Raw genomic sequence first — 56200 nt, forward strand, 5'->3', positions numbered from 1 at the left:
GGAGCCCAGGGGCTGCGCGCCGTCGGGGGCGTCGCCGAGCACGATCGTGGCGCCGGGGGCGTCGAGGGCGGTGGCGAGCGCGGCGCCGGCGTCGAGGCCCGGCTGGCCGCTGCGCGCGTTCTCGCCGGAGCGCACGCGGGCGCCGTCGACGGCGGTGGCGGTGACCGGGGCGGCGTAGCTGGAGGGTGCGTCGTCGGGGCCCCAGCCGGAGGCGGTCAGCGGCCCCTCGAACAGCGAGCTGTCGACCACCACGCGGCTGACCGTCGTCCCCTGGGGCACGGCGGCGCGCACCTGGGCGGCGAGGTCGTCGACGGTCGGCGCGCCGGGGTAGGTCAGCGACGGCGCGGTGCGCGAGAGCGTGGGGTCGCCGCCGCCGACGAGCACGACCTCGCTCGGGTCGGCGCCCGCGACGACGGTCGTCTCGAGGGTGGCTTCCGGGCCCAGGGTGGTCAGCGCCGCGACGGCGGTGAGCAGCTTGGCGGTCGAGGCGGGGGTGGCCGGCTGGTCGGCGTCCCGGTCCAGCAGCACGGTGCCGGAGGTGGCGTCGACGACCTCCGCGCTGACCCCGGCGCCCAGGGCCGGCGCGGACAGCAGCGGGTCGAGCTGGGCGGTCAGCGCGTCGCCGTCCGGGACCGGGGCGTCGGACCCCAGCGCGGCGAGGACCGGGGCGGCGGCCTCGACGTCGGGGAGGCGGGCCTCGGCGACCCCCGGGTCGGCCGGCGCGCCGTCGTCCCCGCTGCCGGGAGCGACGACGAACCACACGACGGCGGCGACCACGAGCAGCACCGCGAGGACGCTCAGCAGGAGCCGACGGCGGAACCGGGAGTACTTCGGCGTGACGGTCGCCGACCCGCTCGACGCGATGGTGCCCACCCCCTGGAACGACCTCCGGCGGTCGCCCGGGGTCCGATCAGCCACACTACGACCCGTGCAGTTCGACGTGACGATCGAGATCCCGAAGGGCCAGCGGAACAAGTACGAGCTGGACCACGCCACCGGACGCATCCGCTTGGACCGGATGCTCTTCACCTCCACCCGCTATCCCGCGGACTACGGCTACATCGAGAACACCCTCGGCATGGACGAGGACCCGCTCGACGCCCTGGTCCTGCTCGACGAGCCGACGTTCCCCGGGTGCCTCATCACCTGCCGGGCCATCGGCATGTTCCGGATGACCGACGAGAAGGGCGGGGACGACAAGGTCCTCTGCGTGCCCGCGACCGACCCGCGGATGGCCCACCTCACCGACATCCATGACGTGTCGGAGTTCGACCGGCTGGAGATCCAGCACTTCTTCGAGACCTACAAGGACCTCGAGCCCGGCAAGTCGGTCGAGGGCGCCGACTGGGTGGGCCGCGCCGAGGCCGAGGCGGAGATCACCGCCTCGCTGCGGCGCGCCGAGGAAGCCGCCCCCCACCACTGACCGGCCGCTGGTCCTCCTCGAGCGGCCGCCGAGCGCACGACGGACGCCGACGGCGGTGCGCCCCTCCCCCGGGGTGCACCGCCGTCGGCGTCCGGTCAGGCGCTTCCACGGGGCCCCGCGGGGTCACCGTGAACGACAGCGGGCCCGTCCAGGTGGACGGGCCCGCTGTGTGCAGAGCCGCCTGTCGGAATCGAACCGACGACCTTCTCATTACGAGTGAGATGCTCTACCGACTGAGCTAAGGCGGCGGGCGTGCGGCGAACAGCTTACGTGACGGCTGCGCCGGTGCCGTGCAGGCCCCGTCCCGGGTCCCGCCCCGAGCCTGCGAGGGGTGGGGAGGACGGAGCCTTCCTCATGCCGGCAACCGGAGCGCCACGGTGAGCGCCTCCACCGCGATCTGCGGCTTCACGTTCTGCTCGAGGGCCGTGCGGCAGGCCAGGACGGCGTCGATGCGGCGCAGCGCCCCCTCGGGCCCGATCCGCCGCGCCAGCTCCTCGGCGTCCGCCCGCCGGTCGGGGTGGTTCAGCGGCAGCGGCTCGGACGGCGCCGACACGAGGACCAGCGCGTCCCGGTAGAGCCCGGCGAGGTCGACGAGGGCCCGGTCGAGCGAGTCCCGTCCCAGGCGGGTGGCCCGGGACTTCTGCCGCTTCTCCAGCTCCTTCAGCTGGCCTGCGGTGCCCCGGCTGGCCGCGGCGACACCCGGACCTCGGGCACCCACCCCCAGGCTGACCTTGAGCGCCTCGGTCTCGGCACCGTCGAGGGCCTCGGTCGCCGCGGTGGTCTCCTCCTGGGCCGCCCCGACCAGGTCGTCGGCGGCGTTGAGGCAGGCCGCCAGCGAGACCAGGGACAGCGGGACGTCCAGCACGGCCTTGCGCGCCAGTCGCGCGTCCTCGTCCCGAGCAAGCCGCCGAGCGCGTCCGATGTGGCCCCCGCAGGCGCCGGCGGCCCAGGCCGCCATCGCCGGGTCGATGCCGTCCCGGCGGACCAGCACGTCGCCGATGGCCTCCGCCGTCGGGGTGCGCAGGGTCATGACCCGGCACCGTGAGCGGATGGTGACCTTGACGTCGTCGGGGTGCAGGCTCGGCGCGCACAGCATGACCACGGTCCGCGGCGGTGGCTCCTCGATCATCTTCAGCACCGCGTTGGCCGCACTCTCGCTCATGCGGTCGGCGTCCTCGACGATGATCATCTGCCACCGCCCCTGGGACGGCGCCCGGCCGGCCACGCGCACCAGTTCCCGGGCCTCGAGGACACCGATCGACAGCCCCTCGGGGTTGATGACCGTGACGTCGGCGTGGGTGCCGGAGAGCACCGTCCGGCACTCGTGGCAGGTGCCGTCGCCGCCGTTCGGGCACTGCAGCGCGGCGGCGAAGGCCCGGGCGGCCACCGAGCGGCCGGAGCCGGGCGGCCCGGTGAACAGCCACGCGTGGGTCATCGCCGCCGGGGAGGCAACCGCCGACTGCAGCTCGGCGACGACGGTCGGCTGGCCGATCACGTTCTCCCAGACGCTCACGCGCGCACCGCCAGCAGGGCGCCGACGCGGGCGCGGACGTCGGCGGCGAGGTCGTCGACCGGCCGGGTGGCGTCCAGCACGAGGTAGCGGCCGGGGTCGGCGTCGGCCAGCGCGCGGAACGTCGTCCGCACCCGCTGGTGGAAGTCCAGCGACTCGGATTCCAGCCGGTCGGCGACCGCCCGGCCGCGGGCGCGGGCCAGCCCGGTCTCCGGCGGGAGGTCCAGCAGCACGGTCAGGTCGGGGCGCAGGCCCTCGGTCGCCCAGCGGGAGATCGCCGCGACGTCGTCCATCGGGATGGTCCGCCCCGCGCCCTGGTAGGCCAGCGAGCTGTCGACGTAGCGGTCGGTGATCACCACCTCCCCCGCGGCGAGCGCCGGCCGCAGGACGGCGTGCGCGTGCTGGGCCCGGTCGGCGGCGTAGAGCAGCGCCTCCGCGCGCGGCGACAGACCGGTGTGGGCGCGGTCGAGCACGATGGCGCGGATCGCGGCGCCGGCCGGCGTCCCGCCCGGTTCGAGGGTCGCCCGCGCGGTGCGCCCCTGGCCGGCGAGCCACTCGCACAGCAGCCGCACCTGGGTGGACTTCCCCGCGCCCTCGCCGCCCTCGAAGGCGATGAACAGGCCGGGCGGTGTCGCGCCGTCGGCCGCGACGGACAGGGCGGGCGGACCGTCGTCGGACACGGGGATCGCGGGCTCCAGTCGGGCGGGGAGAGGGTGCGGCCGCCACGGTACCGGGGCGGGACGACGGTCCCGGGCCTGGCGCGCGGCCCTACGGTCGGCCCGTGACGAGCACCGCCGCCTGGGACCCGGCCGGCTACCTCCGCTTCGCGGGAGAGCGCGCCCGCCCGTTCGCCGACCTGCTGGCCCGGGTGGGCGCCGAGGACCCCCGGGTGGTCGTCGACCTCGGCTGCGGGGAGGGCGCGCTCACCGCCTCGCTGGCCGGCCGCTGGCCCGGGGCACGGGTCACCGGGGTGGACTCCTCGCCGGAGATGCTCGCCGCGGCGGCCGCGCACGCCGTCCCCGGACGGGTGGGGTTCGCGCTGGGGGACGTGCGGAACTGGGCACCGGAGGAGCCGGTCGACGTCCTCGTGACCAACGCGGTGCTGCACTGGGTGCCCGGACACGCCGACCTGCTGCGCCGGTGGGCCGGGCAGCTGGCGCCGGGCGGGTGGCTGGCGCTGCAGGTGCCCGGCAACTGGCGGGCCCCGACGCACACCCTGCTGGCCGCGCTGTGCCGGTCGACGCGCTGGGCGGGGCTGCTCACCGGCGCCGCCCCCACCGAGGACGCCGTCCTGGACCCCGCCGGCTACCTGGACGTGCTGACCGGCGCGGGGCTGGCCGCCGACGTGTGGGAGACGACCTACCTGCACGTCCTCACCGGCAGCGACCCGGTGCTGCACTGGGTGCGCAGCACGGTGCTGCGACCGGTGCTCGCCCTGCTCGAGGAGGACGACGCCGCCGAGCTGACCGCCGAGTACGCGACGGCGCTGCGGGTGGCCTATCCGGCCCGCGCCGACGGCACCACCGTGCTGCCGTTCCGGCGGGTGTTCGCGGTGGGCCGGGCGCCGGTCCCGGCCGATCGAGCCGCCGTCAGGTGATCGAGGTGGTCAGGCAGCCGGGCACCCCGCCGTCGGCCCCGCGCTCGAAGGCGTCGGTGCGCTCCTGGGCGCTGCCGTGGATCTCCACCTGCTCCTGGCCGTTCTCGTCGACGTAGACGGTCCCCCAGGGGACGTCGCTGGCGACCGCGGCCAGGGAGTCGACGAACTCCTGGCTGTCGCCGTCCTCCAGGGTCAGCGAGCCGTCGTCGACGGCGCCCTGCAGCGCGGCGCCCGCCAGGCAGTCGGCCTGCAGCTCGTAGGCCTCGTCGACCAGCGCGGGATCGATCCGGGCGGTGACCGCGTGCGCCCACTCGTGAGCCACGACCAGGTACACGAAGGCGTCGCCGAGCTGCTCGGACTGCATCATCAGGTCGACCTCGAAGGCCAGGAAGTCGCCGACTCCGCAGTACCAGGCGTTCTCGCCCTGCAGGAGGACCTCGCCGCAGTACACCTCCTCCGCCGGGTAGTCGTAGAGCCCGGGGGCGCGGGAGCCCTCGACCAGCGAGGGGGCGGTGTAGCGGCCGGGGAAGTAGTCGTTCCAGTGGGCGGCCCACCAGGCGTCGACGGTGTCCAGGGCCACCTGGTAGTCGGTGTCGAAGTCGTCGCCGGGGCTGATGCTCGGGACGGCCGCGGGCTCGTCCGGCGGCGCGGCCAGTCCGCCGGTGTCGGCCGCGGCGGGGGTCGCCACCCCGACCAGGACGGCGGTTGCGAGGGTCATCAGCACGCGGCCTGCGCGAGTCGGCATGGCAGCCTCCCGTGGACGGTCGAAGCAGGCTAGGGACACCCGCCCGGGCCCCCGCAAGCTCCCCGCCGGGAGCCGGCGACCCTCACCGATCCGGAACTGGCGCGTTCATGACCGTTCGTGGTCGGGCGGCCCCGGTCCGTCGAGGGAGGGTCGGGCCTCGGTTCGCGGCGGTGGGCGTCGGCTCACGGCGCTGGCGTCAGCTCGCGGCTGGGGTGAGCCGGTAGGCGTCGGTGCGGTAGGGCAGCTCGACCAGGTCCCGGCCGCGGGTGTCGGGGTGGGTGTCGAGCACCGCGCGGACCTCCGCCAGGAACGCCGCGCGCCGGGCGTCGTCCATCGTGGCGACGTAGCTGCGGGTGGCGATCCCGTCGACCACCTGCTGCGGTGTGACCCGCTGGACGATGCCGGACCGGAACCGCTCGATGGGGGCGCCGAGCTCACGGGCGAACTCCTCGACGACCCGCTGGTCGGCCTCGTGGTCGCGGGACTCCGCGCTGAGCACCTCCCCGAGCGCGCCGACCCACGGCACCTGCTCGTCCCGGGTGTTCCAGACCAGTCCCACGACCCCGCCGGGACGCAGCACCCGCCGCATCTCCGCCGCCGCGGGGACGGGCTGGAACCAGTGCGCGGCCTGCCCGGCGACGACGGCGTCCACGGCCGCGTCGGGCAGCGGCACGCTCTCGGCGCCGCCGACCAGCGCCGCGACCTCCGGGTGGCGGGCGCGCAGCTCGGCCAGCATCCCCTCGGCCGGGTCGACGGCGACGACCTCGTGACCGGCGGCGAGCAGGACGCCGGTGAGCAGCCCGGTGCCCGCGCCGAGGTCGAGCACCCGGCGCGGGCGCTCGCCGAGCAGGAAGGCGACCGCGTCGGCCGGATAGGTCGGCCGCAGCGCGGCGTAGCCGGCCGCGACGGAGCCGAAGGAGCTCCGCCGGGCCTGCCAGTCCGCCGGGTCGAGGTCTCCGGTGGGCACCGGCCTCAGCCGGCCGGGACGGCGTCGCTGCCGGCGGCGGTCTTCTTCGCCGTGGCCTTCGTCGCCGTGGCCTTCGTCGCCGTGGCCTTCGTCGCCGTCGTCTTCTTCGCCGCGGTGGCCTTGGTGGCCGTCGTCTTCTTCGCCGCCGCCTTCTTCTTCGTGGCCTTCTTGGTGGTCGGCCGGGCGCGCCGGTCGGCGAGCAGCTCGGCAGCGCGCTCGAGGGTGATGCTCTCGACGTCGTCGCCCTTGCGCAGGCTGGCGTTGGTCTCGCCGTCGGTCACGTAGGGCCCGAACCGGCCCTCCCGGACGGTGATGGCGCCCTGGCTGACCGGGTCGGGACCGAGCTCCTTCAGCGGGGCCGCGGCGGCACGGCGGCCCCGCTGCTTGGGCTGCGCGAAGATCGCCAGCGCCTCGTCGAGGGTGACGGTGAACAGCCGGTCCTCGGACTCCAGCGACCGCGAGTCGCTGCCCTTCTTCAGGTAGGGCCCGTAGCGGCCGTTGAGCGCCTGGATCTCCTCGCCGTCCGGCGCCGAGCCGACCGTGCGCGGCAGCGTCAGCAGCTTGAGGGCGTCGTCGAGGGTCACCGTCTCCGGCGACATCGAGGAGAACAGGCTCGCCGTCCGCGGAGCCTCCTTGCCGCCCTCCGGGACGACCGTCGTGACGTAGGGCCCGTAGCGGCCGGCCTTGACCACGACCGGGAGGCCGGACTCCGGGTCGGTCCCCAGCTCGCGGTCACCGGAGGGGGCCGCGAGCAGCTCCTCGACCTTCTCCTGGGTCAGCTCGTCGGGGGCGAGGTCCTCCGGCAGGCTGACCCGCGGGCCCTCCTCACCGCCGACCTGCAGGTAGGGGCCGTAGCGGCCGACGCGGACGACGACCGGCTCACCGCCGGGCCCGGTGGCGCGCAGCGGGATGGAGTTGACCCCGCGGGCGTCGATCTCCTCCAGCCGCTGGCCGATGACCTGCTTGAGACCGCCGGACTTCGCGATCGCCCCCGCGTGCCGCCCCTCGCCGCCGAAGTAGAACTCGGTGAGCCAGTCGACGCGGCGCAGGTCGCCGGCGGCGATCTCGTCGAGCTCCTCCTCCAGGCTGGCCGTGAAGTCGTAGTCGACGAGCTGGGCGAAGTGCTGCTCGAGGAGGTTCACCACGGCGAAGGCCACGAAGGAGGGCACCAGCGCGGCGCCCTTCTTCCAGACGTACCCGCGGTCCTGGATGGTCTGCATGATCGACGCGTACGTCGACGGCCGGCCGATGCCCAGCTCCTCGAGCCGGGCGACCAGGCTCGGCTCGGTGTAGCGCGACGGCGGGGTGGTGGTGTGCCCCTTGGCCTCCAGCTGCCGGGTGTCGAGCTGCTGCCCGCGCTCCAGGCGGGGCAGCCGCCGCTCGGCGTCGTCGCTGCCGTGGTCGTCGTCGGTGGCGCCCTCGTCGCGGGACTCCACGTAGGCGCGGAGGAACCCGGGAAAGGTGATGGTCCGGCCGCTGGCGGTGAACTCGACCGCCTCGTCGGTGCTGCTGCGGCCGGCCAGGCGGATGCTCACCGTCTGCCCGACGGCGTCGGCCATCTGCGAGGCGACGGTGCGCTGCCAGATCAGCTCGTAGAGCCGGAACTCGTCGCGGGCCAGCTGCCCGGCGAGCTGGCCGGGGGTGCGGAAGCTGTCGCCGGCGGGCCGGATCGCCTCGTGCGCCTCCTGCGCGCCCTTGGCCTTCTTGGCGTACCGGCGCGGCTCGGCGGGGACGAAGGCGTCGCCGTAGAGCTGGCGCGCCTGGGTGCGGGCGGCGTTGATCGCCTCGTTGGAGAGGTTGGTCGAGTCGGTCCGCATGTAGGTGATGTGGCCGTTCTCGTACAGCCGCTGGGCCACCCGCATGACCTGCGCCGAGGACCAGCCGAGCTTGCGCCCGGCCTCCATCTGCAGCGTGGAGGTGGTGAACGGCGCGTACGGACGCCGGCGGTAGGGCTTCTCGTCGACCCGGCTGACGGTGACCTGGCGGCCCTCGAGACGGGCGGCCAGGCCGCGGGCGCCGGCCTCGTCGAGGTGCACGACGTCGCCGGTGACCCGCCCGGTGGCGGGGTCGAAGTCGCGGCCGGTGGCGACCCGGCTGTCGTCGACGCTGACGAGCTTGGCCCGCAGTGTCGTGGGCTCGCCCTCGTCGGCGCCGGCGCGCTGGCCGGTCACGGCGAAGGTGCCCTCCAGCGACCAGTAGTCGGCCGAGTGGAAGGCCATGCGCTCCCGCTCACGCTCCACGACGATCCGCGTGGCCACCGACTGGACCCGGCCGGCCGAGAGCTTGGGCAGGACCTTCTTCCACAGCACCGGGCTGACCTCGTAGCCGTAGAGGCGGTCGAGGATCCGACGGGTCTCCTGGGCGTCGACCAGCGCGGTGTCCAGCTCCCGCGGGTTGGCCACCGCCCGGGCGATCGCCTCCGGGGTGATCTCGTGGAACACCATGCGGCGCACCGGCACCCGCGGCTTGAGGGTGTCGACGAGGTGCCACGCGATGGCCTCGCCCTCGCGGTCCTCATCGGTGGCGAGGTAGACCTCGCTGGCGTCCTTGACCAGCTGCTTGAGCCGGCTGACCTGCTGCTTGCGGTCGGGGCTGACCACGTAGAGCGGCTCGAAGGCGTTGTCGACGTCCACGCCGAGGCGGGCCCAGGAGGCGCCCTTGTGCTCGGCGGGCACGTCGGCGGCGTTGCGCGGGAGGTCGCGGATGTGCCCGACGCTGGCCTCGACGACGTAGCCGTTGCCGAGGTAGCCCGCGATCTTCCCGGCCTTGGTGGGCGACTCCACGATGACCAGCGGCCGTCCGCCGCCGGCCGCCGCGGTCCGCCGGCGGGCAGGCGTGCTCGTGCCACCGGCCGTCCGGCCGGCGGTCTGGCTGCCGTTGTTCGCGGTCTTCGTGGGGGCCACGGTGCTCCTGTCGGTGCTGCTCGGTGCAGGCGCCGGCGGTTCGGCGCCGGGTGGCGCGGTTGCTGCGCGTACACCCTCGGCGACGCCACGGTAGGCCACGACCCCGACGCGGAGCCGTCCGGCGACCCGCCGTGGGCGTGCCGTCCCCCGCTCCAATGGCCGGGGACGCCCCCGTGTTCCCGGGCCCGCCGTGTCGCTCACCCCGGCTCCCGCGTCCCCGTGACCGCCTCACCGATCGCCGCGACGGTCGGGCGGTCGAGGTCGTAGTACTCGGTGTGCCAGGTGTCCCAGTCGGTGGGCAGCTCCGTGGCGCCGAAGCCGGGGCCGTCGGTCTGCCGGCCGTGCCAGTCGAGGAACCAGGGAACGGGGTCGAGGATGGACGAGGCCTCGTACACCTCGTCGACCTCCAGGTCGGCGGCCCGGTTGTCCATTCCCGGGCTGGCGACCAGGACGACCGTGTCGGCGGCGAACCGGCCCGGCGCGTCGACGGCCCGGTCGATGAGGACGTTGCCGTAGCTGTGCCCGATGACCGTCGTGCGCGGCTGGTTCCCTCCCCCGTGGGCCCGGGAGGCGGCGAGCCCGTCGAGGGCCCGGTCCAGTGCCGGGCCGCCCGCGTTGGCGTAGCTCGTGGACAGGGCCGCGGCCAGGTTCGGCGGCGTGCGGTACGCCATCCAGGCGATCGTCGCGACCGACGCCGCGGGAGCCGCGGCCGCCGCGGCGTCGGCGACCGCCTCGGCGTCGTCCGCCAGGTCGCCCAGGTCCTCGGCGGGCTCGTTGCCCGTTCCCGGCACGAGCAGGGCCACCGAGTCGGCGGTGTCCACGTCCCCCAGACCCAGCGCCACCAGCCCCTGCTGCGGCTGGAACTGGAGCAGTTGCACCGCCTCGCCGGCGGCTTCCCGCTCTGCGATCTCGGCGGCCACGGACACCGCGACGTCGTGCCCCGCCGCGGCCGGCTCGGCGACGACCTCCTCGAGGTAGCGGCGGTTGGCCTCGTCGCGGGCCCACCCCGGCAGGCCGTCGAGCGAGCCGATGAGCACGGGCGTCCGGGCGGAGGCCTGCTCACGCTCCGCCGTGGAGAGCCCTGCCCACCACGCAGCCGCCTCCTCCGGGGAGGCCGAGAGCAGGTTCGTGGGGTGCTGTGCCCGCGGCTGCGGGACCAGATCGGCGAGGACGCCGAACCCGGCCGGACCGGTCGCCCGTCCGATGCCCACGGGGGCGAGGGCATCCGCCGCCGCCGTCGCGGCGACCCCGGCGCGCGCGGCGGCCTCCAGCGCCTCGGCCGCGAGCTCCTGCGCCCGGAGCACCGCGGCGGTCTGGTCGGCGTCGAGACCCGGCGCGAGCGCGAGGCCGCTGGCTGGTCCCAGCCCCACCAGCCGGCCGGCGTCGTCGAGCGTGACCGGGACGGCAGCCGCGGCGGCCAGCGCCTGCTCGGCCAGCTGCTGCGCCGTGTCGGCCGCACCGAGCAACTGCTGAGCCTCGTGCGAGGACTCGGTGAGGGCCGTGGTCACCGACGTCGCGACGGAGGAGACCTCGACCAGCGCAGCGGCGGCAGCCTGGGCGGCGGGGCCGTACCAGCACTGCGCGTCGTCCAGTGACCGGCCGACGGCCTCCATGCGGGCCCGCCAGGCCGGCAGCCGTCCGGCCACCGCGTCCAGGGTGAAGACCGCGCCGCGCAGGAGCGGGAGGTCCCACCCGGCGACCGCCACGAGCGGTGGGGCGCTCACCGCGGGGCCGTGCCCTGGCGGCGCGCGAGCAGCCGGTCGGACAGCGTCGCGTCGGTCAGCCGGTAGGAGTCGACCGCCGCCCGGAGGGTCCCCGCCAGGACGTCGGTGTGCTGGGCGAGCAGGTCGAGGAGGGTGCTCCACCCCGTGCCGGCCGCTCCCGCCTGCTCCCCGGCCTCCCCGCCGAGCGCCGTCCCCAGGGACACGGCGGTCGATCCGCACAGCCGGGCGTCGTCGGCCAACTCCGTGGCCAGGCGGGACAGCTCGTCGGCGAGGGCGTCGATGGCATCGAGCTGGGCGGTGATGGTTCCGGACAACGAGGACCTCCTGGCGGTCGGCCCGGTCCACCTGCGGGACCGGCGCGCCGGACGTTAGGGCGGCCCGAGGACCCACTGCCGCGGCTCGTCCACAGCCGCACCCGGTGTCCACAGAACGCGCCGGGATCCTCCGGCCGGCGCGGCGCCGGCCGGAGGATCCCGGCGTGCGTTCAGGGAGCGGTGGTGGTGAGGGTGCTGTCCGCCGGGCTCTCCGCGGTGCCGCCGACGACCACCGACCGCCGCTTGGAGACGACGACGGCGCCGACGATGATCGCGGCCGCCGCGAGGGCGATCACGACGCGGAGCGTGGTGTTCTGGTCCTGTCCGACCGACATGCTCACCACGGCCGGGGCGATGATCAGCGCCACCAGGTTCATCACCTTGATCAGCGGGTTGATCGCCGGTCCGGCGGTGTCCTTGAACGGGTCACCGACGGTGTCGCCGATGACCGTCGCGGCGTGCGCCTCGCTGCCCTTCCCGCCGAAGGCGCCGTCCTCGACCATCTTCTTGGCGTTGTCCCAGGCCCCGCCGGAGTTGGCGAGGAAGACGGCCATGAGGGTGCCCGCCGCGATCGCGCCGACCAGGTAGGCCGCGAGCGGGCCGAAACCGAGCCCGAAGCCGACCGCGACCGGGGCGAGCACGGCGAGCAGGCCCGGGGTGGCCAGCTCGCGCAGCGAGTCCTTGGTGCAGATGTCGACGACCGCGCTGTAGTCGGGCCGCTCGGTGTAGTCCATGATCCCCGGCCGGGTCCGGAACTGTTCGCGGACCTCGAAGACCACCCGCCCGGCCGCCCGGGAGACGGCGTTGATCGCCAGGCCGGAGAAGAGGAACACCACCGCGGCGCCGAGCACCGCGCCGACGACGTTGTCCGGCTCCACGAGGCTGAACGCCTGCCCGAGGTCGACTCCCTCGAGCGCCGCGCGGACCTGCTCGTTGTAGGAGCCGAACAGGGCGGTGGCGGCGAGCACGGCCGTCGCGATCGCGATGCCCTTGGTGATGGCCTTGGTGGTGTTGCCGACGGCGTCGAGGTCGGTGAGCACCCGGGCGCCGTCCTCGTCGAGGTCGCCGGACATCTCCGCGATGCCCTGGGCGTTGTCGCTGACCGGCCCGAAGGTGTCCATGGAGACGATGACCCCGGCGGTCGTCAGCAGGCCGCAGCCGGCGAGGGCGACGGCGTAGAGCGCGGCGCCGCCACCGACCAGGAACGCGCCGTAGACCGCACCGCCGATCAGCAGCGCCGCGTAGACCGCCGACTCCAGGCCCAGCGAGATGCCGGAGAGGACGACGGTCGCCGGCCCGGTGAGCGAGCTGCGGCCGACGTCGCGCACCGGCTTGCGGCTGGTCTCGGTGAAGTAGCCGGTGAGCAGCTGGATGGCCGCGGCGAGCACGATGCCCACCAGCACCGCGACGAAGCCCAGGACCTGCGGGCTCACCACGGAGTCGGGCACGTCGGCGACGCTCGGGAGCACGGTGAAGGCGGCGGCGGCGACCAGCACGAGCGAGACCACCGCGGAGGTGAAGAAGCCGCGGTTGATCGGGGCCAGCCCGCTGGAGTCGCCCTTGCCCGGGTTGCTGGCCAGGATGCCGACGACCGAGGCGATGACCCCGATCGCGGCGACGGTGAGCGGGAAGACCATCCCGACCGCCCCGAAGAAGACCTGGCCGAGGATCAGCGCGGCGACGAGGGTGACCGCGTAGGACTCGAACAGGTCGGCGGCCATGCCCGCGCAGTCGCCGACGTTGTCCCCGACGTTGTCGGCGATGGTGGCCGCGTTGCGCGGGTCGTCCTCGGGGATGCCCGCCTCGACCTTGCCGACGAGGTCCGCGCCGACGTCGGCGGCCTTGGTGAAGATGCCGCCGCCGACGCGCATGAACATGGCCAGCAGCGCACCGCCGAAGCCGAATCCCTCGAGGACGACGGGGGCGGTGTCGTTGTAGAGCAGGAGTGCCAGGGCTGCGCCGAAGAGGCCGAGGCCGACGGTGATCATCCCGCAGACGCCGCCGGTGCGGTACGCGATGCGGAAGGCCGGCCGGTAGCCACCGGTGCGGGCCGCCGCGGCCACGCGGACGTTGCCGCGGGTGGCCAGGGTCATCCCGATGAACCCGACCGTCGCCGAGAACAGCGCCCCGATGAGGAAGAACAGCGCCCGGCCGATGCGGGTCCCCCACCCGCCGTCGTGCACCGGGAGGACGAGGAGCAGCAGGAAGACGATGACGGCGAAGACGCCCAGGGTGCGGAACTGCCTGCGCAGGTACGCCGCCGCACCCTCCTGCACCGCCCTGGCGATGTCGCGCATCGTCGGCGTCCCCTGGTCGGCGGCCATGACGGCGCGCACCAGGTAGGCGGCGAAGGCGAGGGCGGCGATGGATATGGCGAGGACGATCGTCACGAGGACGATGTCCCCACCGGAGAGTGCACTGTCCGGCATGTGTTTCCTCCAAGCGGTCGGCTGCCCCCGGGGCCCACCTGCGCTCCGGTCGGCGGAGGTCCACGTCCAGGTGTACGGGGGTCCGCACGCCTGCGCGCCGCGTGAGTGTAAGGGAGATCACAGGCTGTACCGACCCCTCGACGAACCGTTCGCGATCGCGCTTCTGGAGACCGGCCGGGGTTGCCGCGAGGTGTGACAGTGGAGGGGTGACCGAGCTCGCGAGGTCACCCAGAGACACAGCACCCGTGGGCGCGCGGACGACGAGCGCCAGCGAGGAGAACGCGTGACCACGCTCCACCCGGTCCGGTCGGCTCCCCCTCCCGGCACGGACCCTCTTCCCGGTGGGGTCCTCCCCGGCGCCGACCTGCTGGCCGCCCTGCTGGCCGGGACGCCGGAGGAGGAGCAGCCCGTCACCCACGTCCACCGGGTCCCGGTGCGGGAGAGCCGCACGCGACCGTGGCCGGAGTGGGTGAGCCCGCAGCTGCGCGAGCGGCTGGAGGCCCAGGGCCTGCACGCGCCCTGGCGCCACCAGGTGGAGGCCGCACGACTCGCCCGCGACGGGCAGCACGTGGTGGTGGCCACCGGGACCGCGTCGGGCAAGTCGCTGGCCTACCAGTTGCCGGCCCTGACCCGGCTGGCCGAGGACCCCCGCGCCTGCGTCCTCTACCTCGCGCCGACCAAGGCGCTGGCCCGCGACCAGCTCTCCTCGGTCGCCGCCCTGGCCGACCCCTCGGTGCGGCCGGCGGCCTACGACGGCGACACCCCGATGGAGGAGCGGGAGTGGGTCCGGCGGCACTCGCGCTGGATCGTCACGAACCCGGACATGCTGCACCGCGGCGTGCTGCCGGCCCACCAGCGGTGGTCGAGCACCCTGCGGCGGCTGGCCTACGTGGTGGTGGACGAGTGCCACTCCTACCGCGGGGTCTTCGGCTCGCACGTCGGCCACGTGCTGCGGCGGTTGCGGCGGATCTGCCGCCGCTACGGCGCCGACCCGGTGTTCCTGCTCGCCTCGGCCACCGTCGCCGAACCGGCCGCGGCCGCCAGCCGGCTGGTGGGCGCCCCGGTGGTCGCGGTCACCGAGGACGGCTCGCCCCGGCCGGGGGCCACCTTCGCGCTGTGGGAGCCGCCGCTGACCGAGCGCACCGGCGAGCACGGCGCCCCGCTGCGCCGGTCGGCCGCCGCGGACGCCGCGACGCTGCTGGCCGACCTCGTCGAGCGGGGCGCCCGGACGCTGGCGTTCGTCCGCTCCCGGCGCAGCGCCGAGTCCGTCGCCGAGCAGGCCCGGCGGGTGCTCGCGGACCGCGGCCGCGGGGACCTGGCCCGCCGCGTGGACTCCTACCGCGGCGGCTACCTGCCCGAGGAGCGGCGAGAGCTGGAGCGGGCGCTGTCGGCGGGGGAACTGCTCGGGGTCGCCACGACCAACGCCCTCGAGCTGGGCATCGACATCGCCGGGCTCGACGCCGTCGTCCTCGCCGGTTACCCCGGGACGCTGGCGTCGCTGTGGCAGCAGGCGGGCCGGGCCGGCCGGGCCCAGCGCGAGTCGTTGGTCGTCTTCGTCGCCCGGGACGACCCGCTGGACCACTACCTCGCCCACCACCCCCGGGCGGTGTTCGGGCGGCCGGTGGAGGCGACGGTCACCGACCCCACCAACCCCTACGTGCTCGGCCCGCAGCTGTGCTGCGCCGCCGCGGAGCTGCCCCTGCGCCCGGAGGACCTCGCCGAGTTCGGCGGCGCCGCGGCCGAGGCCCGCGTCGAGGAGTTGGTCGCCGAGGGGCTGCTCCGGCGCCGCCCGACCGGCTGGTACTGGGCCGGCCGCGGCCGTCCCGACGTCGACATTCGGGGCAGCGGCCTGGAACCGGTGACGATCATCGAGGGCGACACCGGACGGCTGCTGGGCACCGTGGACGGCGACGCCGCGCACGCGACCGTGCACACCGGAGCCGTGTACGTGCACCGCGGCGAGACCTACGTCGTGGACGAGTTCTGCGTCGAGGACGCCGTCGCCGCTGTGCACGCGGAGAGCCCCGACTGGACGACGGTCGCCCGCGACACCACCGACCTGTCCATCGTCTCGACCGACCGCTCGCGGCGCCTGGGCACCGTGACCGCCCACACCGGCGTGGTGGACGTCGTGAACCAGGTGGTCGCCTACCAGCGGCGGCGGCTGGGCACCGGCGAGGTCCTGGCGGAGTTCCCGCTCGACCTGCCCCCGCGCCAGCTGCGCACCCGCGCCGTCTGGCTGACCCTGAGCGAGCAGGCCGTGGCCCGGGCCGAGGTGGACGACGCGGCCCTGCCCGGTTCCCTGCACGCCGCGGAGCACGCGGCGATCGGCATCCTGCCGTTGCTGGCCACCTGCGATCGCTGGGACCTCGGCGGCGTCTCGACCGCGCTGCACCCGGACACCGGTGCGGCGACGGTCTTCGTCTACGACGGGCACCCCGGCGGCGCGGGGTTCACCGACCGCGGGTTCGACGCGCTGCGCCGCTGGCTGCAGGCCACCCGGGCCACGGTCGCCAGCTGCGAGTGCGAGAGCGGCTGCCCCTCCTGCGTGCAGTCGCCGAAGTGCGGCAACGGCAACGAGCCGCTGGACAAGGACGGCGCGGTCCGGGTGCTCGACGTCGTCCTGGACGAACTGGCCGTGGCCGCGGAGACCGGCGCGGCCACAGACGACGAGGAGGACCCGGACGACGCCGGTCCCGGGCCCGTCCAGGCGGGTCCCGGGCCGGTCCCCGCAGATCCTGGAGCCGCCCCGGCGACGGCCGGCGACCCGCCCTCCGCGCCCGGGGGTGCCACCGGGCGCCCGGCCGGGTCCCAGGACGAGGACGACCTCGTCTTCTGACGCTCTCGGTGCGTGGCGTCACGAGCCGGCGGCCGGACCAGGCAGCACCGGCCCGGCCCGGGCGCGGGCGGTGGCCGAGCCGGTGCCCAGCGGACCGAGGCGGACGCGGACCTCGACGGCGACCTCCACGACCGCGCCCGGGTCCACGCCGCAGTCGGTCAGGCGCGCACCGTTGGCCCGGACCACCCCGGCGGCCACTCCGCAGGCGTCGGAGCGCCCCCGCACGGCCGACTCCGCTCCGGCCAGGGCGGCCAGGTCGGCCGCGCCCGTCGCCCGGTGCCGGCCGACCACCGCCGAGCCGACCAGCACGACGGCCATCCCGATCGCGGCGAGCACCCCCGCCAGCGCGACCACCCACACGGTGGCCGATCCACGGTCCCCGGCGAGCCGACGTCGGGCGGTCATCCGGTCGCCGCCGACGGCTCGGCTCCCGGCTCCCGCTGGGCGACGGCGGTGGCCGAGACCCGCAGGCGCAGGGGCAGCGGACCCAGCGGCGACACCTCCGCGGCGACGGTCACCGCCACCGCCGTCCCGTCCTCGACCACCGTCGTCACCGCGCCGTCGGGTGCGGCGCGCCCCGCGAGGTCGACCACCAGCGCGGGAGCCTCGCCGCGGGCCGCGGCCCGGGCTCCCTCGCGGGCAGCGTCGACGCAGCGCAGCTGGGCGGCCACGACGGTCACCGCCGCCACCGCCCCGGCGAGGACGAGGAGCAGCACGGGCAGGACGACCGCGGTCTCGGCGGTCACCATCCCCGCCTCGCGGGCGTGCGGGGACCGCAGCCCTCCGAGGCGACGCCGCAGCCTCCGCGCCGGCACCACGGTCAGGAGAGGGTGGCCAGCGCGGAGGAGACGAGCTCGCCGAGCGCGTCGACGACCGAGCCGCCGGTGACCACGCGGTAGAGGACCGCCGCGAAGGCGCAGGCGGCCACGGTGCCGACCGCGTACTCGGCGGTGCTCATGCCGGCCTCGCCGGTGGCGCGGACCCTCGCCCAGCGGGCCCGGAGGGAGCCGCCGGTGGGGCGGGTGTCATCCGCCGCGTCGGAGGCGTCGTCGGCCGGGAGATCGGGCTCCGGCGTCTCGGGGACGAGGTGCGGGGACGGGTCGACGGTCATGGGTCCTCCTCGGTGTCGGGCCCGCCGTCCGGGCCGCTGCTGTCGACCCTCGCGGCGGCCGGGGGTCCGCCGGCCGGACCGGAGCCATCTGTGGACGGGGACGACCCCTGTGGACGGCCGTGCGGGGGTCAGCCGAAGACGTCGGCGGCGATGCCGAGGACCAAGGGCACGACGCCCAGGCAGAGGAAGGCCGGCAGGAAGCAGGCGCCGAGCGGCGCCAGCACCCACACCCCGGCCCGGCGGACGGCGGCGTCCCTGCGCCCCCGCGCCTCCGCACGGGTGTCCCCGGCCAGCGCGTGGAGGGCGGCCACGACCGCGGACCCCGACTCCCCGGCCCGGACCACGACCCGCCCGAGACCGGCCAGCTCCGGCGGGACGTCGTCCCACGCCCGCCGGGGTGGCGCGCCCAGCCGGTACAACCCGGCGACCGTCGCGAGCTCGGCGCCCAGCGGCGCCGGCAGGGCGCCGGCCACGGCGGCGAGCGCACGGCCGACGGGCAGGCCGGCCGCGAGGCACACCGCCAGGAGGTCGCAGGCCACCGGCAGGTCGGCGCCCAGCAGGGACGCCGACGACGTGTCCGCCCCGTCCCTCCCCCGCAGCAGCCGCTCCCCCACGACGCCGACCACCCCGGCGATCAGGACGCCCATCAGCCCGCCCACGAGCAGCCCTGCGGCCAGCCCCGCCGCCCCGGCGAGCAACCAGCGACGACGCGGCCCGGGAGGTGCCGGGGCGCCGGGGACCTGGCCCGGCTGCGGCACGGCGAGAGAGCGGGCGCGGGCGGCGACGACCGACCGGCCCGGTGACCAGACGACCAGCGCGGCGGCCAGGAGCAGGACCGCGGCGGAGCTCACCGCACGGCCCGGCGGACGAGGCGGGACGTCCAGGCCAGCCCGGCGGCCTCGAGCGCCGCGCCCGCGACCAGCAGGACCTGCCCGGTGGGCGTGGTGGTCAGCACGCGCCACGGGTCGGCGCCGATCCCGCTGCCCATCGCGAGGGCGAGGACCGGCAGCGCGGCCAGCAGCAGCGCACTGGCCCGGGACCCCGCCGTCGCCGAGCGCAGATCCGACCGCTGGCGGCGGCGGGCGCGCAGGTCGTCCTCGACGGCGGCGAGCACCGCGGCCAGCGAGCAGCCGGTCCGCTGGCTCAGCACCGCGGCCGCGGACACCCGCCGCAGCGCCTCTGCCAGTTCCCCGGGAAGGGCTCCGTCGTCGGAGGTCGGACTGCGGACCGCCCGGACCAGGGCCCGTCCGCTCTCCTCGTCGGCGCACGCACCTGCGGCGGCCGCGGCGGCGGCCTCCAGCGTCCGCCCGGCACGCAGCTCCGCGGCGAGCGCGGACAGCGCCTCGGCCAGGGCCGCCAGGCCCGCCTCGTCCCGCGCGGCGGCCCGGCGCCGCAGCTCGGCGCGGGCGAGGAGCACGGCGGCTCCTCCCGCCAGCGCCGCCACCAGCCAGGTGCTGGCGAGCAGTCCTGCGCCGGCTGCGGCGCAGCCCCAGACAATCGGCAGCGGCAGCGGAGGCAGGGACACCGGGGTCGCCCGCCGCCCGGACAGCTCGGCCCACCGCGCCCGGCGCACCGCCCGGCGGTCCGGCCACAGCAGGAGGGCGGCGCAGAGCAGCACCAGCGGGCCGGTCACCGGAGTGGCTCCCCCTCCGGTTCGAGGAGCTCGGCCAGCGGCCCGGCACCCGGGCACGGCCTCCCGTCGGCGCGCCAGCCGGGCTCCACGACGACGAGGTCGCCGGCGCGGCGGACCACGCCGATCTCGTCGACGCGGCGCCCTGACGGGGTGCGCCTCAGGTGCACGACCAGCGCGAGCGCGGCAGCCGCCTGGCTGTGCACCGCCAGCCGGTCCAGCCCCGCGGCCACGCCCAGGGCCTCCAGCCGTGCCGGCACCTCGGCCGGCCGGTTGGCGTGCAGCGTGCCGCAGCCCCCGTCGTGGCCGGTGTTGAGCGCGGCGAGGAGGTCGGTGACCTCGGCGCCGCGCACCTCGCCGACCACGAGCCGGTCCGGTCGCATGCGCAGCGCCTGCCGGACCAGGTCGCGCAGGGTCACCTCCCCGACCGCCTCGACGTTCGGTGGCCGGGTGGCCAGGCGGACCACGTGCGGGTGCGCCGGCGCCAGCTCGGGCGCGTCCTCGCACAGCACCAGCCGCTCCGACGGCGGGACCAGGCCCAGCAGGGCCGACAGCAGCGTCGTCTTGCCCGACCCGGTGCCGCCGGTCACCAGGAACGCCAGCCGGCGGGCGACGACGGCCGCGAGCAGGTCGGCCGACCGGCCGGGCAGCGTGCCGCGCGCCGCCAGCTCGGCCAGTGGCATCGACGCCCGGCGGAGCACCCGCAGGGACAGGCACGTGCCGCTGCCGGACACCGGCGGCAGCACGGCGTGCAGCCGCGTCCCGTCGGGCAGGCCGGCGTCCACCCACGGGGCGGCGTCGTCGAGCCGTCGCCCGGCCGCGGCGGCGAGCCGGACGGCGAGCCGGCGGACGGCGTCCTCGTCGGGGAACCGGACCGGCGTGCGTTCCAGCCCGGCCCCGCGGTCGACCCAGACCTCGTCGGCACCGTTGACCAGCACGTCGCTCACCCCGGGTTGCCGCAGCAGAGGCTCCAGCGGCCCTGCGCCGGCCAGCTCGTCCACCGCCTCGTGCACCGCGCGCAGCACCTCGTCGTCGGCCAGCAGCCCGCCGGACTCCTCCCGGACCACGGCCGCCACCGCGGCCCGCGTGGGCGCCTCCGGCTCCAGGGCCAGGCGGGCCCGGACCCGGTCGACGAGCGCCCCGCCGGTCACGCCGCGACCCCGGCGGGCGAGGACAGCTCCGCCAGCAGGAGGCGGGCCAGGGAGCCCAGGGGCGAGCGCGGCCCCAGGTGCGGGGGTTCCCCGCGCTCGCCGCGCGCCACCGCACTGCGGTCGTGCGCCAGCTCGGCGAGGACGGGGCGCCCGACGACGTCGGCGACCTCGTCCGCGGACAGCCCGCCGGGGACCGGCCGCGCGACCAGCCGCGCCGAGGACCAGGCCCCCGGGGTCCCGTCGGGGCGTGCCCCGACCAGCGAGCGCGCCGCCGATGCCGCGCGCAGCCGTCCGGGCACGACCAGCACCGACAGGTCCGCGTCGGCGAGCACCAGGTCGGCCACCTCCGGGCCGGCGGTGCGCGGGAGGTCGACGACCACCGGCCAGCCGCCGGCCCGGGCCGCCTCTGCCACGGCGCCGACCGCCGCGGCCGGGACCTCCGCCGGGGCGGCGCGGGAGGCGGAGAGCACGGACACGCCGGCCACCTCGGGCAGGGCCGCCATCAGCGCGTCGCCCGCGACCCGGCCCCGCAGGCCGGCCAGCTCCGGCCAGCGGAGCCCCTCGGCGCGCTCGGCGCCCAGGAGCAGGTCCAGGCCACCGCCGAAGCCGTCGGTGTCGACCAGCAGGACGCCGTCGGCCCCGGGCGCCGCGGCGAGGGCCACCGCGGCGGCGACCGTGCTGGCGCCCGCGCCGCCGCAGCTCCCGCCCACCACCACCAGCCGGCCGCGGTCGACCGGACGGCGCAGCGCCGAGCCCACCCGGGACAGCAGCCACTGCTCGTCGTCCGGCAGCACGACCACGCGTTCCGCGCCGAGCTCCACCGCCGCGGCCCAGGCCGGGGCGGGCAGCTCCGCCGGGGCCACGACCACGACCCCGGGCCGCCGGGGCAGCCCCCGCACCGGCCCGGTGGCGAGCACGTCGGCACCCAGCAGCACCAGCGGCGCCTCGCGGTGGGCCCGGCGCAGCGCCGGACCGCCGGTGGCCACCTCCGGTTCGGCGCCGGCGGCGGCCAGCACCCGCAGGAGGTCGTCGAGGAGCTCCTCGTCGGCACTGACGAGGAGGGGGCGGGCGGCGGGTGTCCGGAGGGCAGGCACGCGTCCAGCCCAGTGGGTACCGGTGCGGGGCGGGAGTGGCCGGCGGGATCTGTGGATGACTCGAAGGGATGTGGACGGCGCGCGATCCGCCGCACGGTCAGCCGGTCCACTTACAGTCGTGAACCGTGACCCGCGCAGCGGCGTTCTTCGACCTGGACAAGACGGTCATCGCGAAGTCGAGCACGCTCGCCTTCGGCCGGCCGTTCTTCCAGGGCGGGCTGATCAACCGCCGAGCCGTCCTCAAGGGCGCGTACGCGCAGTTCGTGTTCTCCCTGTCCGGCGCGGACGCGCAGCAGATGGAGCGCATGCGGGCGCAGATCACCCAGATGTGCACCGGCTGGGACGTCGCCACGGTGCACGAGATCGTGCGGGAGACGCTGCACGACATCGTCGACCCGCTGGTCTACGCCGAGGCCGCCGACCTCATCGAGGAGCACCGGGCGGCCGGGCGCGAGATCGTGATCGTCTCGAGCAGCGGCGCGGAGATGGTGGAGCCGATCGGCGAGATGCTCGGCGCCGACCGCGTGGTGGCCACCCGCATGGTGACCGTCGACGGCCGCTACACCGGCGAGATCGACTTCTACGCGTACGGCGAGAACAAGGCGGTCGCGGTCCGCGAGGTGGCCGCCGAGAGCGGCTACGACCTCGCCGACTGCTACGCCTACAGCGACTCGGTCACCGACCTCCCGATGCTGTCGGAGGTGGGCCACCCCACGGCGGTCAACCCCGACCGGGCCCTGCGCCGCGCCGCGGCCGAGCGGGGCTGGCCGGTGCTGGAGTTCAGCCGCCCGGTGTCCATGCGGTCGCGCTTCCCCGTCCCGACGGCGCCGGTGGTGACCGGCGCGGCGGCCATGGGTGTGGGCGCCGCGGTGGTGGGCCTGGCCTGGTACGCCCGCCGACGGGCGCTGCGCGAGGGTGCGCTCGGCCGGACCTCCCCCACGCCGGCGAGTGGACGGCGGCGTCGCCGGGGCGCCTGACGCCGGACCGCCTGACCCACCCCTCGCCGGCTCGCCGCGGGCGCGGGACGGAGTCCCCCGCCGGCTCAGAGCGGCAGGTGCTCCCGCACCCGGTCCACGAGGGTGCGCACCGCCGACACGGGCCGGAACGCCCGCGCCGCCGCGGTGAGCGCCGCCTGCTCGTCGGGCCGGAGCGGGATGTCCGCGGCGGCGGCGTTGGCCTCGACCTGGGCGACGCTCGACGCCCCGGGGATGACCACCACGCGCGGCAGGGAGACCAGCCAGGCCAGGGCGATCTGGGCCGGGGTCACGTCGTGCGCCGCGGCGACCTCCCGGAGGACGTCGAGCAGCGGCTGGGCCCGCCGGAGGTTCTCCGTGCCGAACAGGGGGTTGGCCGCCCGCACGCCGCCGGGGCGGTTGTCCACGCCGTAGCGGCCGCCGAGCAGTCCCTGCGCCAGCGGGCTGTAGGCCATGACCATCCGGCCCTCCCGTTCGGCGAAGGGCACCAGGTCCTCCAGCGGCCCGGGCACGGCGAGCGAGAAGTGCACCTGGTTGCTGACCACCGGGCGGCCCAGCGCGGCGTCGGCGGCCTGCCAGCGGTCGAGGGAGTAGTTGGAGACACCGACGGCGCCGATGCGGCCGGCGTCGAGCAGGTCCCGCATGCCCGGCATGATCACCGAGTCCGGGACCAGCGGGTTGGGCTGGTGCACCTGGTAGAGCGGGATCCGGTGCAGGCCCAGCCGGCGAGCGCTGCCGGCGAAGCGGTTGCGCACCACCGGCGGGAACGGGGCGACGGGGAAGACCTTGCTGGCGACGACCACGCCGGCCCGTTCCCCGCCCAGCGCGTCGCCGAGGATCCGCTCGCTGCGGCCGAACCCGTAGACCTCGGCGGTGTCGAACAGCGTGATGCCCAGCTCCCGGGCTCGCCGGACGATCCGGCCGGCCTCTCCCGAGGCGTAGGCGTCGCCGTACCCCCACTCGCGCGAGCCGAACTGCCAGGTCCCCAGGCCGACCCGGCTGACAGCACCGAGCCCGTCGACGTCGAGAGTCCGCACGTCGTCCAGTCTGCCCGTCAGCCGCGCAGGATGGCCTCCGCGATCGCCAGCCCCTCCAGGGCCCCGTGCTCGGTGGCCCGGCAGCAGTGCACCAGCCACGCCGCCACGCCCTCGGGCTCCCCCGCGGCGTACCCGGCCAGCGTGCGCGCGTACTGCTCGCGGCCCAGCTCCACGAAGCCGACCTCGGGCACCGACACCGCCTTCGGGTCCAGGCCCCGGGCGATGCCGGTCAGCCGGGCCGCCGCCCGGGCGACGATGCCGTCGGCCGTCCCGAACGGCGCGAGGGCGGCCAGCTCGCCGTGGACCACCGCCGCAACGAGGACGGCGGGCACCGTGGTCGCCCCGGTGACCAGCGAGAACAGACCGCTCAGCCGCGGGCCCGCGTGCGCTGCCGGGCGGCCGAGGTCGGATCGGTCGACGAGGTCGGCCGCGGCCAGCACGTGCAGCCGGGCGAGGACCTGGCCCGGCGCCCGGGACCACGTCTCCACCATCGACCCGAGGGCCACCGACGTGCGCAGCGCGCCCTGCACGACCGGCTCCTCCACCCGACCGGCGCGCAGGTCGGCCAGCGGGAGGTCGACCCCCTCGAGCGCCGCCGACGCGCGGGCGCCGCGCAGCGCCGACTCGGTGCTGATCTCGGCCGACCGGTTCCGCATGAGCCGGTGGCGGAGCAGCCGGTCGATGCCGGCGCGGGCGCCGGCGGCGGCGTCCCGGACACCGGGCAGCTCGAGGAGGGGGGCGAGCGGGTCGGGACCGCTCGGGCGGGGAGCCGGCCGGGTGGCGCCGGGTCGCACGGGGATGGTCACGAGGTCCTCCTGGCTGGCGCTCGTCGACCCCGGGACGAACGCTGCCCCGGGACCGACGCTGCTGGGTGTCGCGGGCGGGCTCGCACGCCCGCTCACCGCGACGACGGTACGAGGGAGTCGTCGGTGACCGGCGGCAGGCTGGCTACGCTGCCTCCCACCATGGCCCAGCCGCTGACCCTCCTCCTCGTCCGCCACGGGCAGAGCGAGTGGAACGCCACGGGCCGCCTGCAGGGCCAGACCGCCTCCGTGCCGCTGACCGAGCTCGGGCACGTCCAGGCGGCTCGGGCCGCGCGGGAGCTCGCCGACCTGCTGCCCGGCGTGCTGATCTCCAGCGACCTGCGCCGGGCGGTGCAGACCGCCGAGCACTGCGCCGCGGCGACCGGCCTGCCGTTCACCACGACCCCGGCGCTGCGGGAGCAGGGCTACGGAGTCCTCGAGGGACGCCCGTCGCGAGAGCTGTGGGACGTCGTGGACTGGACCGATCCGCACTGGGCGGCCGAGGGTGGGGAGAGCCTGGCGGAGCTGCACGGGCGGGTCGCGGCCTACCTCAAGCACCTGTGCGCCGAGCCGCCCGCCGCGGTGATCGCGCTGGTCACGCACGGCGACACGATCCGCGCCGCGCAGGCCGTCGCCGCCGGGCTGGGCGCGGACGCGATGCCGGTCGTCACCCCGCACAACGGCACGATCACCCGGCTGGAGCTCGTGCTGTGACCGGCGACCGGGGACGGCGGAGCGCCCGGTGAGCAAGGTGCTCGTGCTGGGCGGCTCCCGGTCGGGCAAGTCCGCGCACGCCGAGCACCTGGTGGCCGGCGCCGACGCCGTCACGTACCTGGCCACCTCGCCCCCGGTGCCGGACGACGCAGAGTGGGCCGCCCGCGTGGCGGCGCACCGGGCCCGACGCCCGGCGTCCTGGACGACCGTGGAGACGACCGCACCCGGCGACCTGGTGCGCCCCGGAACGGTACTGGTCGACAGCGTCACCACCTGGGTCGCGGCGCTCATGGACGAGGCCGGCCTGTGGAACGACGCACCCGGCGCCGCGGCCCGGCTCGCCGGCCGCTGCGACGCCCTGGTGGACGCCTGGACCACGACACCCGCGCACGTGGTGGCCGTCTCCGACGAGGTGGGCCTGGGGGTGGTCCCGGAGACCCGGTCGGGCCGGCTGTTCCGGGACACCCTGGGCGCGGTCAACCAGCGGCTGGCCGGCACGGCCGACGAGGTGTGGTTCGTGGTGGCCGGGCTGCCCCAGCGGCTGCGATGAGGTGGACCGGTCCGCTGGAGTCCGCCGCGCTGCTCACCGTCCTGCGCGTCCCGGCGGCCGCGGCGGCCTCCACGAGGGGCGTGCTCCCGTGGGCCCCGCTGGTGGGGCTGGTGCTCGGCGGGATCGCCACCGGGGTCGCCGCGGCCGGGGCGGAGCTGGTCGACCCGCTGGTGGGGGCCGTGCTGGGCACCGCCGTCCTGGCGGTGTTGACCCGTGGCCTGCACCTGGACGGGCTGGCCGACACCGCCGACGGCCTCGGCCCGCTGCGCGGCCGGGAGCGGGCGCTGCAGGTGATGCGCCAGGGCGACGTCGGCCCGTTCGGGGTGGTGACGGTGCTGGTGACCGTCCTGCTGCAGGTGGCCTGCGCCGCGGCCCTCCTCGACACCCCCGACGGCTGGACGGCGCTCTGGCTGGCCCCCCTCGTCGCCCGGCTGGCGATGGCCCGCACCGGTCTGCCCGGCGTCGCGGTGGCCGAGGGCTCGTCGCTGGCGCGGTCGGTGGCGGGCACGGTGTCGAGGCGGTGGCTGGTCGCGTGCGGCCTCGCCGCGGCGGCCCTGGTCGTGGCCGCCGCGGGCGGCGACCTCGCGCGGGCCGGTCGGCTGACCGTCAGCGCGGCTGCCGGTCTGCTCGCGGCCGAGGTCCTGCTGCGCCGGGCGCGTGCCCGCCTGGGCGGCGTCACCGGCGACGTCATGGGGGCGATGGGCGAGGCCGCGGCCGCGACCACCCTGCTGGTGGCCGCGGCCGTCCTGGGCTGAGGCGCGGCTCCGTCCAGAGGCGAACCTCTGGACGGGGTCCTCTCTCAGTGCCGGTGGAGCAGGCCCCCCATCAGGCCTCGCAGACCACCCGAGGCGGCGGTCGTCGGCCGGCCCCGGCCGGTGGACATCGTCTTCCGGCCCGTCGTGCGGGCCGAGGTCCGGCCCATGCCGCGGCCGGTCGACATGCCACGGCCTGCCGACCGTGCCGTGCCCCGTCCGGCGGCGCGGCCCCCGCGGGCCGCCGAACGCGCGGTGTTCTCCGCCGTGCCCATCAGTCGTCCGAGGATGCTCATACCGGAGGAGTACCCCGGACCGCCGGACCGATGCACGCGATCAGCTCCCGGCGCCCTGCTGGGCCGGGGTCTCGCCGCCCTCCAGGTCCCCCTCGGTGTCCAGGTAGGCCTGCTGCAGCTCGGCCAGCAGCGCCGGGTCGGGCTCGGCCCACATCCGCCGGTCGACCGCCTCCAGCAGCCGCTCCGCGATGCCGTGCAGGGCCCACGGGTTGGACCGCTCGAGGAACTCGCGGTTCTCCGGGTCGAGCACGTAGGTCTGCGTGAGCTTCTCGTACATCCAGTCGGCGACCACCCCGGTCGTGGCGTCGTAGCCGAACAGGTAGTCCACGGTCGCGGCCAGCTCGAACGCGCCCTTGTAGCCGTGCCGGCGCATCGCCTCCAGCCACTTGGGGTTCACCACCCGCGCGCGGAACACCCGGGCGGTCTCCTCGGTCAGCGAGCGGGTGCGCACCGCCTCCGGCCGCGTGGAGTCCCCGACGTAGGCGGCCGGGGCCCGGCCGGTCAGCGCGCGCACCGTCGCCACCATCCCGCCGTGGTACTGGAAGTAGTCGTCGGAGTCGGCGATGTCGTGCTCGCGGGTGTCGACGTTCTTCGCCGCGACCGCGATCCGCCGGTAGGCCGCCTCCATGTCCGGCCGGGCGGCCACGCCGTCCAGCCCGCGGCCGTAGGCGTAGCCACCCCAGACGGCGTAGACCTCGGCCAGGTCGGCGTCCCCCCGCCAGTCGCGCGAGTCGATCAGCGGCAGCAGCCCGGCCCCGTAGGCGCCGGGCTTGGACCCGAACACCCGGGTGGTGGCCCGCCGGCGGTCCCCGTGGGCGGCGACGTCGGCCTCGACGTGCGCCCGCACGAAGTTCTCCTCCGGCGACTCGGACAGTCGCGCCGCCAGCGTCACGGCGTCGTCGAGCATGGTCACCACGTGCGGGAAGGCGTCCCGGAAGAAGCCGGAGATCCGCACCGTGACGTCGATCCGCGGCCGGCCCAGCTCGTCGAGCGGCACGGGCTCGAGCCCGGTCACCCGTCGCGACGCGTCGTCCCACACCGGGCGGACGCCGAGCAGCGCGAGCACCTCCGCGACGTCGTCCCCGGAGGTGCGCATCGCCGAGGTACCCCACACCGACAGGCCCACCGACCGCGGCCAGGACCCGGTGTCGGCGCGGTACCGCTCGACCAGCGACTCGGCCATCGCCTGCCCGGTCTCCCAGGCCAGCCGCGACGGGATGGCGCGCGGGTCGACCGAGTAGAAGTTCCGCCCGGTCGGCAGCACGTTGACCAGCCCGCGCAGCGGCGAGCCCGAGGGGCCGGCGGGCACGTACCCGCCGTCGAGGGCGTGCAGGACCGCGTCCATCTCGTCGGTGGTGCGCTCCAGCCGCGGCACCACCTCCTCGACGGCGAACCGCAGCACCGCCTCCACCTGCGAGGACGGCCCACCCAGGACGGAGGCCACCACCGAGGGGACGGCGTCCGGCGTCCACCCGGCCGCCTCCATGCCCGCCACCAGCGCGGCGGCGCGCGACTCGACCTCGTCGGTGTCGCTGCGCGACGCCCCCTCGGTCAGCCCCAGCGCCTCCCGCAACCCGGGCAGCGCCACCGCGCCGCCCCAGACCTGCCGGGCCCGCAGCATCGCCAGCACCAGGTCCACGCGGTCCTCGCCGGTCGGGGGCACCCCGAGCACGTGCAGACCGTCGCGGATCTGCGAGTCCTTGATCTCGCAGAGCCAGCCGTCGACGTGCAGGATCATCTCGTCGAAGTGCTCGTCCTCGGGCCGCTCGGACAGCCCCAGGTCGGAGTCGAGTTTCGCCGCCTGCAGCAGGGTCCAGATCTGGGCCCGGACGGCGGGCAGCTTCGCCGGGTCCATCGCCGCGACATTGGCGTGCTCGTCGAGCAACTGCTCCAGCCGGGCGATGTCGCCGTAGGAGTCGGCGCGGGCCATCGGCGGCACCATGTGGTCGACCAGCGTGGCGTGCGCGCGCCGCTTGGCCTGCGAGCCCTCCCCCGGGTCGTTGACCAGGAACGGGTAGACCAGCGGCAGGTCGCCGAGGGCCGCGTCCGGCCCGCAGGAGGCCGACAGCCCGACGGTCTTGCCCGGCAGCCACTCCAGGTTGCCGTGCTTGCCGACGTGCACCAGCGCGTGCGCGCCGAACTCCGACCGCAGCCACCAGTAGGCGGCCAGGTAGTGGTGGGACGGCGGCAGGTCCGGGTCGTGGTAGATCGCGATCGGGTTCTCGCCGAAGCCGCGCGGCGGCTGGACCATCACCACGACGTTGCCCGCCCGCAGCGCGGCGAAGACGATCTCCCCGCCACCGGAGGCACTGCGGTCCACGAACAGCGAGCCCGGCGGCTCCCCCCAGTGCGCCACCATCGCCGACCGCAGGTCCTCCGGGAGGGTGTCGAAGAAGGCGCGGTAGGACGCGGCCGGGATGCGCACCGGGTTGCCCGACAGCTGCTCGTCGGTCAGCCAGTCGGCGTCCTGCCCGCCGGCGGCGATGAGTGCGTGCACCAGGGCGTCGCCGTCGAGGTCGGCGACCCCGGGCAGCGCGGCGGGCCCGTCGAACGGGCCGACGTCGTAGCCGGCGCCCGCCATCGCCGCCAGCAGCCGGACGACCGACGCCGGGGTGTCCAGCCCGACGGCGTTGCCGATGCGCGCGTGCTTGGTCGGGTAGGCCGACAGCATCACCACGATCCGCCGCTCGGCGGGCGGCACGTGCCGCAGCCGGGCGTGCGCCACCGCCGTGCCGGCCACCCGGGCGGCCCGCTCGGGGTCGGCGACGTAGCTGGTCAACCCGTCGGCGTCGGTCTCCTTGAACGAGAACGGCACGCTGACCAGCCGGCCGTCGAACTCCGGGATGGCCACCTGGTTGCCGACGTCGAGCGGCGAGAGGCCGTCGTCGTCGGCCAGCCACTCCGCGCGGGAGCGGGTCAGGCACAGCCCCTGCAGCACCGGCACGTCGAGGGAGGCGAGCGCGCCGACGTCCCAGGCGCCGTCGTCCCCACCGGCCTGCGCGGTGGCCGGGCGCGAGCCGCCGGCCGCGAGCACGGTGACGACCAGCGCGTCGGCGGTGCGCAGGGTGGCCAGCAGGTCGTCGGGCACGCTGCGCAGGGTCGCGGTGAACACCGGCAGGGCGCGGCCGCCGGCGTCCTCGATCGCGGCGCACAGCGACTCGACGAACGCGGTGTTCCCGGCCAGGTGGTGCGCCCGGTAGTAGAGGACGGCGACGGTCGGACCGGTGCTCCTGGTCGGCCGGTCCAGCAGGCCCCAGTCCGGCGCGACCACCGGCGGCTCGAACCCCTCCCCGGTGAGCAGCACCGTGTCGGACAGGAACCGGTGCAACTGCACCAGGTTGCCCGGCCCGCCCTGCGCCAGGTAGCCGTGCGCCTCGGTCGCCACGCCCATCGGCACCGTGGACAGCGCCATCAACTCGGCGTCGGGCAGCTGCTCCCCGCCGAGGACGACGACCGGCGCCGGCCCGGCCAGCAGCGGCGCGAGCAGCTCCTCGAACTGCCGCCGCACCCCGAGCAGCCGGACGACGACCAGCTGCGCCCCCTCGACCAGGGCGGCCACCCCGTCGGGGTCGAGCCGGGCGGGGTTGCCCAGCCGCCAGTCGGCGCCGCTCGCGCGGGCCGACAGCAGGTCGGTGTCGCTGGTGGACAGCAGCACGAACACGGGCAGGTCCTCACTCGGGGTCCGCGCCCCGGGTCGTCGGGCACGGCAGCCGGCGTGTCTGACTTCCCCCGGGGGGATCACAGTGGCGGGACCGCGCCGGACTCGCACCGGCTTCCGCGCGCACTGCCGTGATGCCGGGACGCTACCCGGTGGTCACCCGCGGCTGAGTCGGGCAGGCTCGGCCGCCGTGGCCGACCCAGCCCTGCGCCCGGGGGCGCGCGACATCGGGGCGTACCTGGTCAGTGCCCGCTCCTTCGACGAGTACCGGGCGATGTTCGCGCTGTCCGACGCCGACCTCGCCGGACGGGTCCTGGACTGCCCCGGAGGCGGCGCCGGCTTCACCGCGGTCGCCCGGGCCCGCGGGACCGACGCGGTCGCCGTCGACCCGGTGTACGCCACCCCACCGGCCGCGCTCGAGGACCGGCTGGCCGGCGAGCTGGAGCGCGGACGGGCCTGGGCCCAGGCGCACGCCGACCGCTACGTCTGGGCCTTCTACGGGGACCCGGCCGGCCACACCCGGGTGCGGGCCGAGGCGGCGCGGGCGTTCGCCGCCGACCGCGCCGCCGCGCCCGGCCGGTACGTCTGCGCGGCGCTGCCCGCGCTGCCGTTCGGCGACGGCGCGTTCGACCTCGTCCTCTCCTCCCACCTGCTGTTCACCTACGCCGACCGGCTCGACCGCGCGTTCCACCGGGCGGCGCTGCTGGAGATGGCGCGGGTCAGCCGCGGCCGGGTGCGGGTCTACCCGCTGGTCGACCAGGCCGGCGGCGCGCTGCCCGACCTGCTCGCCGGGCTGGTGCACGACCTCGCCGCCGCCGGGGTCACCGCGGAGGTCCGCGAGGTGGGGTACGAGTTCCAGCGCGGCGCCCGCGCGCTGCTGGAGCTGACGCGGGACTGACGGCGTCCACCCGCACGGCTGCTGCGCGTGGCGACGCTCCGGCGGGCCGGCGGACGTCGCCGCGGACGGGCCGCCTCCGTCCGACCTGGCCCTACCCTGCCGCGCATGGGACCGCCCCCGGTGGCACCGTTCCCCGCGGACGCCTTCTCCCGTGTCCTGTGCGTGGTCGCCCACCCCGACGACGTCGAGTACGGCACGTCCTCGGCCGTCGCCGCCTGGACCGCCCAGGGGATCGACGTCGCCTACCTGCTCCTCACCCGCGGCGAGGCAGGCATGGACGCGCTCCGGCCGGAGGAGACCGCGCGGCTGCGGACGGCGGAGCAGGTGGCGGCGGCGGACGTGGTTGGCGTGACCGACGTCCGCTTCCTCGACCACCCCGACGGCGTCCTGGAGTACGGGCTGGGCCTGCGCCGCGACATCGCGCGGGTCATCCGCGGCTACCGGCCGGAGGCGCTGCTCGTCGGGTCGTGGGACGTCGAGTTCGTCGCCGGGCTCAACCAGGCCGACCACCGGGTGGCCGGGCTCGCGGCGGTCGACGCCCTGCGGGACGCCGGCAACCGCTGGGTCTTCCCCGAACTGCTCGACGAGGGGCTCGAGCCCTGGTCGACGCGGTGGCTGCTGGTGGGCGGCGACCCCCGGCCCACCCACGGCGTGGACGTGACCGGTGCGCCGCTGGCGCGCGGCGTCGCCTCGCTGGAGGCGCACAGCCAGTACCTCGCGGGCATCCCGGGGCACCCGCCGCCCCGGGCGATGATCCCCGCGGTCACCGCGTTGCAGGGCCCGGCCCTCGGCGTCGAGCACGCGGTGCTGTTCCGGGCCTTCGACTTCGCCGCTCCGCCGCCGATCGCCCAGGAGGCGATGCGCGCGGCCGCCGAGCGGGTCGGCTGACCGTCAGCCCGCGAGGGCGGTGGAGACCCGCGCCCGCAGCCGCAGGTGCTGCTCCGCGCAGCGGCGCGGCGCCCCCGGCGGTCGCTCGACCACCCGGGGCGCCTGCACCACCTCGTCGGCCGCGAACTGCTCGCGGGTGAGGTCGACCTCGGTGCCGTCGGGCAGCCGGTTCCACCAGTGGACGCCCTGCCGGGAGCCGTCCGGCCGCAGCACCTCGGCCAGCAGCAGCTCCCCGCCGAGCAGGTCGTGCACGACCAGCGCGGTGGCGCCGCACTGGCCGCGGGCCGGGTCGGCCGGCGTCCAGTCGGCGAGGTCGGCGTCGTCGCAGGTCTCGCGGGACCAGGCCGCGCGCACGGCGGCGGTCACGACGTCCAGGTCAGGCACGGCGGCAGGCTGCCACCCGCTGCCGACAGGTCGGTCAGGCCGCGCCCAGGGCGTCGGCCACCCGGTGGTGGGCGACCGCCTCGTCGGACCGGCTCTGCCGCTCCAGGGTGCGGGCCAGGGCCCGGCGCGCCCACCCGTTGGCCGGGGCGAGCTCGACCAGCCGGGTCAGCGTCGTCTCGGCGCGGCCGAGCTGGGCGGAGCCGAAGTAGGCGCGGGCGAGCAGCTCGAGGGCGGCCTCGTTGCCCGGCTCGGCCTCGACGACCGCCGTGAGCACCTTCGCCGCCTCGATCGGCTGGCCCATCGCGAGGAACAGGTCCGCGCGGAGGAACTCCGAGTGCAGGTCGAGCTCGAACGGCTGGGTCATGCCAGGGACAACGCCGGACGGGCCCCCGGTGCTTCCCCCGCCGGCGCGGGATCGCGACCTTCGACCGCATCCACGCCCGCCGCGGAGGCGAAGAATGGACACCGTCCCGCGTCTCCTGGGAGCTCCCCGTGACACTGCGACTCCACCTCCCCCACCGCACGGCACACCCACCCGAGGAACACCCCGGTCCCGGCGCCCGCGTGTTCGCCGTCCAGCGCACCGGCGCGATCGTGGTGGCGGTGTTCCTGCTGGTCTTCGGCCTGCTCGGCTTCGCCGGCGGCCTGGCCTACTTCTCGACCGACGGCCAGCGCATCCTCGGCCTGTCGTCCAACGGCCTGCTGTCGACCATCTCGGTCGTGGTGGCGGTCGTGCTCCTCGTCGCTGCCGCGCGCAGCCCGCGCACCGCCTCGACGGTCATGATCGTCATCGGCGTCCTGTTCCTGCTCTCCGCCCTGGTCAACCTGGCGGTGCTGCGGACGTCGTTCAACATCCTGGCCTTCGAGTTCAGGAACGTCGCCTTCTCCGTCGGCGTCGGCCTGCTCCTGCTGGTGCTCGGCGCCTACGGCCGGATCGGCGGGCACCTGCCCGAGGACAGCCCGTACGCCCACCCGCACGCGGCCGCGGCCGAGGACGACGACGAGTTCCCGTCCACCCCGCAGGAGGTCGCCGCCGAGCGGGCGATGCGCGACGCCGAGGTGGCCGTCGTCCAGCACCTGGCGACCGACGACCAGCGGCGCCGGGTCGAGGCCATGGCCCGGGTGCACTCGCGGGCGGACCGCCGGCGGGTGTGGATGTCCTTCGACAGCGGGCGCGAGCTGCGCTGAGACCGCCCGCGCCGGCGGGCCGTACCCTCGCCAGCGCCATGACCGCCACGCCCGCCCGCCTCCGCAGCGACGCCTGCCCCGGCGCGCTGCAGACCCACGCCGCGGCCGACGGGGCGCTGGCGCGGGTCCGGGTGCCCGGCGGCCTGCTCAGCGCCGTCCAGCTGCGGGTCCTCGCCGGCGCGGCGCACGACCTCGGCGACGGCGGCCTGGAGCTGACCAGCCGGGGCAACGTGCAGCTGCGCGGCCTGGCGCCGGGGGCCGAGGCGGAGCTGGGCGGCCGGCTCGCCGCGGCCGGCCTGCTGCCCAGCGCCGCGCACGAGCGGGTGCGCAACGTGCTGGCCAGCGCGCTGTCCGGCCGGGTCGGCGGCCGGATCGACGTCCGGCCGTGGGTGGCCGCGCTGGACGCCGGGCTGTGCGCGCAGCCGGCGTTCGCCGCGCTGCCGGGCCGGTTCCTGGTGACCCTCGACGACGGCCGCGGCGACGTCGCCGGCCTGGGCGGGGACGTCGGCCTGCGCGCGCGCTGCCCGGCCACGGTCGCGCTGACCCTCGCCGGCGCCGACACCGGCCTGCGCGTGGCACCCGAGGACGCGGTGGCCCTTGCCCTCGCCGCGGCCCGCGCCTTCCTCGACGAGCGCGCCGCCCAGGGGTCGAGCGCCTGGCGGCTGGCCGAGCTCGACGACGGCCCCGCCCGCGTCGCCGCCCGGCTCCTCACGACGGTGTCGCCCGACGAGCGGGGGGCCGGAGGCCTCCCCGAGGAGGGTGGGCAGCGGCTCCACGGCGCCGGGGAACGGCACCTGGCCGCGGTGTCGTCCGGAGGACGACCGTGTGGTCCCGTGCGGCAGGACGACGGGCGGGTCGCGCTGGTCGCGGTCGTCCCGCTGGGCCGGCTGACCGCCGGCCAGGCCGACCTGCTCGCCGCCACCGCCGACGACCTGCAGCTGACCCCGTGGCGCAGCGTGGTCCTGCCCGACCTGCCCGACGACGCCGCGACCTCCTCCCTCACCGCGGCGGGCCTGGTGCTCGACCCGGACAGCCCCTGGCTGCGGGTCACCGCCTGCACCGGGCGGCCGGGGTGCGCGAAGAGCCGGGCCGACGTCCGCGCGGACGCCGCGCACGCCGTCGCGGCCGGCGTCCTGCCCGCCGACGGCGCCCGGCAGCACTGGGCGGGGTGCGAGCGCCGCTGCGGCCGCCCGCGCGGCGAGGTGGTCGACGTGGTGGCGACGGGGACCGGGTACCGGATCGGGAAGGCGTGATGTTCGAGTACGTGAAGGACGGCGCGGAGATCTACCGGCGCTCGTTCGCGACCATCCGCGCCGAGGCCGACCTCGCCGGGCTGCCCGAGGACGTCGCCCGCGTGGCGGTGCGGATGATCCACGCCTGCGGGCAGGTGGACCTCGTCGACGACCTGGCCTTCTCCCCCGGCGTCGTGGCCCGCGCGCGGGAGGCGCTCGACGCCGGCGCCCCGGTGCTCTGCGACGCGCAGATGGTCGCCTCCGGCATCACCCGCCGCCGGCTGCCGGCGGACAACGAGGTCGTCTGCACGCTGGGCGACCCGCGCACGCCCGCCCTCGCCGCCGAGCTCGGCACCACCCGCACCGCCGCGGCGCTGGAGCTGTGGCGCGACCGGCTCGAGGGCTCGGTCGTGGCGATCGGCAACGCGCCCACCGCGCTGTTCCACCTGCTGGAGATGGTCGCCGCGGGCGCGCCCCGGCCGGCGGCGGTGGTCGGCGTCCCGGTCGGCTTCATCGGCGCGGCGGAGTCCAAGGAGGCGCTGGCCGCCGGCGACCTGGAGTTCCTCGTCGTCCGCGGCCGGCGCGGCGGCAGCGCGATGACGGCCGCGGCGGTCAACGCGATCGCGAGCGACGTCGAGTGAGCGGCCGTCTCTACGGGGTCGGGCTCGGGCCCGGGGACCCCGAGCTGGTCACCGTCAAGGCCGCCCGGCTGATCGGCGCCGCCGACGTGGTCGCCTTCCACGCCGCCCAGCACGGCCGGTCGGTGGCTCGCGCGCTGGCCGCGCCGTACCTGCGCGAGGGCCAGGTCGAGGAGCTGCTGGTCTACCCGGTCACCACCGAGACCACCGACCACCCCGGCGGCTACCAGGGCGCGATCGACGAGTTCTACGAGGCGGCCGCGGCGCGGCTGGCCGCCCACCTCGACGCCGGGCGGGACGTCGTCGTCCTCGCCGAGGGGGACCCGTTCTTCTACGGCTCCTACATGCACATGCACAAGCGGCTGGCGCACCGCTACCCCACCGAGGTCGTGCCCGGCGTGACCAGCGTGAGCGGGGCGTCGGCGGCGGTCGGCCGGCCGCTGGTCGAGCGCGACGAGGTGCTCACCGTGCTGCCCGGCACGCTCGGCGCCGACGAGCTCGCAGAGTGGCTGGCCACCACCGACTCCGCCGCGGTGCTCAAGCTGGGCCGCACGTTCCCGCAGGTCCGCGAGGCGTTCGACCGCGCCGGCGTCCTCGACCGCGCGCTGTACGTGGAGCGGGCGACGACCGACCGCCAGCGCTGCCTGCCGCTGGCCGAGGTCGACCCGGCGACCGTCCCCTACTTCTCCCTCGCCCTGCTGCCCAGCCCGCTGACCGGCCCCACCCCCGGTCCCGAGCAGCACGACGAGCAGGCCCCGCGCACCGGCGAGGTGGTCGTGGTCGGCCTCGGCCCGGGCCGCCGCTCGTGGACCACGCCCGAGGCCGCCGAGGCGCTGGCCGCCGCCGACGACCTGGTCGGCTACGGCCCCTACCTCGACCGGGTGCCGGTCAACCCGCGGCAGACCCGCCACCCGAGCGACAACCGGGTGGAGGCCGAGCGGGCGGCGCACGCCCTCGAGCTGGCGCGGACCGGACGGCGGGTCGCGGTGGTCTCCAGCGGGGACCCCGGCGTCTTCGCCATGGCCGCGGCCGTGCTCGAGGTGGCGGCGCGGCCGGAGTTCGCCGGCGTCCCGGTGCGGGTGCTGCCCGGGCTCACCGCCGCGCAGGCCGTGGCCGCGCGGGTGGGCGCGCCCCTCGGACACGACTTCGCCGTGCTGAGCCTGTCCGACGTGCGCAAGCCGTGGGACGTCGTCGTCGACCGGCTGCGCCACGCCGCGGCCGCCGACCTGGTGATCGCGCTGTACAACCCGCGGTCGAAGGCCCGGCCGCACCAGCTGGGCCAGGCCCGCGACGTGCTGCTCGAGGTCCGCGACCCGGGGACCGTCGTCGTGGTCGGCCGGGACGTCGGCGGGCCGGAGGAGCGGGTCACCGTCACCACGCTCGGCGAGCTCGACCCGGAAGCCGTCGACATGCGCTGCCTGGTCCTCGTCGGCTCCTCGCAGACGCGCGTCAGCCCGACCGGCGCCGTCTACAGCCCCCGCTCGCACCCGTCCTTCCGGGAGTGAGAAGAAGGCCGTGACACTCAGTGCCACACCCTGGCACCATGACGCGCGACGTGGCAGGCGTCACTGCATCGACGCCCGTGCCGGCCGACCGCTGAGTGCAGAGGAGCTCTCATGGCGAGCACCAAGGACTGGTTCGAGACCGTCGAGGAGGCCCGGTACCGCGCGAAGAAGCGGCTCCCGCGGTCGGTCTACATGGCGCTGGTCGCCGGCACCGAGAAGGGCCTGACCGCCGACGACAACGTCGCCGCCTTCGACGAGATCACCTGGCGGCCGCACGTCGCGGACCTCTCGGCCAAGCGCGAGACCGCGACGACGGTCATGGGCCAGCAGGTGTCGATGCCGGTGCTCATCTCCCCCACCGGCGTGCAGGCGGTCCACCCCGACGGCGAGGTCGCCGTCGCCCGTGCCGCCAAGGCCGAGGACGTCGCGATGGGGCTGTCCTCCTTCGCCAGCAAGCCGGTCGAAGAGGTCGGCGCCGCCAACGACAAGCTGTTCTTCCAGATGTACTGGGTCGGCTCGCGCGAGACGATCCTCGCCCGCGCCGAGCGCGCCCGGGCCGCGGGCGCCAAGGGCCTGATCATGACGCTGGACTGGTCGTTCGCGTCCCGCCGCGACTGGGGCAGCCCGCCGATCCCCGAGAAGATCGACGTCAAGAACGCGCTGAAGTTCGCCCCCGAGGTGCTGCGCAGGCCGCGCTGGCTGGCGACCTACCTGCGCACCGGCTCGATCCCCGAGCTCAGCGTGCCCAACCTGGCCCTCGAGGGTCAGGAGCCGCCGAACTTCTTCGGCGCCTACGGCGAGTGGATGGGCACCGCGCTGCCGCGCTGGGAGGACGTCGCGTGGCTGCGCGAGCAGTGGGGCGGGCCGTTCATGCTCAAGGGCGTCACCCGGGTCGACGACGCCCGCCGCGCGGTCGACGCCGGCGTGAGCGCCATCTCCGTCTCCACGCACGGCGGCAACAACCTCGACAGCACCCCCGGCTCGATCCGCTCGCTGCCGGCGATCGCCGAGGCCGTCGGCGACCAGGTCGAGGTCGTCATGGACGGCGGCGTGCGGCGCGGCGCGGACGTGGTGAAGGCGATGGCGCTGGGCGCCAAGGCGGTGATGATCGGCCGGGCCTACCTGTGGGGCATGGCCGCGAACGGCGAGCGCGGCGTGCAGAACGTGCTGTCGATCCTCCGGCAGGGCATCGACGAGGCGCTGCTGGGGCTGGGCAAGTCCTCGGTGCACGACCTCACCCGCGAGGACGTCGTCCTGCCGGCGGGCTTCGAGCGGCGCTGACCGCCGCGGCGCCGGCCGCCCGGCGCTGATCCCCGCGGACCCGCCGTCCGGGCGGGAATGCGGTCGCGGCGGGAGGGCTTGCTCGTTGTCGTGCCCTCCCGCCGCCTGCCCCCGAGAGCCGCCTTCTGGACGGCCGCGACCCTGCTGGTCCTGGTCCTCGCCGCCTCGGGGGTGCCCTCGCCGCTCTACCGCGTCTACCAGGAGCGGTTCGGGTTCTCGGCCGGCGTCCTGACGACGGTCTTCGGCATCTACGCGATCGCCCTGCTGGGCGCGCTGCTGGTGGTGGGCCGGCTCTCCGACCACGTCGGGCGCCGTCCGGTGGTCGCCGTCGGCCTGCTGCTCCAGGTAGGCGCCAGCCTGCTGTTCCTCGCGGCGGACGGCGTGGGCTGGCTGCTGGCCGCCCGGGTGGTGCAGGGGCTGTCCGTCGGCGCCCTGACCGGCACGCTCGGGGCGGTGCTGCTGGACCTGCAGCGCCGCGACCGGCCGCTGGCGGCGATGCTCAACAGCGCCTCCCCCACGGTCGGGCTCTCCCTCGGCGCGGTGGGCGCCGGCCTGCTGGTCGAGCTCGCCGCCGAGCCGACCCGCTGGGTGTTCGCCTCCCTCTCGGTCGCCTTCGTGCTCGCCACCGCGGTGGTCGCGCTGCTCCCCGAGACCTCGCCGCGGACACCGGGGGCGCTGGCGTCGCTGCGCCCGCAGGTGCGGGTGCCCCGCGCGCACCGGGCGGCCTTCCTGGTCGCGCTGCCCTGCCTGGTCGCCATGTGGGCGCTCGGCGGGCTCTACCTCTCCCTCGGCCCGTCGCTGGCCGTGGACGTCTTCGGGGTCGACGACCACCTCGTCGGCAGCCTGCTGATCCTCGCCATGCAGGGGACCGGCGCGGTCGCGTCGACCACCATGTGGCGGGTGCGCCCGCAGCGGTCGATGCTCTCCGGCGCGCTGCTGTTCGCCGTCGGGGTGAGCATCGCGATCGCCGCGCTGGTCACCGCGTCGCTGGCGCTGTTCTTCGTCGCCTCGGTGGTGTCCGGGTTCGGCTTCGGCTCGGCGTTCCTGGGCGCGATGGGCACGATCACCGCGGGTGTCGTGCCCGGCGACCGCGCGGGGCTGCTCTCCAGCGTCTACGTGGTGGGCTACCTCGCCTTCAGCGTGCCGGCGATCGTCGCCGGGGTCGTCGCCGGCGAGGTGGGCCTGCGACCGACCGCCGAGGGCTACGCCGCGGTGCTCGTCGTCCTCACGGCGGTCGCGGTGGCCGGCCTGCTGCGCCGGCGCCGGGCCCTGCGGCAAGCGGCGCCGGTCGAGCAGGCCGAACCGGTAGCCGCCTAACGGCGGACGGCGGCGAGGAAACCCAGCGCGCGCTCCCGCAGCTCGCCGGCCCGCTGCGCCACGACCTCGGCCGGGTCGCGGTCCTGCAGCCACGGCGGGATCTCGGTCCGGACCCGGTGCGAGCAGGCGAGGTCGGCGCAGATGTAGGTGCCGACGGTGTTGCCGTTGCGCCCGGCCTCCCCCGCCCGCCGGGCGGTGAACAGCGAGACGCCGTCCCCGGGCTGCGCCGTCTGGCACAGCAGGCACATGGCCGCCGTCCGGCTCGACATGCGGCTGTCGGCGGCACGGACGGCGACGCCCACGGGCTGCTCGTCGACCTCGAGGACCAGGTACCCGCGCAGCGGCGCCTTCGGGTCCCGCCAGCCCAGCACCTCGAGCTGCGCCCAGTCCAGGTCGCCGAAGCCCTTCGGCAGGACCAGGCCGTCGGCCTCCCCCCGGGAGCAGTTGAGGAACGAGCGGCGTACCTGCCGCTCCGTCAGCGCGCGCACCGTGTTGCGTCCTTCCCTCGTCCAGTGACTTCCGCCGGACATCCTGCCCACACGGCCGCCGATCGCTCAGCCGAATTCCGGGCCCAGCGCCATCAGGACCTCCGCGGGCGTGGCGGCGACCACCGCCGCGCCGGCGTCCTCCAGCTCGCCGGCGGGCGCCGGTCCCCAGCCGGCGCCGATGCAGGGCAGCCCGTGCGCCGCGGCACCCAGGACGTCGTGGGCCCGGTCGCCGACCAGCACCGGGTCCCGGCCGCCGGGGTGGGCGGCCAGCGCCGCGGCGACGACCTGGTCCTTGTGCCGGACGGTGCCGTCGAGGGTGGCCCCGTGCACGCCGGCGAACGCGGACAGCAGACCGGTGTGCGCCAGCACCCGGACGGCGAAGGTCTCCGGCTTGCTGGTGGCGACCGCGAGCGTGGCGCCACCGGCCCGCAGCGCGGCGAGCAGCTCCGGGACGCCCTCGTGGACGCCGACGTCGAGCAGCGCCCCCGCCGCGTAGTGCGCCCGGTAGGCGGCCACCGCGCGCGGGACGTCGTCCGGCGGCACCCCGAGCACCAGGGCGAAGCCGTCCTGCAGCGGCGGGCCGACCATCTCCCGCAGCTGCTGCGGCGTGGGCTCGGGCAGGCCGAGCGCGGCTGCGGCCACCCGCACCGACGCCCAGATCCCGGGCGTCGAGTCGACGAGGGTGCCGTCGAGGTCGAAGAGGACCAGCCTGCTCACCGGCCGCCGACCCCCTGGTTCGGGGATCGACCGATCGGTGCCGGGCACTGGCGTGTCCTCACGGATGGTGCTCCAATCTTCAAACACTTCTCCTCGACCGTGCACCGGAGGACCCGATGACCCGGACCCGTGACACCGCCGTCGCAGCGCCCACGTCCACGATCCGGCCGGTGCAGGCCGCCGCCGTGCTGTCGGTGCTCGTGCTGCTCTGGCAGTTCTTCTCCGCCGGCCAGATGATCACCACCGGCGACGGGACCGGCGGGCACGGCGTGGGCGCGATCGCCCTGCACGTGGCGACCGGCCTCCTCCTGCTCGGCACCGCCCTGCACGCACGCCGCACCCGCGTGTGGTGGCCGGCCGCGCTCAGCGGCGTCACCTTCCTGCTCACCTTCCTCCAGGCCTGGCTGGGCAGCTCCGGCCAGATCGCGGCGCACGTGCCGGTCGCCCTGCTCGTCACCATCGGCATCGTGTGGGTGACGGCCTGGGCGTTCTGGCCCGCGAACTCGTAGTCCTCACCGGGCGCGCAGCCAGGCCAGCGCCTCCTCCACCGTGGCCACCACGGGCACGCCCGGGGGCACCGGGGGCCGGCGGACGACGACCACCGGCAGCCCCAGCTCCCGGGCCGCGGTGAGCTTGGCGGCGGTCATCCCGCCCCCGCTGTCCTTGGTGACGACGACCTCGACGGCGTGCTCGCGCAGCAGTGCCCGCTCCTCCTCGACGGTGAACGGGCCGCGGGCGAGCACGACCGTCGTCCGCGCCGGCAGGGGCGGGGACGGCGGGTCGACCGCCCGGACCAGGCAGCGGCCGCGCAGGCCGGCGAAGGCGGCCAGTCCCTGCCGGCCGGTGCTGAGGAACACCGAACCGGAGCCGGCCACCGCCTGCGCGGCCTCCGCCAGGGAGTCCACCCAGCGCCAGTCGTCGCCGGGACCGGCGGTCCAGCCGGGCCGCTGCAGCCGCAGCAGCGGCGTGCCGGTGGCAGCGGCGGCCGCGGCCGCGTGCGCGGTCATCGTCGCCGCGAACGGGTGCGTGGCGTCGACCAGCGCCGCCACGCCGTGCAGCGCCGCGGCCAGGCCCTCGACGCCGCCGAACCCGCCGACCCGCACCTCGCCCGGCGGCAGCACCGGGTCGGCGACCCGGCCGGCCAGCGAGCTGAGCACGTCCACACCCTCCTCGACCAGCCGCCCGGCCAGCCGCCGGGCCTCCCCCGTGCCGCCGAGCACCAGGACCCGGCCGGTCACCGCCGCGCCCCGTGCATGCTGATCCCGTGACGGAGGCCGGGCGGGAGCGCACCTCGGGGCTGCGCTACGGCTGGACGACCGGAGCCTGCGCGACCGCCGCGACGACGGCCGCCTACACCGCCCTGCTCACCGGCGAGTTCCCCGACCCGGTGGGGATCGACCTGCCGCGGGACGTGCACCCGACCTTCGCTCTGGCCACCGAGTCCCTGTCGCCCGGGGTCGAGGCCTGCGCCGGCGTGGTCAAGGACGCCGGCGACGACCCCGACGTCACCCACGGCGCGCTGGTGTCGGCGCGCGTCACCCACGGCGCACCCGGCAGCGGCGTCGTCTTCCGGGCCGGCCCCGGCGTGGGCACGGTGACCAAGCCGGGCCTGCCGCTGCCGGTCGGCGAGCCGGCGATCAACCCGATGCCGCGGAAGTTCATCCGCGAGCACGTCGCCGCGGTCGCCGCCCGCCACGGCGGCACCGGGGACGTCGTCGTCGAGGTCGCGGTGGCCGGCGGCGAGGAGCTGGCCCGGAGGACGTGGAACCCGCGGCTGGGGATCCTCGGCGGGCTGTCGATCCTGGGCACCACCGGCGTCGTCGTCCCGTACTCGTGCTCGTCGTGGATCGACTCGATCCGGCGCGGCATCGACGTCGCCCGCGCGGCCGGGCACCGGCACGTGGCCGGCTGCACCGGGTCGACCAGCGAGCGGGTGGTCAGCCAGCTCTACGGGCTCCCCGAGGACGCGCTGCTCGACATGGGGGACTTCGCGGGCGCCGTCCTCAAGTACCTGCGGCGCCACCCGGTGCCGCGGCTGACCGTCGCGGGGGGCATCGGCAAGCTGGCCAAGCTCGCCGACGGCCACCTCGACCTGCACTCCGGCCGCTCCCAGGTGTCCCCTGCGTCGCTGGCGGCGATGGTCCGCGACGCGGGCGGCGCGCCGGAGCTGGTCGAGGGCGTGCAGCGGGCGAACACGGCGCTCGACGCGCTGCAGCAGTGCCAGGCGGCGGGGCTGCCGCTGGGCGACCTGGTGGCCGCCGGCGCCCGCAGGACCGCGCTGGGGGTGCTGCGCGGTGCCCCGGTGGCGGTCGACGTCGTGGTCATCGACCGCGCCGGCACCGTGGTCGGCCGCGCGTAGCCGGAGGAGATTCGTCCGCGTCACGCCTGGAAGGACCCCGCTGCCCCCCTGGAAGGACCCCGTCCTCCTCACCCCTCGCACGCTCGGGGCGAGCCTCCGGACGGGGCCACGGAGGCTCGCGGTGAGCCCCTGCAGCGCGGCCATCACCGGGGCCGGGTCGTCGAGTAGAGGTGGCTGTCGGGGAACTGCCCGGCGGTCAGCACCGGGCCCACGACGACGACCGCCGTCCGCCGCACCCCGGCGTCCTCGACCTGCTGCGCGATGTCGGCGAGCGTGCCGCGCAGCACCAGCTCGTCGTCCCGGCTGGCCCGCGCGACCACCGCGACCGGGCCGTCGGCGCCGTAGTGCTCGGCCAGCTGCGGAGCGAGCTCGGCGATCCGCTGCACCGCCAGGTGCAGCACCAGGGTCGCCCCGGTGGCGGCGTAGGCGGCCAGCTCCTCCCCCGGCGGCATCGGGGTGGAGCGGGCCGACGTGCGGGTCAGGACGACGGTCTGGCCCACCCCCGGCACGGTGAGCTCCCGCCGGAGCGCCGCGGCGGCCGCGGCGAACGCCGGCACCCCCGGCACGACGTCGTAGGGCACCCCGGCGGCGTCCAGCCGGCGCATCTGCTCGGCCATCGCGCTGTAGACCGAGGGGTCCCCGGAGTGCAGGCGGGCGACGTCGAGGCCGGCCGCGTGCGCCGCGACCAGCTCGGCGGTGATCTCGTCGAGGTCGAGGTCGGCGGTGTCGACCAGCCGGGCGCCGGGCGGCGCGGTGTCGAGCAGCTCGCGCGGCACCAGCGCACCCGCGTAGAGGCAGACCGGGCAGGTCGCGATCAGCCGCGCCGCGCGCAGGGTGACCAGGTCGGCCGCGCCCGGTCCCGCTCCGATGAAGTGCACGGTCACGGCCTGGTCACCGACCAGACGGTCACGGGCATCGCGGGCCGCCAGCCGGTGAAGGAGCCCACCGGCTCGGCGCGCTGCACGGCGATCCGCACCAGCTCCCCGCCCACGCGGGCGTGCCAGGCCGCCAGCACCGCCTCGCCCTCCACCGTGACCGCGTTGGCGACCAGCCGGCCGCCGGACGGCAGCGCCTCCCAGCAGGTCTCCAGCAGCCGCGGGGTGGTGAGGCCGCCGCCGACGAACACCGCGTCCGGCGGGGCCAGGCCCGAGAGCGCGGCGGGGGCGGAGCCGTGGACGACCCGCAGGTACGGGACGCCGAGCCGGGAGGCGTTGCGGGCGATCCGCTCGGCCCTCTCGGCGGAGGCCTCGACGGCCACGGCGCGGCAGGTGGGGTGCGCCCGCATCCACTCGATGCCGATCGAGCCCGCTCCGGCGCCGACGTCCCACAGCAGCTGCCCGGGCACGGCGGCGAGGCGGGCGAGGCTGATCGCCCGCACCTCGGACTTGGTCAGCTGGCCGTCGTGCTCGTAGGCGTCGTCGGGCAGCCCGGGGGTGGTCGGCAGCGGCGCGGTCCCGCGGTCGGCCCGGCACTCGACGGCGGTGACCACCAGCGCCGGCGCCGGCTGCGACCAGGTGGCCGCGGTGCCGGTGCGCACCACCTCGTCGGGGCCGCCGAGCCCGCCGAGCACGGTCACCCGGCTGGGCCCGTACCCGCGCGCGGTGAGCAGAGCCGCGACCTGTGCCGGGGTGCGCCCGTCCGAGCCGAGGACCAGCAGCCGTCGCCCCGGCTGCACGTGCGGGTGCAGCAGCTCGAGCGGGCGGCCGACCAGGGTGACCACCTCGGTCTCCTCCACCGCCCAGCCCAGGCGCGCGCAGGCCAGCGACACCGAGGACGGCGCCGGCAGCACCCGCACCCGGCCGGAGCCGAGCAGCCGGGTCAGCGTGGTGCCGATGCCCGACAGCATCGGGTCCCCGCTGGCCAGGACGACGACCGCCCGGCCGGCGTGCTCCTCCAGCAGCCCGGGCAGCGCCTCGCTCAGCGGGGAGGGCCAGGCCACCCGCCGGGCACCCACCGAGGACGGGACGAGGTCGAGCTGGCGGGAGCTGCCCAGGAGCACCTCCGCGCGCTCCACCTCGGCGCGCGACGCCGGCGCGAGCCCGTCCCACCCGTCGGCGCCGATGCCGACGACGACGAGCGGGGCCGTCGCCACGGTCACGCCGTGCCCATGGGCGCGACTCCGACCTCGGTCCGTTCCGCGCTCGCCGTGCTGTCGCCTCGCCTCCGCGCTCGCTCCGCTCCCCGCTCGCAGAGCTCGCTGCGATGCTCACTCGCTGTCGGCCCGGGCGCTCGCTGCGATGCTCCCTCGGGCGTCGTCACGCCGGGAGCTCCCCGCCGGGGCCCGCGGCCTCCGCCAGCAGCCGCTCGCGCAGCTCCTCGGGCAACCGGTCGACGTAGACGGTCCCGTCCAGGTGGTCGACCTCGTGCTGCAGGCAGCGCGCGGCCATCCCGGTGGCCTCGATCGACACCGGTACGCCGTCCGCGTCGACGCCGTCCACCCGGGCCCGGAAGGCGCGCGGCAGCTCGGCGTAGGGGCCGGGCACCGACAGGCAGCCCTCCTCGGTGACCTCCTCGGCGGGCTCGCCCTCGTGCGGCTCCAGGATCGTCAGCTCGGGGTTGACCACGTAGCCGACGACGTCCTCGCCGGCCGCGTCGGGGCAGTCGATGACGAAGATCCGCGCGTCCACCCCGATCTGGTTGGCCGCCAGGCCCACACCGTCGGCGGCCTCCATGGAGGCGAACATGTCCAGGACCAGGCGGCGCAGGTCCTTGCCGAACGCGGTGACCGGCGCGCACGGGCGGTGCAGGACCGGGTTGCTGCCGTAGGTGACGATCGGCCGGGCTGTGCCGGAGTACCGGCCGGGCAGGCGCATGGACGCCGATCCTAGGGACGGCTCCCGCTCCCGAGGCGGGCCGCGGGTGCTCCCTCACGTGCTCCCCACGTGCTCGTGCTCTGCTTGCGCGGCGCACGCAGCGCACGAGCACCCGGAGGAGGACCCGCTGACCACGCCCACCGCCGTCGGCCTGGCCCTGGGCGCCGCCGCCGACCTGCTGCTCGCCGATCCGCGCCGCGGCCACCCGGTGGCGGGGTTCGGCCGGGTGGCCGCCGCGCTGGAGCGCCGGGTCTGGCGGGACTCCCGCGCGGCCGGCGCCGGGTACGCCGCCGCGCTGGTGGCGGGCGCCGCCGGGCTGGGCGCCGCAGTCGACCGGGCCACCCGCGGTCGCCGCGCCGTCCGCACCCTCGCCACGGCGGCGGCCACCTGGGCGGTGCTCGGCGGCACGTCGCTGGGCCGGGCCGCCACCGCGATGGCCGCGGAGCTCGACGCCGGGGACCTGCCCGCCGCCCGGGCGCTGCTGCCCACCCTCGCCGGCCGGGACCCCCGGTCCCTCGACGAGGGCGAGCTGGCCCGGGCGACCGTCGAGTCGGTCGCGGAGAACACCTCCGACGCCGCCGTCGCCCCGCTGTTCTGGGGTGCGGTCGCAGGGGTGCCCGGCCTGCTGGCGTACCGGGCGGTGAACACCCTCGACGCGATGGTCGGCCACCGGTCCCCGCGGTACGCGCGGTTCGGCTGGGCGGCCGCCCGGGCGGACGACGTCGCCAACTGGCTGCCCGCGCGGGTCACCGCGGCGCTCACCGTGGCCACCGCCCCGGCGACCGGGGGCTCGGCGCGCGGCGCCTGGACCGCCTGGCGACGTGACGGGGCCGCCCACCCGAGCCCCAACGCCGGGCGCTGCGAGGCCGCGCTGGCCGGCGCCCTGGGACTGCGGCTGGGCGGCCGCAACGTCTACGGCAGCAGGGTGGAGGACCGGCCGGTGCTCGGCACCGGGCGGGCGCCGGCGGCCGGGGACATCGCGCGCGCGGTGCGGCTCTCCCGCGCCGTGTGGATCGCGGCGGCGGCCCTGTCCACGATCGGCGCGGCCACGACGTCCTGGTCGCGCCGCGGCTGAGCCGGGTGCCGCGGCAGGACGCCCCGCGGCTCGGGCAGGACGAAGAAGCCGGCCGGATCGGTCCGGGCGTGGCTGGCCGGCGGGTCGGCCGGACCGCGGCCACCGCGGACGGCGACGGCGAGGGTGGTCACCGACAGGGCGACCAGCCCGACGAGGACGAGCAGGACGATGACACCACCTGTAGTCATGACCAGAGATTGGCACCGTCAACACTGGCGTAGAGCGGTCCACTTCGGCATGGTGGACCGCATGCCATCGGGAATCGGCCAGTCCACTTCGGCGCAGGAGCTGGCCACGCTGGTCGAGCCACTGGGGGCGCTGCCCGGCCCCCGGTACGTGGCGCTGGCCCGGCGGGTCCGCGAGCTGGTCACCACCGGGACGCTGCCCGTGGGCACCCGGCTGCCGGCCGAGCGCGAGCTGGCCACCGCGCTCGGGGCCAGCCGGGTCACCGTCGCCTCGGCCTACCGGCTGCTGCGGGCGGAGGGGTTCGCGGCCACCCGGCACGGCTCGGGCACGGTCACCGAGCTGCCGACGGCGAGCAGCGGCTGGCGGGCGCCGAGCACCGACCCGGAGGTGCTCGACCTGGCCCACGCCGCCCCGGAGGCGGTGCCGGAGGTGCAGGCCGCCTACGAGCAGGCGGTGGCGGCGCTGCCCGGGTACACCACCGGGCACGGCTACGCGCCCAGCGGCCTGCCCGAGCTGCGCGCCGCGATCGCCGAGCGGTTCACCGCCCGCGGCCTGCCCACCGACCCCGACCAGGTGGTGGTCACCGCCGGCACCGGGGACGCCACGGCGATCGCCGTCTCGACCCTGCTGCAGCCCGGTGACCGCGTGCTGGTGGAGCACCCCACCTACCCCGGCGCCATCGGGATGGTGGGCGCGGCGGGCGGGCGCTGCGTGCCCGCGCCGGTCGACGGCGCCGACCCCGATGCCCTGGTGGGTGCCGCGGCGATCGTCGCGCGGCAGAGCAGTCCCCGGCTGGCCTACCTCATGCCCGACTTCTCCAACCCCTCCGGCGCGCGGCTGTCGGCGGCCGGGCGGCGCCGGCTGTCGGCGACCCTCTGGCAGCACGGCGTCCTGGCCGTCGTCGACGAGGTGACCGCCGAGCTGTACCTGGACGACGGGCCGCTGCCCCCGTTCGCGGCGGGGCTGCCCGACCCGGCGACGGTCACCGTGGGCGGTCTGGCCAAGGCCGTCTGGGGCGGGCTGCGCATCGGCTGGCTCCGGACCGACGCCGCGCTCGCCGACCAGCTCGGGGCCGCGCTGGGCCGTCGGCAGCTGTCGGTCGGGGTCGTGGACCAGCTGGCCGCGACCGTCCTCGTGCGGCAGCTCGACGGCATCCTCGAGCGGCGCCGGCAGGTGCTGCGCGAGCGGCGGGACGTGCTGCTCACCGAGCTGGCCCGGTGCCTGCCCGACTGGACCGCACCGCGGCCGGCCGGCGGGCTGTCGGTGTGGTGCCGGTTGCCGGCGGGCACCAGCTCGGCCGCGCTCACCGCGGGCGCCGCGGCGCACGGCCTGCTCCTGGCGGAGGGACGCGCGTTCGGCACCGGCCACGCCTTCGACGACCACCTGCGGCTGCCGTTCACCCTGCCGCCCGACCGGCTGCGGACCGCGGTGGAGCTCCTCGCCGAGCTCGCCGCGGGGCTGCCCGCGCGGCCCGGGGACAGGTCTCCGGCCCGTCCGGCCACCGTCGTGTAGTGACACCTCCGGGGGTGCGGACGCGGACAGGCCGTGGCGACGCGGCGCGGCGTGCGATCGGGTGGTCGCTGCGCGTGCAGAACCTCCCGTTGCGTCGTACCGTCCGGGGGAACGGAGCGGCCGGCCTCGCCCGCCGGCGTACCGCGGTGGTCGAACACACGGCCGGCGGCGCCCGAGACCGGGTCGAGCCCGGTGGCACCCTCGTGGAGTCGACATGACAGCGACGCCTTCCCCCACCCTCGGCCGGTCCCGCCCCGTGGCCGAGCACCCGACGCCGGCGGCCCGTCCCGGCGCGTCTGCTGCACGACCGGTCCCCACGCCGCACCGGCTGGCCGGGCGGTTCCGCCACGACCGGCGCACCGGCAACTGGGCGTGGTCGCCGGAGATGGCCAGGCTGCTCGGCCTCCCGCGCGGAGGCGCGCACCCCTGCGCGGAGCTGCTGGCGCGGGCCCTGCACCCGGGCGACCGGTCGCGGGCGCTCGACGCGATCACCCGGGCCTGCGCCGACGGGCTGCCCTTCTCGCTGCGCGTTCGCCTGGGCAGCCGGAGCGGCCTGGGCACTCCCGCCGTCCTCGTCGGGGAACCGGTGGTGGACGCGGCCGGGTCGGTGGACGCGCTGGAGGGCCTGCTGGTCCTCCTGCCCGAGGAGGCGGAGGTGGATGCGGCGTCGTGCGCCCACGGGTCGGTCGACGACCGGGTCCAGGCGCTGGAGACCGAGGTGTGCCAGCTGCGCACCGCGATGGCCAGCCGGGCGGCGATCGAGCAGGCCAAGGGCATCCTGATGCTGCTCACCAGCTGCGGTGAGCAGGTGGCCTTCGACCTGCTGGCGCACATCTCCAGCAACTGCCACCGCAAGGTCCGCGACGTGGCCGTGGCGATCGCCGAGTCCGCCGCGGGCCGGTCGTCCCTGCCGGCCGACGTGCGGGCCCTGATCCGGGACGTCTGCCCGCCCACACCGCGCATGCACTGAGAAAGGACCCTCCCGCCCCTGCGGACAGCCGGGGACGTCGGCACGGGAGAATGCCCGCTGTCGTCGGCAGCCGCCGGTGGCTCCCCGAGCCGAGAGGGGAAGCGCGGCGTGCTCTACCTCGTCGCCCGGTTCCTGCTGCGCCCGCTGTTCCACGCGGTCCTCCGCATGCGCGTGACCGGGAAGGAGAACGTCCCGCCCACCGGGCCGGTGATCCTGGCCAGCAACCACCTGTCGTTCATCGACAGCATGGTCATCCCGCTCTCGGCCCCGCGGCGGGTGCACTACCTGGCCAAGGCCGAGTACTTCACCGGACCCGGCATCGGGGGCTGGCTGTCCAGGCAGCTGTTCACCGCGCTGGGCGCCATGCCCGTCGAGCGGCAGACCTCCCGCGCGGCGCAGGAGGCCCTGGACACCGCGCTCGGGGTCCTCCGCCGCGGCGAGGGGTTCGGCATCTACCCCGAGGGCACCCGCTCGCGGGACGGCCGGCTGGCCCGCGGCAAGACCGGGGTCGCCTGGCTGGCGCTGACCGCCGACTGCCCCGTCGTCCCGGTCGCGGTGTCCGGCACCGACAAGGTGCAGCCGGTCGACGCCAGGTGGCCGCGGCCGCACAAGGTCTCGGTCACCTACGGCGAGCCGCTCACCTTCCCCGAGTACCGGGGCATGGCCGGCAACGGCCGCGCCCGCCGGGCGGTCACCGACCGGATCATGGAGGCGATCGCCGAACTGTCGGGGCAGGAGAAGGCCGGCTGGGGCGCGCCCCGCGAGGTGGCGTGACCCGCAGCCGCCCCGGCGCGCTGCTCGTCGCCGGGACGACGTCGGACGCCGGCAAGTCCGTGGTCACGGCCGGCATCTGCCGCTGGCTGGTGCGCCAGGGGGTCTCGGTGGCCCCGTTCAAGGCGCAGAACATGAGCAACAACTCGATGGTCACCCCCGACGGCGCGGAGATCGGCCGGGCCCAGGTGGTGCAGGCCGCGGCCGCCCGCGTCGAGCCCGAGGCGGCGATGAACCCGGTGCTGCTCAAGCCCGGCGGGGAGGACTCCAGCCACGTCGTCGTCCTCGGCAAGCCGGTCGCCGAGGTGACCGCGCTGTCCTACCGGCCGATGAAGGCGGCGCTGCTCGAGCAGGTGCTGGCCAGCCTCGCCGACCTGCGCGCCCGGTTCGACGTCGTGGTCTGCGAGGGCGCGGGCTCCCCCACCGAGATCAACCTGCGGGCCGACGACATCGCCAACATGGGCCTGGCCACCGCCGCGCGACTGCCGGTGGTGGTCGTCGGCGACATCGACCGGGGCGGGGTGTTCCCCGCCCTCTACGGCACCGTCGCGCTCATGCCCCCCGCCGACCAGCGGCTGGTCGCCGGCTTCCTGGTGAACAAGTTCCGCGGCGACGTCCGGTTGCTGCGCCCGGGCCTGGAGGCGCTGACCGGGCTGACCGGGCGGCCCACGCTCGGCGTGCTGCCGTGGCGCGACGGTCTCGACCTCGACGTCGAGGACTCCCTCGGCCTCGGGACGCCCCGGGCCGCGGCCGGCCCCCCGCACGGGGAGGACGTGCTGCGGATCGCGGTCGCGCGGCTGCCGAGGCTGTCCAACTCCACCGACGTCGACGCGCTGGCCGCCGAGCCCGGCGTGCTGGTCCGCTACGCGACCACGCCGCAGGAGCTGGCCGACGCCGACCTGGTCGTGCTGCCCGGCACCCGCGCCACCGTCGCCGACCTGCGCTGGCTGCGCGCCACCGGGCTGGCCGACGCCGTGTCGCGGCGGGCCGCGGAGGGCCGGCCCGTGCTGGGCATCTGCGGGGGCCACCAGATGCTGGCGCGGACCATCACCGACGACGTCGAGTCGCGGGCCGGCGCGGTCCCTGGGCTCGGGCTGCTGCCGGCCGACGTCCGCTTCGCCCGGGAGAAGACCCTGGGCCGGCCGGTGGGGACGGCGTTCGGCGAGGCGGTGCGCGGCTACGAGATCCACCACGGCGTGGTCACCGTCGACGACACCGCCGAGCCCTTCCTCGACGGCGCCCGGTCCGGCGCCGTCTGGGGCACCACCTGGCACGGGGCGTTCGAGAACGACGCCTTCCGGCGGGCGTTCCTGGCCGAGGTGGCACGGGTGGCCGGCCGGCGGTTCGTCCCGGCACCGGACACCGACTTCGCCGCGGTCCGGGAGCGGCGGCTCGACGCGCTGGGCGACCTGGTCGCCGAGCACGCCGACACCGCGGCCCTCTGGCGGCTGGTCGAGGAGGGCGTCCCGGACGGGCTCCCGCTGCTCCCCCCGGGCGCCGGGCGCTAGGGCGCCAGCCGCGCGCGGACGTCGTCGGGCCAGGCCGCGGCGACGCCGTCGGCCACGCACACGTACGTCGTACGGACGACGCAGCAGGACCGCTCCCCGACGCGCACGGTGAACCGCGCCGTGACGCTGGTGCGCCCCACCCGCTCGGTCTCGGCGTCCACGGTGACGGTGTCGCCCCAGCGGGCGGGGGACGCCCACTCCAGCGTGCTGGCCTTGACCAGCGGGTCGATGCGACGCTCGGCGAGCTCCGCCCAGGGCAGCCCCATCGAGGCCCACCAGACGGTGGAGGCCTCGTCGGCCCAGGTGAGGTAGTGGGCGTTGAACACCACGCCCTGCTGGTCGCACTCGACGTACCGGACCGGGGAGCTCCACTGTGCGGGCACGAGGCCGAACGCTAGCCCGCTACCGTCGGGCCCATGGACGACGTGCTGGCCCGGTACCGCGACCCCTCCCAGCTGGTGCAGGACAAGGTGATCGACCACCTCGACCGGCACTGCGCCGCCTTCATCGGGCTCGCGCCGTTCGCCACGCTGTCCACGGCGTCGGCCGAGGGCTGGCCGGACGTCTCGCCGCGCGGCGGCGACCCGGGCTTCGTCAAGGTGCTCGACGCGCACCGGCTGGCCCTCCCCGACCGGCCGGGCAACAACCGGGTGGACAGCCTGCGCAACGTGGCCGGCAACCCCCGCGTGGCGCTGCTGTTCCTGGTGCCGGGCATCGAGGAGACCCTCCGCGTGTACGGCACCGCGGAGCTGGCCGTACCCGAGGAGCTCGACGTGGACCTCACCGAGTTCGGCCGCGCCCCCCGCTCGGTGCTCGTGGTGACCGTCGAGCGGGCCTACTTCCAGTGCGCCAAGTCGGTGATGCGCTCGGGGCTGTGGGACCCGCAGCGGCGGGTCGAGCGCTCGGCGTTCGCCCCGATGCGCGTGGTCTTCGCCGACCACTGCCGGCTGACCACCCCGCTGCCGGACGACGCGGTGATGCGTGCCGGGCTGGCCGAGGAGCTCTGAGCCGCCGGCACCTCGGGTCTCCGGCACCCGCGAGTCGTCGGTACCCGGCCCTACGGTGCGCCCATGGCGACCGACGTGCAGATCGTGATCGACAGCGCCGACCCGCACGGGCTGGCCGACTGGTGGGCCGACGCCCTGGGCTGGCAGGTGGAGGCCCAGGACGAGGCGTTCATCCGCCGGATGGTGGAGTCCGGCGCGGCGGCGGAGTCCGACACCACCACGCACCGCGGCGCGCTGGTGTGGCGGGTCGGAGCGGCGCTGCGGTCACCCGACCCGGGCCGACCGCGGGTGCTCTTCCAGCTCGTCCCCGAGGCCAAGACGGTCAAGAACCGCGTGCACCTGGACCTGCACGTCGGGCCCGAGCGGCGCGACGACGAGGTGTCCCGGCTGGTGGGGATGGGTGCCACCGAGCTGTACCGGGAGAAGCAGGGCCCGTTCGAGTGGGCGACGCTGCGCGATCCGGAGGGCAACGAGTTCTGCGTCGCCTAGCGGCCTCCTGCAGGGGTCCTTCAGCTGGCGCGCAGGTCCCGGGCGAGCTTCCGGTAGGCGACGGTGCGCTCGGCGATCGCGCGGCGGCGTCCGCGTCTGGTGCGGCGGTCGTTGGTGCCGAGGTAGCGGGCGTCCTCCACGAGCTGGAAGGCCGCGAGGACGCTGGCCTTCACCTCCCGCGAGCGTGGTGCGGCCGGGGGTACCGGCTGGGCCGAGGTCATCGAGGACCCCCCTCTCCCGGCGGGCCACCTCTGACCACCCCGTGCCGTCATGGTGCCCCTCTATCGGCAGTTCCAACCACGAACGTGACTGATTGGTACCGGAGTGTCACGTGGGACACATGGTGTTCCCCGTCACCGCGCGGGCGGGGTCCGTACCGTGCGGGCATGGCGCGAAGCGGGCTCGTCCGACGGCTCACCGGGGTGCTGCGCGCGGTCACGCGGCCGGCCACGCGTGCGGTCCGCCGCCCACGCGGCCGCGGGCGGGTCGTCACGGCCGAGGTCTCCGGTCCCGGCGTCCGGGACCTCGACGGCGGCCTCGCCGGGGTCGACCTCGGCTACCGCCCCCGACCCGACGACCGGCCCGATCCGGGCGAGGTGGTGTGGGCCTGGGTCCCCTTCGACGAGGGCGACGGCCGCGGCAAGGACCGCCCCGTGCTCGTCGTCGGGCGGCGCGGCGAGGAACTGGTCGGCCTGATGCTCTCCAGCCAGGACCACGACCTCGACGCGGCCGACGAGGCGCGGCACGGGCGGTACTGGCTCGACGTCGGGCGGGGCGCCTGGGATCCGCAGGGCCGGCCCAGCGAGGTGCGCCTGGACCGCCTGCTCACGGTGCCCCCCACCGCCGCCCGCCGCGCGGGAGCCGCCCTGGACCGGGCGCGCTTCGACGAGGTGGTCGCCGCCGTCCGCGCGTTCCACGGCGCCTGAGCGCGCCCCTCCGGGATGGACGCCGCCGAGGTCTTCTGGGCCCTGCACCGGGACCTGCCGCGCGAGGGCGTCGGCTCCGACGCGACGACCCGCGCGCTGCTCGACCTCGCGGGGGACCTGCCGGCCGAGCCGCGCGCCCTCGACATCGGGTGCGGACCGGGCCGGGCGTCGCTGGTGCTCGCCGCGGCCGGCGCCCGCGTCGTCGCCGTCGACCTGCACGAGCCGTTCCTCCGCCGGGCGCGGCAGGCCGCCGTCGACGCCGGGCAGGCCGGCCGGGTCGCCGTCGTCCGCGCGTCGATGACCGCCCTGCCGTTCCCCGACCGGGCCTTCGACCTGCTGTGGTGCGAGGGCGCGGCCTACCTGATGGGCGTCGACGCCGCACTGCAGGACTGGCGCCGGCTGCTCCCCTCCGGCGGCGTGCTGGTGTTCACCGAGGCCGTGTGGACGACCGCGCACCCCTCGGCCGACACCCGCGCGTTCTGGGCCGCGTACCCGGCGATGCGCGACGTCGCGGCGACCGAGGCGGCGGCGCGCGCCGCGGGCTGGGAGGTCGTCGCCAGCCGGCTGCTGCCCGACTCGGACTGGGAGGACGAGTACTACGTCCCGCTGGCGGCGGCGATCGACGCGTGGCCGGACCCCGACGAGGCGACGGCGGCGGTGCTGGCCCAGGCCCGGACCGAGGTGGACCTGCGGCGCACCCGGGCCGGCGAGTACGGCTACGCGGGGTTCGTGCTGCGGCGCCGGTGAGCGGTCAGTCCGCGACCGACTCGTCGCGCACGGTCTGGCGGGGCCGCACGGTGTAGACGCCGGCCGTCCCGGTGAGCGTGGTCAGGTCGTAGCGGTGCACGACCTTCGGGCCGCCGTGGAGGTGGACGTGGGTGATCGTCGGCAGCGGCTGCCCGTGCCTCGCCTCCCGGATCTCCACCCGCCCGTCGAGCGGGCCACCGACGAACAGCAGCACGGCGTCCTCGGCGCCCCTCGTCTCGGCGCCCTCCGTGTCCTCGGCCAGCGTGCTCACCTCCCTCGCGCCCCGGTCGAGGGTAGGCGAGTCAGGCGGCCGCGGGGGCTCCCCGATGAGGTGATCAGTCCGACGTCCCGGCGCGCGAGGCGAGCTCCGCGCGGACGATCGGGGCGACCTCGGTGCCGAGCAGCTCGATCGAGCGCAGGACCTCGCGGTGCGGGGCGGCGCCCAGCGAGGACTGCACCAGGAACCGGTCGTGCCCGAACAACTCGTGCTGGAAGAGGATCTTCTCGGCGACCTGCTGGGGGCTGCCGACGACGACCGCGCCGTGCAGCCCGGCCAGGGCGTCGAAGTCCGGGCGGGTCATCGGGCCCCACCCGCGCTCGCGGCCCAGCTGGGTCATCACCTCGGCGTAGGTGTCGTAGAAGCTGTCGGCGGCGGCCTGCGAGGTGTCGGCGACGAAGCCGTGGGAGTTGATCGAGACCGGCAGCGGCCCGTGCCCGTACTGGGCAGCGGCCCGGCGGTGCAGCTGGGCCAGCGGGGCGAAGCGGGCCGGCTCGCCGCCGATGATCGCCAGCGCCAGCGGCAGACCCAGCGCACCGGCCCGGACGACGGACTGCGGGTTACCGCCCACCGCCACCCACACCGGCAGCGGGTCCTGCACCGGGCGGGGGAAGACCGGCTGGTCGACCAGCGCGGCGCGGTGCCGGCCCTTCCAGGTGACCCGCTCGGAGTCGCGCAGCGCGAGCAGCAGGTCCAGCTTCTCGGCGAACAGCTCGTCGTAGTCGTCGAGGTCGTACCCGAACAGCGGGAAGGACTCGATGAACGACCCGCGCCCGGCCATGACCTCCGCCCGGCCGTGGGAG

Annotated in this window: 57 protein-coding genes, 1 tRNA gene and 1 riboswitch (2 of these 59 cut by a window edge); of the genes, 26 read left to right on the forward strand and 32 right to left on the reverse strand. The window is 76.5% G+C overall.

The window, feature by feature from the left end:
* Positions 1-873, reverse strand: partial view of a D-alanyl-D-alanine carboxypeptidase/D-alanyl-D-alanine endopeptidase gene (gene dacB, locus ACI789_RS03585; protein WP_457006761.1) — the 5' portion only. Its footprint begins 549 nt before the window's first position; the window shows 873 of its 1422 coding nt (coding positions 1-873); its start codon is at positions 871-873; the stop codon falls past the left edge of the window.
* Positions 874-928: 55 nt separating this feature from the next.
* Between dacB and ACI789_RS03590 the strand changes: the two genes are divergently transcribed.
* The gene (locus tag ACI789_RS03590; RefSeq protein WP_457006762.1) at positions 929-1423 is read left to right on the forward strand and encodes an inorganic diphosphatase; all 495 of its coding nucleotides are present in this window, start codon (positions 929-931) and stop codon (positions 1421-1423) included.
* 175 nt (positions 1424-1598) lie between these two features.
* Here ACI789_RS03590 and ACI789_RS03595 read toward each other — a convergent pair.
* The 3 genes from ACI789_RS03595 to tmk form a co-directional block, all read right to left on the reverse strand.
* Positions 1599-1671, reverse strand: a tRNA-Thr gene (locus ACI789_RS03595).
* Positions 1672-1775: 104 nt separating this feature from the next.
* The gene (locus ACI789_RS03600; protein ID WP_457006763.1) at positions 1776-2936 is read right to left on the reverse strand and encodes a DNA polymerase III subunit delta'; all 1161 of its coding nucleotides are present in this window, start codon (positions 2934-2936) and stop codon (positions 1776-1778) included.
* A complete protein-coding gene (gene tmk / locus ACI789_RS03605; protein WP_457006764.1) occupies positions 2933-3613 on the reverse strand; it encodes a dTMP kinase in 681 nt (226 codons plus the stop codon). Before tmk ends, ACI789_RS03600 begins: the two co-directional genes overlap by 4 nt.
* Before the next feature lie 101 nt (positions 3614-3714).
* Between tmk and ACI789_RS03610 the strand changes: the two genes are divergently transcribed.
* Positions 3715-4530 carry a trans-aconitate 2-methyltransferase gene (locus ACI789_RS03610; protein ID WP_457006765.1) on the forward strand — a complete coding sequence of 272 codons (816 nt, stop codon included), beginning with the start codon at positions 3715-3717 and terminating at the stop codon, positions 4528-4530.
* Here the strand turns inward: ACI789_RS03610 and ACI789_RS03615 are convergent.
* The 6 genes from ACI789_RS03615 to ACI789_RS03640 all read right to left on the reverse strand — a co-directional run bounded on the left by ACI789_RS03615 (position 4523) and on the right by ACI789_RS03640 (position 13612).
* Positions 4523-5275, reverse strand: coding sequence for a hypothetical protein (locus ACI789_RS03615; RefSeq protein ID WP_457006766.1), 753 nt, complete (start codon positions 5273-5275; stop codon positions 4523-4525). The two genes, ACI789_RS03610 and ACI789_RS03615, sit on opposite strands and share 8 nt — an antisense overlap.
* 196 nt (positions 5276-5471) lie before the next feature.
* Positions 5472-6242: a class I SAM-dependent methyltransferase gene (locus ACI789_RS03620; protein WP_457006767.1), complete on the reverse strand. Its 771-nt coding sequence runs from the start codon at positions 6240-6242 to the stop codon at positions 5472-5474.
* A 5-nt stretch (positions 6243-6247) separates the two neighbouring features.
* A complete protein-coding gene (gene topA / locus ACI789_RS03625) occupies positions 6248-9145 on the reverse strand; it encodes a type I DNA topoisomerase (protein WP_457006768.1) in 2898 nt (965 codons plus the stop codon).
* A 197-nt stretch (positions 9146-9342) separates the two neighbouring features.
* Positions 9343-10869 (reverse strand): alpha/beta hydrolase, encoded by a 1527-nt coding sequence (locus ACI789_RS03630; protein ID WP_457006769.1) that lies wholly within the window; start codon positions 10867-10869, stop codon positions 9343-9345.
* Entirely contained in the window at positions 10866-11183 is a 318-nt protein-coding gene (locus ACI789_RS03635; RefSeq protein WP_457006770.1) for a hypothetical protein, read from the reverse strand. The genes ACI789_RS03630 and ACI789_RS03635 overlap by 4 nt, the downstream gene beginning before the upstream one ends.
* Before the next feature lie 170 nt (positions 11184-11353).
* The gene (locus ACI789_RS03640; RefSeq protein ID WP_457006771.1) at positions 11354-13612 is read right to left on the reverse strand and encodes a sodium-translocating pyrophosphatase; all 2259 of its coding nucleotides are present in this window, start codon (positions 13610-13612) and stop codon (positions 11354-11356) included.
* 283 nt (positions 13613-13895) lie between these two features.
* Here ACI789_RS03640 and ACI789_RS03645 point away from each other — a divergent pair, with 283 nt between their 5' ends.
* Positions 13896-16451 carry a DEAD/DEAH box helicase gene (locus ACI789_RS03645; RefSeq protein WP_457006772.1) on the forward strand — a complete coding sequence of 852 codons (2556 nt, stop codon included), beginning with the start codon at positions 13896-13898 and terminating at the stop codon, positions 16449-16451.
* Between the two features lie 18 nt (positions 16452-16469).
* On the opposite strand, the gene ACI789_RS03650 is transcribed toward ACI789_RS03645, so the two are convergent.
* The 7 genes from ACI789_RS03650 to ssd form a co-directional block, all read right to left on the reverse strand.
* Positions 16470-16856 (reverse strand): Rv3654c family TadE-like protein, encoded by a 387-nt coding sequence (locus ACI789_RS03650; RefSeq protein WP_457006773.1) that lies wholly within the window; start codon positions 16854-16856, stop codon positions 16470-16472.
* Complete coding sequence (locus tag ACI789_RS03655) at positions 16853-17200, reverse strand: TadE family type IV pilus minor pilin (protein WP_457006774.1); 348 nt, start codon at positions 17198-17200, stop codon at positions 16853-16855. Before ACI789_RS03655 ends, ACI789_RS03650 begins: the two co-directional genes overlap by 4 nt.
* A 71-nt stretch (positions 17201-17271) precedes the next feature.
* Positions 17272-17562 carry a DUF4244 domain-containing protein gene (locus tag ACI789_RS03660; RefSeq protein WP_457006775.1) on the reverse strand — a complete coding sequence of 97 codons (291 nt, stop codon included), beginning with the start codon at positions 17560-17562 and terminating at the stop codon, positions 17272-17274.
* A 128-nt stretch (positions 17563-17690) separates the two neighbouring features.
* On the reverse strand, positions 17691-18413 hold the full coding sequence (locus tag ACI789_RS03665; protein WP_457006776.1) for a type II secretion system F family protein: 723 nt from the start codon (positions 18411-18413) through the stop codon (positions 17691-17693).
* Positions 18410-19195 carry a type II secretion system F family protein gene (locus ACI789_RS03670; protein ID WP_457006777.1) on the reverse strand — a complete coding sequence of 262 codons (786 nt, stop codon included), beginning with the start codon at positions 19193-19195 and terminating at the stop codon, positions 18410-18412. The genes ACI789_RS03665 and ACI789_RS03670 overlap by 4 nt, the downstream gene beginning before the upstream one ends.
* The gene (locus ACI789_RS03675) at positions 19192-20343 is read right to left on the reverse strand and encodes a TadA family conjugal transfer-associated ATPase (RefSeq protein ID WP_457006778.1); all 1152 of its coding nucleotides are present in this window, start codon (positions 20341-20343) and stop codon (positions 19192-19194) included. The genes ACI789_RS03670 and ACI789_RS03675 overlap by 4 nt, the downstream gene beginning before the upstream one ends.
* Positions 20340-21437: a septum site-determining protein Ssd gene (ssd, locus tag ACI789_RS03680; RefSeq protein ID WP_457006779.1), complete on the reverse strand. Its 1098-nt coding sequence runs from the start codon at positions 21435-21437 to the stop codon at positions 20340-20342. The genes ACI789_RS03675 and ssd overlap by 4 nt, the downstream gene beginning before the upstream one ends.
* Before the next feature lie 125 nt (positions 21438-21562).
* Between ssd and ACI789_RS03685 the strand changes: the two genes are divergently transcribed.
* Positions 21563-22414, forward strand: coding sequence for an HAD-IB family hydrolase (locus tag ACI789_RS03685; RefSeq protein WP_457006780.1), 852 nt, complete (start codon positions 21563-21565; stop codon positions 22412-22414).
* A 65-nt stretch (positions 22415-22479) separates the two neighbouring features.
* Here ACI789_RS03685 and ACI789_RS03690 read toward each other — a convergent pair whose 3' ends face one another.
* Both ACI789_RS03690 and ACI789_RS03695 read right to left on the reverse strand, forming a co-directional pair.
* Positions 22480-23448: an aldo/keto reductase gene (locus ACI789_RS03690; RefSeq protein ID WP_457006781.1), complete on the reverse strand. Its 969-nt coding sequence runs from the start codon at positions 23446-23448 to the stop codon at positions 22480-22482.
* Positions 23449-23465: 17 nt separating this feature from the next.
* A complete protein-coding gene (locus ACI789_RS03695; protein ID WP_457006782.1) occupies positions 23466-24254 on the reverse strand; it encodes an oxidoreductase in 789 nt (262 codons plus the stop codon).
* Positions 24255-24413: 159 nt separating this feature from the next.
* Between ACI789_RS03695 and ACI789_RS03700 the strand changes: the two genes are divergently transcribed.
* Genes ACI789_RS03700 through ACI789_RS03710 form a run of 3 tightly spaced genes read left to right on the forward strand, consistent with a single transcriptional unit; the run spans position 24414 to position 26270 of the window.
* Positions 24414-24965 (forward strand): histidine phosphatase family protein, encoded by a 552-nt coding sequence (locus ACI789_RS03700; protein ID WP_457006783.1) that lies wholly within the window; start codon positions 24414-24416, stop codon positions 24963-24965.
* 28 nt (positions 24966-24993) lie between these two features.
* On the forward strand, positions 24994-25515 hold the full coding sequence (cobU, locus tag ACI789_RS03705; RefSeq protein WP_457006784.1) for a bifunctional adenosylcobinamide kinase/adenosylcobinamide-phosphate guanylyltransferase: 522 nt from the start codon (positions 24994-24996) through the stop codon (positions 25513-25515).
* Positions 25512-26270 carry an adenosylcobinamide-GDP ribazoletransferase gene (locus ACI789_RS03710; protein ID WP_457006785.1) on the forward strand — a complete coding sequence of 253 codons (759 nt, stop codon included), beginning with the start codon at positions 25512-25514 and terminating at the stop codon, positions 26268-26270. The genes cobU and ACI789_RS03710 overlap by 4 nt, the downstream gene beginning before the upstream one ends.
* Before the next feature lie 333 nt (positions 26271-26603).
* On the opposite strand, the gene cobN is transcribed toward ACI789_RS03710, so the two are convergent.
* A complete protein-coding gene (cobN, locus tag ACI789_RS03715) occupies positions 26604-30224 on the reverse strand; it encodes a cobaltochelatase subunit CobN (protein WP_457006786.1) in 3621 nt (1206 codons plus the stop codon).
* Positions 30225-30278: 54 nt separating this feature from the next.
* A riboswitch (cobalamin riboswitch) is annotated at positions 30279-30340 on the reverse strand.
* A gap of 71 nt (positions 30341-30411) precedes the next feature.
* Here cobN and ACI789_RS03720 point away from each other — a divergent pair.
* Together ACI789_RS03720 and ACI789_RS03725 are read left to right on the forward strand one after the other, a co-directional pair.
* The gene (locus tag ACI789_RS03720) at positions 30412-31119 is read left to right on the forward strand and encodes a methyltransferase domain-containing protein (RefSeq protein WP_457006787.1); all 708 of its coding nucleotides are present in this window, start codon (positions 30412-30414) and stop codon (positions 31117-31119) included.
* Between the two features lie 105 nt (positions 31120-31224).
* Positions 31225-32007 carry a PIG-L deacetylase family protein gene (locus ACI789_RS03725; RefSeq protein WP_457006788.1) on the forward strand — a complete coding sequence of 261 codons (783 nt, stop codon included), beginning with the start codon at positions 31225-31227 and terminating at the stop codon, positions 32005-32007.
* 3 nt (positions 32008-32010) lie between these two features.
* Here the strand turns inward: ACI789_RS03725 and ACI789_RS03730 are convergent, their stop codons facing one another.
* Both ACI789_RS03730 and ACI789_RS03735 read right to left on the reverse strand, forming a co-directional pair.
* Positions 32011-32391: a YunG family protein gene (locus ACI789_RS03730; RefSeq protein WP_457006789.1), complete on the reverse strand. Its 381-nt coding sequence runs from the start codon at positions 32389-32391 to the stop codon at positions 32011-32013.
* A gap of 34 nt (positions 32392-32425) precedes the next feature.
* Positions 32426-32755: a tetratricopeptide repeat protein gene (locus tag ACI789_RS03735; RefSeq protein WP_457006790.1), complete on the reverse strand. Its 330-nt coding sequence runs from the start codon at positions 32753-32755 to the stop codon at positions 32426-32428.
* A gap of 128 nt (positions 32756-32883) precedes the next feature.
* Here ACI789_RS03735 and ACI789_RS03740 point away from each other — a divergent pair, with 128 nt between their 5' ends.
* The 6 genes from ACI789_RS03740 (at position 32884) to ACI789_RS03765 (ending at position 39552) form a co-directional block, all read left to right on the forward strand.
* Positions 32884-33579, forward strand: a complete 696-nt coding sequence (locus ACI789_RS03740) for a DUF4383 domain-containing protein (protein WP_457006791.1) — start codon at positions 32884-32886, stop codon at positions 33577-33579.
* Positions 33580-33617: 38 nt separating this feature from the next.
* Positions 33618-34832, forward strand: a complete 1215-nt coding sequence (cobG, locus tag ACI789_RS03745) for a precorrin-3B synthase (protein ID WP_457006792.1) — start codon at positions 33618-33620, stop codon at positions 34830-34832.
* Positions 34832-35452, forward strand: coding sequence for a precorrin-8X methylmutase (locus ACI789_RS03750; protein WP_457006793.1), 621 nt, complete (start codon positions 34832-34834; stop codon positions 35450-35452). Before cobG ends, ACI789_RS03750 begins: the two co-directional genes overlap by 1 nt.
* Positions 35449-36954 carry a precorrin-2 C(20)-methyltransferase gene (locus tag ACI789_RS03755; RefSeq protein ID WP_457006794.1) on the forward strand — a complete coding sequence of 502 codons (1506 nt, stop codon included), beginning with the start codon at positions 35449-35451 and terminating at the stop codon, positions 36952-36954. Before ACI789_RS03750 ends, ACI789_RS03755 begins: the two co-directional genes overlap by 4 nt.
* A 111-nt stretch (positions 36955-37065) precedes the next feature.
* Positions 37066-38235, forward strand: a complete 1170-nt coding sequence (gene mftD, locus ACI789_RS03760; RefSeq protein ID WP_457006795.1) for a pre-mycofactocin synthase MftD — start codon at positions 37066-37068, stop codon at positions 38233-38235.
* Between the two features lie 90 nt (positions 38236-38325).
* A complete protein-coding gene (locus ACI789_RS03765) occupies positions 38326-39552 on the forward strand; it encodes an MFS transporter (RefSeq protein WP_457006796.1) in 1227 nt (408 codons plus the stop codon).
* Here ACI789_RS03765 and ACI789_RS03770 read toward each other — a convergent pair.
* Together ACI789_RS03770 and ACI789_RS03775 are read right to left on the reverse strand one after the other, a co-directional pair.
* Entirely contained in the window at positions 39549-40040 is a 492-nt protein-coding gene (locus ACI789_RS03770; protein ID WP_457006797.1) for an FBP domain-containing protein, read from the reverse strand. The genes ACI789_RS03765 and ACI789_RS03770 overlap by 4 nt on opposite strands.
* Before the next feature lie 66 nt (positions 40041-40106).
* Complete coding sequence (locus ACI789_RS03775; protein ID WP_457006798.1) at positions 40107-40757, reverse strand: HAD hydrolase-like protein; 651 nt, start codon at positions 40755-40757, stop codon at positions 40107-40109.
* A 116-nt stretch (positions 40758-40873) separates the two neighbouring features.
* On the opposite strand from ACI789_RS03775, the gene ACI789_RS03780 reads away from it, so the two are divergent.
* Positions 40874-41266: a hypothetical protein gene (locus ACI789_RS03780; RefSeq protein WP_457006799.1), complete on the forward strand. Its 393-nt coding sequence runs from the start codon at positions 40874-40876 to the stop codon at positions 41264-41266.
* A 3-nt stretch (positions 41267-41269) separates the two neighbouring features.
* On the opposite strand, the gene ACI789_RS03785 is transcribed toward ACI789_RS03780, so the two are convergent.
* Positions 41270-41995: a cobalt-precorrin-6A reductase gene (locus ACI789_RS03785; protein WP_457006800.1), complete on the reverse strand. Its 726-nt coding sequence runs from the start codon at positions 41993-41995 to the stop codon at positions 41270-41272.
* A gap of 26 nt (positions 41996-42021) precedes the next feature.
* Here ACI789_RS03785 and ACI789_RS03790 point away from each other — a divergent pair, with 26 nt between their 5' ends.
* Complete coding sequence (locus tag ACI789_RS03790) at positions 42022-43116, forward strand: cobalt-precorrin-5B (C(1))-methyltransferase (protein ID WP_457006801.1); 1095 nt, start codon at positions 42022-42024, stop codon at positions 43114-43116.
* Positions 43117-43259: 143 nt separating this feature from the next.
* Here ACI789_RS03790 and cobM read toward each other — a convergent pair whose 3' ends face one another.
* The 3 genes from cobM to def all read right to left on the reverse strand — a co-directional run bounded on the left by cobM (position 43260) and on the right by def (position 45929).
* Positions 43260-44000, reverse strand: coding sequence for a precorrin-4 C(11)-methyltransferase (gene cobM / locus ACI789_RS03795; RefSeq protein WP_457006802.1), 741 nt, complete (start codon positions 43998-44000; stop codon positions 43260-43262).
* A complete protein-coding gene (cbiE, locus tag ACI789_RS03800; protein WP_457006803.1) occupies positions 43997-45214 on the reverse strand; it encodes a precorrin-6y C5,15-methyltransferase (decarboxylating) subunit CbiE in 1218 nt (405 codons plus the stop codon). The genes cobM and cbiE overlap by 4 nt, the downstream gene beginning before the upstream one ends.
* 157 nt (positions 45215-45371) lie before the next feature.
* On the reverse strand, positions 45372-45929 hold the full coding sequence (gene def, locus ACI789_RS03805; protein WP_457006804.1) for a peptide deformylase: 558 nt from the start codon (positions 45927-45929) through the stop codon (positions 45372-45374).
* A 58-nt stretch (positions 45930-45987) separates the two neighbouring features.
* On the opposite strand from def, the gene ACI789_RS03810 reads away from it, so the two are divergent.
* From ACI789_RS03810 to ACI789_RS03830, 5 genes are all read left to right on the forward strand, one after another.
* A complete protein-coding gene (locus ACI789_RS03810) occupies positions 45988-47004 on the forward strand; it encodes a cobalamin biosynthesis protein (RefSeq protein WP_457006805.1) in 1017 nt (338 codons plus the stop codon).
* A 249-nt stretch (positions 47005-47253) separates the two neighbouring features.
* Positions 47254-48702, forward strand: a complete 1449-nt coding sequence (yczR, locus tag ACI789_RS03815; RefSeq protein WP_457006806.1) for a MocR-like transcription factor YczR — start codon at positions 47254-47256, stop codon at positions 48700-48702.
* A 214-nt stretch (positions 48703-48916) separates the two neighbouring features.
* Positions 48917-49672 (forward strand): ANTAR domain-containing protein, encoded by a 756-nt coding sequence (locus ACI789_RS03820; protein WP_457006807.1) that lies wholly within the window; start codon positions 48917-48919, stop codon positions 49670-49672.
* Between the two features lie 108 nt (positions 49673-49780).
* The gene (locus ACI789_RS03825; protein WP_457006808.1) at positions 49781-50446 is read left to right on the forward strand and encodes a lysophospholipid acyltransferase family protein; all 666 of its coding nucleotides are present in this window, start codon (positions 49781-49783) and stop codon (positions 50444-50446) included.
* On the forward strand, positions 50443-51951 hold the full coding sequence (locus tag ACI789_RS03830; RefSeq protein ID WP_457006809.1) for a cobyric acid synthase: 1509 nt from the start codon (positions 50443-50445) through the stop codon (positions 51949-51951). Before ACI789_RS03825 ends, ACI789_RS03830 begins: the two co-directional genes overlap by 4 nt.
* Here ACI789_RS03830 and ACI789_RS03835 read toward each other — a convergent pair.
* Positions 51948-52334, reverse strand: a complete 387-nt coding sequence (locus ACI789_RS03835; protein WP_457006810.1) for an acyl-CoA thioesterase — start codon at positions 52332-52334, stop codon at positions 51948-51950. The two genes, ACI789_RS03830 and ACI789_RS03835, sit on opposite strands and share 4 nt — an antisense overlap.
* 33 nt (positions 52335-52367) lie before the next feature.
* Here ACI789_RS03835 and ACI789_RS03840 point away from each other — a divergent pair, with 33 nt between their 5' ends.
* Both ACI789_RS03840 and ACI789_RS03845 read left to right on the forward strand, forming a co-directional pair.
* A complete protein-coding gene (locus tag ACI789_RS03840) occupies positions 52368-52958 on the forward strand; it encodes an MSMEG_1061 family FMN-dependent PPOX-type flavoprotein (protein WP_457006811.1) in 591 nt (196 codons plus the stop codon).
* Between the two features lie 63 nt (positions 52959-53021).
* Positions 53022-53447: a VOC family protein gene (locus ACI789_RS03845; protein WP_457006812.1), complete on the forward strand. Its 426-nt coding sequence runs from the start codon at positions 53022-53024 to the stop codon at positions 53445-53447.
* Between the two features lie 20 nt (positions 53448-53467).
* On the opposite strand, the gene ACI789_RS03850 is transcribed toward ACI789_RS03845, so the two are convergent.
* Entirely contained in the window at positions 53468-53620 is a 153-nt protein-coding gene (locus tag ACI789_RS03850) for a hypothetical protein (RefSeq protein ID WP_456916955.1), read from the reverse strand.
* A gap of 213 nt (positions 53621-53833) precedes the next feature.
* On the opposite strand from ACI789_RS03850, the gene ACI789_RS03855 reads away from it, so the two are divergent.
* Together ACI789_RS03855 and ACI789_RS03860 are read left to right on the forward strand one after the other, a co-directional pair.
* Positions 53834-54373 carry a type II toxin-antitoxin system PemK/MazF family toxin gene (locus ACI789_RS03855; protein ID WP_457006813.1) on the forward strand — a complete coding sequence of 180 codons (540 nt, stop codon included), beginning with the start codon at positions 53834-53836 and terminating at the stop codon, positions 54371-54373.
* A gap of 15 nt (positions 54374-54388) precedes the next feature.
* Positions 54389-55120: a class I SAM-dependent methyltransferase gene (locus tag ACI789_RS03860; protein ID WP_457006814.1), complete on the forward strand. Its 732-nt coding sequence runs from the start codon at positions 54389-54391 to the stop codon at positions 55118-55120.
* 4 nt (positions 55121-55124) lie between these two features.
* Here the strand turns inward: ACI789_RS03860 and ACI789_RS03865 are convergent, their stop codons facing one another.
* Positions 55125-55391, reverse strand: a complete 267-nt coding sequence (locus ACI789_RS03865) for a hypothetical protein (RefSeq protein WP_456916952.1) — start codon at positions 55389-55391, stop codon at positions 55125-55127.
* Between the two features lie 64 nt (positions 55392-55455).
* Positions 55456-56200 carry the 3' portion of an LLM class flavin-dependent oxidoreductase gene (locus ACI789_RS03870; RefSeq protein ID WP_457006815.1) on the reverse strand. Its footprint extends 302 nt past the window's final position, so only the last 745 of its 1047 coding nucleotides appear in the window; its start codon lies beyond the right edge, outside the window — the gene reads right to left on this strand; it ends in the stop codon at positions 55456-55458.

Source organism: Geodermatophilus sp. SYSU D00965 (assembly GCF_054050075.1).

What these genes read in the sequence shown, in the direction of transcription:
- cobG (WP_457006792.1), top strand. Translation starts at nt 33,618, where the DNA reads ATGACCGCCACGCCCGCCCGCCTCCGCAGCGACGCCTGCCCCGGCGCG.
- yczR (WP_457006806.1), top strand. Translation starts at nt 47,254, where the DNA reads ATGCCATCGGGAATCGGCCAGTCCACTTCGGCGCAGGAGCTGGCCACG.
- def (WP_457006804.1), bottom strand. Translation starts at nt 45,929, where the DNA reads ATGCGCCTGCCCGGCCGGTACTCCGGCACAGCCCGGCCGATCGTCACC.
- ACI789_RS03650 (WP_457006773.1), bottom strand. Translation starts at nt 16,856, where the DNA reads ATGACCGCCCGACGTCGGCTCGCCGGGGACCGTGGATCGGCCACCGTG.
- ACI789_RS03710 (WP_457006785.1), top strand. Translation starts at nt 25,512, where the DNA reads ATGAGGTGGACCGGTCCGCTGGAGTCCGCCGCGCTGCTCACCGTCCTG.
- ACI789_RS03660 (WP_457006775.1), bottom strand. Translation starts at nt 17,562, where the DNA reads ATGACCGTCGACCCGTCCCCGCACCTCGTCCCCGAGACGCCGGAGCCC.
- ACI789_RS03615 (WP_457006766.1), bottom strand. Translation starts at nt 5,275, where the DNA reads ATGCCGACTCGCGCAGGCCGCGTGCTGATGACCCTCGCAACCGCCGTC.
- ACI789_RS03750 (WP_457006793.1), top strand. Translation starts at nt 34,832, where the DNA reads ATGTTCGAGTACGTGAAGGACGGCGCGGAGATCTACCGGCGCTCGTTC.
- ACI789_RS03640 (WP_457006771.1), bottom strand. Translation starts at nt 13,612, where the DNA reads ATGCCGGACAGTGCACTCTCCGGTGGGGACATCGTCCTCGTGACGATC.
- ACI789_RS03700 (WP_457006783.1), top strand. Translation starts at nt 24,414, where the DNA reads ATGGCCCAGCCGCTGACCCTCCTCCTCGTCCGCCACGGGCAGAGCGAG.
- ACI789_RS03860 (WP_457006814.1), top strand. Translation starts at nt 54,389, where the DNA reads ATGGACGCCGCCGAGGTCTTCTGGGCCCTGCACCGGGACCTGCCGCGC.
- ACI789_RS03840 (WP_457006811.1), top strand. Translation starts at nt 52,368, where the DNA reads ATGGACGACGTGCTGGCCCGGTACCGCGACCCCTCCCAGCTGGTGCAG.
- ACI789_RS03820 (WP_457006807.1), top strand. Translation starts at nt 48,917, where the DNA reads ATGACAGCGACGCCTTCCCCCACCCTCGGCCGGTCCCGCCCCGTGGCC.
- ACI789_RS03655 (WP_457006774.1), bottom strand. Translation starts at nt 17,200, where the DNA reads ATGGTGACCGCCGAGACCGCGGTCGTCCTGCCCGTGCTGCTCCTCGTC.
- mftD (WP_457006795.1), top strand. Translation starts at nt 37,066, where the DNA reads ATGGCGAGCACCAAGGACTGGTTCGAGACCGTCGAGGAGGCCCGGTAC.
- ACI789_RS03725 (WP_457006788.1), top strand. Translation starts at nt 31,225, where the DNA reads ATGGGACCGCCCCCGGTGGCACCGTTCCCCGCGGACGCCTTCTCCCGT.
- ACI789_RS03780 (WP_457006799.1), top strand. Translation starts at nt 40,874, where the DNA reads ATGACCCGGACCCGTGACACCGCCGTCGCAGCGCCCACGTCCACGATC.
- ACI789_RS03735 (WP_457006790.1), bottom strand. Translation starts at nt 32,755, where the DNA reads ATGACCCAGCCGTTCGAGCTCGACCTGCACTCGGAGTTCCTCCGCGCG.
- ACI789_RS03855 (WP_457006813.1), top strand. Translation starts at nt 53,834, where the DNA reads ATGGCGCGAAGCGGGCTCGTCCGACGGCTCACCGGGGTGCTGCGCGCG.
- ACI789_RS03845 (WP_457006812.1), top strand. Translation starts at nt 53,022, where the DNA reads ATGGCGACCGACGTGCAGATCGTGATCGACAGCGCCGACCCGCACGGG.